This is a genomic window from Brevibacterium gallinarum, assembly GCF_014836885.1.
GTDB lineage: Bacteria > Actinomycetota > Actinomycetes > Actinomycetales > Brevibacteriaceae > Brevibacterium > Brevibacterium gallinarum.
On the sequence record NZ_JACSPY010000005.1, the window covers coordinates 57,246 to 113,813 of the forward strand.

General features: G+C 67.5%; 52 protein-coding genes, 1 tRNA gene, 1 other RNA gene and 1 riboswitch (2 of these 55 running past the window's edge). Of the genes, 37 read left to right on the forward strand and 17 right to left on the reverse strand.

Annotated features, from left to right (window positions below; translation table 11 throughout):
* An RNA gene (gene ffs, locus H9634_RS06700) (signal recognition particle sRNA small type) lies at positions 1–70 on the reverse strand (it extends 26 nt beyond the left edge of the window).
* Between the two features lie 82 nt (positions 71–152).
* Positions 153–257: riboswitch (TPP riboswitch) on the forward strand.
* On the opposite strand from ffs, the gene H9634_RS06705 reads away from it, so the two are divergent.
* Positions 246–941, forward strand: a complete 696-nt coding sequence (locus H9634_RS06705) for a TenA family protein (RefSeq protein ID WP_191725934.1) — start codon at positions 246–248, stop codon at positions 939–941. It overlaps the preceding riboswitch by 12 nt.
* A 140-nt stretch (positions 942–1,081) precedes the next feature.
* Here H9634_RS06705 and H9634_RS06710 read toward each other — a convergent pair whose 3' ends face one another.
* The gene (locus H9634_RS06710; RefSeq protein ID WP_191725935.1) at positions 1,082–2,575 is read right to left on the reverse strand and encodes an N-acetylmuramoyl-L-alanine amidase; all 1,494 of its coding nucleotides are present in this window, start codon (positions 2,573–2,575) and stop codon (positions 1,082–1,084) included.
* Positions 2,576–2,870: 295 nt separating this feature from the next.
* On the opposite strand from H9634_RS06710, the gene H9634_RS06715 reads away from it, so the two are divergent.
* Positions 2,871–2,955: transfer RNA gene (locus H9634_RS06715), tRNA-Ser, on the forward strand.
* A gap of 68 nt (positions 2,956–3,023) precedes the next feature.
* On the opposite strand, the gene H9634_RS06720 is transcribed toward H9634_RS06715, so the two are convergent.
* Complete coding sequence (locus H9634_RS06720) at positions 3,024–3,464, reverse strand: hypothetical protein (RefSeq protein ID WP_191725936.1); 441 nt, start codon at positions 3,462–3,464, stop codon at positions 3,024–3,026.
* A gap of 510 nt (positions 3,465–3,974) precedes the next feature.
* Positions 3,975–4,388, reverse strand: a complete 414-nt coding sequence (locus tag H9634_RS06725) for a hypothetical protein (protein WP_191725937.1) — start codon at positions 4,386–4,388, stop codon at positions 3,975–3,977.
* 265 nt (positions 4,389–4,653) lie between these two features.
* On the opposite strand from H9634_RS06725, the gene H9634_RS06730 reads away from it, so the two are divergent.
* The 7 genes from H9634_RS06730 to H9634_RS06760 all read left to right on the forward strand — a co-directional run bounded on the left by H9634_RS06730 (position 4,654) and on the right by H9634_RS06760 (position 11,634).
* Positions 4,654–5,496, forward strand: coding sequence for an SDR family oxidoreductase (locus tag H9634_RS06730; protein ID WP_191725938.1), 843 nt, complete (start codon positions 4,654–4,656; stop codon positions 5,494–5,496).
* 214 nt (positions 5,497–5,710) lie between these two features.
* Positions 5,711–6,361: a hypothetical protein gene (locus H9634_RS06735; protein ID WP_191725939.1), complete on the forward strand. Its 651-nt coding sequence runs from the start codon at positions 5,711–5,713 to the stop codon at positions 6,359–6,361.
* A gap of 66 nt (positions 6,362–6,427) precedes the next feature.
* A complete protein-coding gene (locus tag H9634_RS06740) occupies positions 6,428–7,015 on the forward strand; it encodes a peroxidase-related enzyme (RefSeq protein WP_191725940.1) in 588 nt (195 codons plus the stop codon).
* Between the two features lie 397 nt (positions 7,016–7,412).
* Positions 7,413–8,762: a flavin monoamine oxidase family protein gene (locus tag H9634_RS06745; RefSeq protein WP_191725941.1), complete on the forward strand. Its 1,350-nt coding sequence runs from the start codon at positions 7,413–7,415 to the stop codon at positions 8,760–8,762.
* Positions 8,759–10,339 carry an APC family permease gene (locus H9634_RS06750; protein ID WP_191725942.1) on the forward strand — a complete coding sequence of 527 codons (1,581 nt, stop codon included), beginning with the start codon at positions 8,759–8,761 and terminating at the stop codon, positions 10,337–10,339. The genes H9634_RS06745 and H9634_RS06750 overlap by 4 nt, the downstream gene beginning before the upstream one ends.
* A gap of 623 nt (positions 10,340–10,962) precedes the next feature.
* Entirely contained in the window at positions 10,963–11,394 is a 432-nt protein-coding gene (locus tag H9634_RS06755; RefSeq protein WP_191725943.1) for a hypothetical protein, read from the forward strand.
* Positions 11,395–11,634, forward strand: coding sequence for a hypothetical protein (locus H9634_RS06760; RefSeq protein ID WP_191725944.1), 240 nt, complete (start codon positions 11,395–11,397; stop codon positions 11,632–11,634). It begins immediately after the preceding gene.
* Positions 11,635–11,695: 61 nt separating this feature from the next.
* On the opposite strand, the gene H9634_RS06765 is transcribed toward H9634_RS06760, so the two are convergent.
* From H9634_RS06765 to H9634_RS06780, 4 genes are all read right to left on the reverse strand, one after another.
* Complete coding sequence (locus H9634_RS06765) at positions 11,696–13,111, reverse strand: aldehyde dehydrogenase family protein (RefSeq protein ID WP_191725945.1); 1,416 nt, start codon at positions 13,109–13,111, stop codon at positions 11,696–11,698.
* 179 nt (positions 13,112–13,290) lie between these two features.
* Positions 13,291–14,322, reverse strand: a complete 1,032-nt coding sequence (locus H9634_RS06770) for an AraC-like ligand-binding domain-containing protein (RefSeq protein WP_191725946.1) — start codon at positions 14,320–14,322, stop codon at positions 13,291–13,293.
* Positions 14,323–14,423: 101 nt separating this feature from the next.
* Complete coding sequence (locus tag H9634_RS06775; RefSeq protein WP_191725947.1) at positions 14,424–14,933, reverse strand: hypothetical protein; 510 nt, start codon at positions 14,931–14,933, stop codon at positions 14,424–14,426.
* 51 nt (positions 14,934–14,984) lie between these two features.
* Positions 14,985–16,049 (reverse strand): polysaccharide deacetylase family protein, encoded by a 1,065-nt coding sequence (locus H9634_RS06780; RefSeq protein WP_191725948.1) that lies wholly within the window; start codon positions 16,047–16,049, stop codon positions 14,985–14,987.
* Between the two features lie 315 nt (positions 16,050–16,364).
* On the opposite strand from H9634_RS06780, the gene H9634_RS06785 reads away from it, so the two are divergent.
* Positions 16,365–18,473 carry a vWA domain-containing protein gene (locus H9634_RS06785; protein ID WP_191725949.1) on the forward strand — a complete coding sequence of 703 codons (2,109 nt, stop codon included), beginning with the start codon at positions 16,365–16,367 and terminating at the stop codon, positions 18,471–18,473.
* 133 nt (positions 18,474–18,606) lie between these two features.
* On the opposite strand, the gene H9634_RS06790 is transcribed toward H9634_RS06785, so the two are convergent.
* Positions 18,607–19,158, reverse strand: coding sequence for a GNAT family N-acetyltransferase (locus H9634_RS06790; protein ID WP_191725950.1), 552 nt, complete (start codon positions 19,156–19,158; stop codon positions 18,607–18,609).
* Positions 19,159–19,204: 46 nt separating this feature from the next.
* Between H9634_RS06790 and H9634_RS06795 the strand changes: the two genes are divergently transcribed.
* Both H9634_RS06795 and H9634_RS06800 read left to right on the forward strand, forming a co-directional pair.
* Positions 19,205–19,546 carry a cupin domain-containing protein gene (locus H9634_RS06795; RefSeq protein WP_175293207.1) on the forward strand — a complete coding sequence of 114 codons (342 nt, stop codon included), beginning with the start codon at positions 19,205–19,207 and terminating at the stop codon, positions 19,544–19,546.
* Between the two features lie 162 nt (positions 19,547–19,708).
* Complete coding sequence (locus H9634_RS06800; RefSeq protein WP_175293206.1) at positions 19,709–20,179, forward strand: SRPBCC family protein; 471 nt, start codon at positions 19,709–19,711, stop codon at positions 20,177–20,179.
* 145 nt (positions 20,180–20,324) lie between these two features.
* Here H9634_RS06800 and H9634_RS06805 read toward each other — a convergent pair whose 3' ends face one another.
* From H9634_RS06805 to H9634_RS06815, 3 genes are all read right to left on the reverse strand, one after another.
* Positions 20,325–20,933 (reverse strand): PepSY domain-containing protein, encoded by a 609-nt coding sequence (locus H9634_RS06805; protein ID WP_191725951.1) that lies wholly within the window; start codon positions 20,931–20,933, stop codon positions 20,325–20,327.
* Positions 20,934–21,031: 98 nt separating this feature from the next.
* Positions 21,032–21,568 carry a type 1 glutamine amidotransferase domain-containing protein gene (locus H9634_RS06810; protein ID WP_175293204.1) on the reverse strand — a complete coding sequence of 179 codons (537 nt, stop codon included), beginning with the start codon at positions 21,566–21,568 and terminating at the stop codon, positions 21,032–21,034.
* 125 nt (positions 21,569–21,693) lie between these two features.
* On the reverse strand, positions 21,694–22,389 hold the full coding sequence (locus H9634_RS06815) for a GntR family transcriptional regulator (protein WP_191725952.1): 696 nt from the start codon (positions 22,387–22,389) through the stop codon (positions 21,694–21,696).
* Positions 22,390–22,585: 196 nt separating this feature from the next.
* Between H9634_RS06815 and H9634_RS06820 the strand changes: the two genes are divergently transcribed.
* The 5 genes from H9634_RS06820 (at position 22,586) to H9634_RS06840 (ending at position 28,715) form a co-directional block, all read left to right on the forward strand.
* Positions 22,586–23,809, forward strand: a complete 1,224-nt coding sequence (locus H9634_RS06820; RefSeq protein WP_191725953.1) for a sarcosine oxidase subunit beta family protein — start codon at positions 22,586–22,588, stop codon at positions 23,807–23,809.
* Positions 23,810–23,885: 76 nt separating this feature from the next.
* Positions 23,886–24,242 carry a sarcosine oxidase subunit delta gene (locus H9634_RS06825; RefSeq protein ID WP_175293201.1) on the forward strand — a complete coding sequence of 119 codons (357 nt, stop codon included), beginning with the start codon at positions 23,886–23,888 and terminating at the stop codon, positions 24,240–24,242.
* A complete protein-coding gene (locus H9634_RS06830) occupies positions 24,239–27,406 on the forward strand; it encodes an FAD-dependent oxidoreductase (protein ID WP_191725954.1) in 3,168 nt (1,055 codons plus the stop codon). Before H9634_RS06825 ends, H9634_RS06830 begins: the two co-directional genes overlap by 4 nt.
* Position 27,407: 1 nt before the next feature.
* The gene (locus tag H9634_RS06835) at positions 27,408–28,028 is read left to right on the forward strand and encodes a sarcosine oxidase subunit gamma (protein ID WP_191725955.1); all 621 of its coding nucleotides are present in this window, start codon (positions 27,408–27,410) and stop codon (positions 28,026–28,028) included.
* A 174-nt stretch (positions 28,029–28,202) separates the two neighbouring features.
* Positions 28,203–28,715: a GyrI-like domain-containing protein gene (locus tag H9634_RS06840; RefSeq protein WP_191725956.1), complete on the forward strand. Its 513-nt coding sequence runs from the start codon at positions 28,203–28,205 to the stop codon at positions 28,713–28,715.
* 104 nt (positions 28,716–28,819) lie between these two features.
* Here H9634_RS06840 and H9634_RS06845 read toward each other — a convergent pair whose 3' ends face one another.
* Entirely contained in the window at positions 28,820–30,733 is a 1,914-nt protein-coding gene (locus H9634_RS06845; RefSeq protein ID WP_404801676.1) for a BCCT family transporter, read from the reverse strand.
* A gap of 435 nt (positions 30,734–31,168) precedes the next feature.
* Between H9634_RS06845 and H9634_RS06850 the strand changes: the two genes are divergently transcribed.
* From H9634_RS06850 to H9634_RS06860, 3 genes are read left to right on the forward strand one after another with little or no spacing between them, the layout of a single operon-like run.
* Positions 31,169–32,260, forward strand: a complete 1,092-nt coding sequence (locus H9634_RS06850; protein WP_191725957.1) for an HlyD family efflux transporter periplasmic adaptor subunit — start codon at positions 31,169–31,171, stop codon at positions 32,258–32,260.
* Entirely contained in the window at positions 32,257–32,997 is a 741-nt protein-coding gene (locus tag H9634_RS06855) for an ABC transporter ATP-binding protein (RefSeq protein WP_191725958.1), read from the forward strand. Before H9634_RS06850 ends, H9634_RS06855 begins: the two co-directional genes overlap by 4 nt.
* Positions 32,994–34,175 carry an ABC transporter permease gene (locus tag H9634_RS06860; protein ID WP_191725959.1) on the forward strand — a complete coding sequence of 394 codons (1,182 nt, stop codon included), beginning with the start codon at positions 32,994–32,996 and terminating at the stop codon, positions 34,173–34,175. Before H9634_RS06855 ends, H9634_RS06860 begins: the two co-directional genes overlap by 4 nt.
* A gap of 52 nt (positions 34,176–34,227) precedes the next feature.
* Here H9634_RS06860 and H9634_RS06865 read toward each other — a convergent pair whose 3' ends face one another.
* Positions 34,228–34,677 (reverse strand): flavodoxin family protein, encoded by a 450-nt coding sequence (locus tag H9634_RS06865; RefSeq protein WP_191725960.1) that lies wholly within the window; start codon positions 34,675–34,677, stop codon positions 34,228–34,230.
* Positions 34,678–34,746: 69 nt separating this feature from the next.
* Between H9634_RS06865 and H9634_RS06870 the strand changes: the two genes are divergently transcribed.
* Both H9634_RS06870 and H9634_RS06875 read left to right on the forward strand, forming a co-directional pair.
* Positions 34,747–35,667, forward strand: a complete 921-nt coding sequence (locus tag H9634_RS06870; protein WP_191725961.1) for a Sir2 family NAD-dependent protein deacetylase — start codon at positions 34,747–34,749, stop codon at positions 35,665–35,667.
* Positions 35,664–36,470: a TIGR03085 family metal-binding protein gene (locus H9634_RS06875; RefSeq protein WP_191725962.1), complete on the forward strand. Its 807-nt coding sequence runs from the start codon at positions 35,664–35,666 to the stop codon at positions 36,468–36,470. Before H9634_RS06870 ends, H9634_RS06875 begins: the two co-directional genes overlap by 4 nt.
* On the opposite strand, the gene H9634_RS06880 is transcribed toward H9634_RS06875, so the two are convergent.
* Positions 36,471–36,764, reverse strand: a complete 294-nt coding sequence (locus H9634_RS06880; protein ID WP_191725963.1) for a hypothetical protein — start codon at positions 36,762–36,764, stop codon at positions 36,471–36,473.
* A 192-nt stretch (positions 36,765–36,956) separates the two neighbouring features.
* Between H9634_RS06880 and H9634_RS06885 the strand changes: the two genes are divergently transcribed.
* The 14 genes from H9634_RS06885 (at position 36,957) to H9634_RS06950 (ending at position 53,063) form a co-directional block, all read left to right on the forward strand.
* Positions 36,957–40,241 (forward strand): DNA polymerase III subunit gamma and tau, encoded by a 3,285-nt coding sequence (locus tag H9634_RS06885; protein ID WP_191725964.1) that lies wholly within the window; start codon positions 36,957–36,959, stop codon positions 40,239–40,241.
* Positions 40,238–40,846, forward strand: a complete 609-nt coding sequence (gene recR / locus H9634_RS06890; protein WP_165884517.1) for a recombination mediator RecR — start codon at positions 40,238–40,240, stop codon at positions 40,844–40,846. Before H9634_RS06885 ends, recR begins: the two co-directional genes overlap by 4 nt.
* Before the next feature lie 268 nt (positions 40,847–41,114).
* A complete protein-coding gene (locus H9634_RS06895; RefSeq protein ID WP_191725965.1) occupies positions 41,115–41,759 on the forward strand; it encodes a hypothetical protein in 645 nt (214 codons plus the stop codon).
* Positions 41,759–42,001: a helix-turn-helix domain-containing protein gene (locus H9634_RS06900; RefSeq protein WP_191725966.1), complete on the forward strand. Its 243-nt coding sequence runs from the start codon at positions 41,759–41,761 to the stop codon at positions 41,999–42,001. Before H9634_RS06895 ends, H9634_RS06900 begins: the two co-directional genes overlap by 1 nt.
* Positions 42,002–42,232: 231 nt before the next feature.
* Positions 42,233–43,537: an aspartate kinase gene (locus H9634_RS06905; protein WP_175293189.1), complete on the forward strand. Its 1,305-nt coding sequence runs from the start codon at positions 42,233–42,235 to the stop codon at positions 43,535–43,537.
* Positions 43,534–44,574 (forward strand): aspartate-semialdehyde dehydrogenase, encoded by a 1,041-nt coding sequence (locus H9634_RS06910; protein ID WP_191725967.1) that lies wholly within the window; start codon positions 43,534–43,536, stop codon positions 44,572–44,574. The genes H9634_RS06905 and H9634_RS06910 overlap by 4 nt, the downstream gene beginning before the upstream one ends.
* A 279-nt stretch (positions 44,575–44,853) precedes the next feature.
* On the forward strand, positions 44,854–46,023 hold the full coding sequence (locus tag H9634_RS06915) for a metal ABC transporter solute-binding protein, Zn/Mn family (RefSeq protein ID WP_191725968.1): 1,170 nt from the start codon (positions 44,854–44,856) through the stop codon (positions 46,021–46,023).
* Between the two features lie 67 nt (positions 46,024–46,090).
* On the forward strand, positions 46,091–46,849 hold the full coding sequence (locus tag H9634_RS06920) for a metal ABC transporter ATP-binding protein (protein ID WP_318245027.1): 759 nt from the start codon (positions 46,091–46,093) through the stop codon (positions 46,847–46,849).
* A gap of 14 nt (positions 46,850–46,863) precedes the next feature.
* Positions 46,864–47,820, forward strand: a complete 957-nt coding sequence (locus H9634_RS06925; RefSeq protein WP_191725970.1) for a metal ABC transporter permease — start codon at positions 46,864–46,866, stop codon at positions 47,818–47,820.
* A 31-nt stretch (positions 47,821–47,851) separates the two neighbouring features.
* Positions 47,852–48,757 carry a metallophosphoesterase gene (locus H9634_RS06930; protein WP_191725971.1) on the forward strand — a complete coding sequence of 302 codons (906 nt, stop codon included), beginning with the start codon at positions 47,852–47,854 and terminating at the stop codon, positions 48,755–48,757.
* 136 nt (positions 48,758–48,893) lie between these two features.
* A complete protein-coding gene (locus H9634_RS06935) occupies positions 48,894–51,191 on the forward strand; it encodes a transglycosylase domain-containing protein (protein WP_191725972.1) in 2,298 nt (765 codons plus the stop codon).
* A 213-nt stretch (positions 51,192–51,404) separates the two neighbouring features.
* The gene (locus H9634_RS06940) at positions 51,405–51,560 is read left to right on the forward strand and encodes a hypothetical protein (protein ID WP_165884527.1); all 156 of its coding nucleotides are present in this window, start codon (positions 51,405–51,407) and stop codon (positions 51,558–51,560) included.
* Between the two features lie 11 nt (positions 51,561–51,571).
* Positions 51,572–52,057 (forward strand): RidA family protein, encoded by a 486-nt coding sequence (locus H9634_RS06945; RefSeq protein WP_191725973.1) that lies wholly within the window; start codon positions 51,572–51,574, stop codon positions 52,055–52,057.
* A 46-nt stretch (positions 52,058–52,103) separates the two neighbouring features.
* Entirely contained in the window at positions 52,104–53,063 is a 960-nt protein-coding gene (locus H9634_RS06950; RefSeq protein WP_191725974.1) for an NUDIX hydrolase, read from the forward strand.
* 62 nt (positions 53,064–53,125) lie between these two features.
* Here H9634_RS06950 and H9634_RS06955 read toward each other — a convergent pair whose 3' ends face one another.
* Positions 53,126–54,715 carry an HNH endonuclease signature motif containing protein gene (locus H9634_RS06955; protein ID WP_191725975.1) on the reverse strand — a complete coding sequence of 530 codons (1,590 nt, stop codon included), beginning with the start codon at positions 54,713–54,715 and terminating at the stop codon, positions 53,126–53,128.
* 355 nt (positions 54,716–55,070) lie between these two features.
* On the opposite strand from H9634_RS06955, the gene H9634_RS06960 reads away from it, so the two are divergent.
* Positions 55,071–55,847: an MBL fold metallo-hydrolase gene (locus H9634_RS06960; protein ID WP_225210682.1), complete on the forward strand. Its 777-nt coding sequence runs from the start codon at positions 55,071–55,073 to the stop codon at positions 55,845–55,847.
* A 187-nt stretch (positions 55,848–56,034) separates the two neighbouring features.
* Here H9634_RS06960 and H9634_RS06965 read toward each other — a convergent pair whose 3' ends face one another.
* Positions 56,035–56,568, reverse strand: partial view of a Crp/Fnr family transcriptional regulator gene (locus H9634_RS06965; RefSeq protein ID WP_175293179.1) — the 3' portion only. The gene runs 144 nt beyond the window's last position; 534 of the gene's 678 nt are visible here — the last part of the coding sequence; its start codon lies off the right edge, out of view; the stop codon is at positions 56,035–56,037.

The window sequence follows — 56,568 nt, forward strand, 5'->3', positions numbered from 1 at the left end:
GAGCTCGCTTACCCTTGCTGCCTTCCGGCCCTGGGGGAGTTCACAAGATGACGCCACACGGGGAGCCGCATAACAGTCTAGACCAGGCAGGGACCGAACCAAAAACGCCGGAGCCGGCCACCGCCTCGGGCACGGGAGACGGGCTACAGTGAGGGTGTTGACAGGGGAGTGCCCGCGCGGGCACTGAGAGTGCACAGACAGACCCTACGAACCTGATCCGGGTGATACCGGCGGAGGGAGATCACATGACACAGATCCACACGACCATTCGCGTTGCGGCCGATTCCCCGGCCGGGCGGCTGCGGCTCGGCGACAGCGCCGGGCAGTGGGACGCCGCAGTCGGGCACCGCTTCGTCGACGAGCTGTTCGCAGGCACCATCGACGATGCGGTGCTGGCTGGCTACCTCGTGCAGGACTATCAGTTCTTCGACGCGTTCCTCTCGATGCTCGGCGGGTGTGTGGCGCACGCCGACCGGCTCGACTCCAAGCTGCGGTTCGCCGCCCAGCTCGGGATGCTCGCAGCCGATGAGGACGGGTACTTCCAGCAGGCCTTCACACAGCTCGGCGTGACCGAGGACGACTGGCGGAACCCGCAGCTTTCGCGCGCGGCAGCCGGGTTCCAGGCCGAGATGTACGACGCGGTCGCGCAGGCCGCATACGCCGACCTGCTCGTCATGCTCGTCATCGCCGAGTGGCTCTACCTCGACTGGGGTGAGCGCGACGCCCCGCTGCCCGAACGCTATGTGCACTCCGAATGGATCGAGCTGCACCGCGGGGAGGCGTTCAGCTCGTGGTGCCAGTTCCTCGTCGATGAGCTCAACCGGGTGTGGCCGGCTGCCGAGGCCGCGGGCCGGGCTGCGGAGCTCACCGCCCGCTGGGAGCGCACGGTGGCCCTGGAGCTCGACTTCTTCGACGTCACCTATGAGGGCCGCGGCAGCTGACCGGTACGAGGGCCGCGACAGCTGACCGGGCGAGGTGCCTCGGCGAGGTCTCGCCGACTGTGTCAGCACAGCGAATGGGCGGGCTGGGGATCACTCCCAGCCCGCCCGTTCGTGACCTGAGGTCGGCCAGCCTGCGCGGTTCAGGCGTTGCGGTCGCTGGCACCCGGCTGCAGACCTGAGTCCTTCTCCTCGCCCTTCTTCTTGTCCTTCTGTTCATCCTTCGGCGGGTCCTTCTTCACCGGCCCGCCGTTCTTCTGGATCTCGGCGATGTCCTTGCGCATCTGCGGCAGCTTGGCATAGAATGCGTCACCTGGGCAGTCGGTCTGGCCGAGGTCGCGGTGACCGGAGACGACGTTGATCTTCGTGCCCTTGAGCGTGGTGGTGCCGCCGGCATCGACACCGGAGAGCGCGAGCTTCCAGGCGATCGCATGCTCGACAGCGTCCAGGGTGGCCTGCGGGGGCGCGGATGTGCCGTAGCTGCCGATGACCGAGATGCCGAAGCTGCCCTGGTTGTAGCCGACGACGTGCGCGCCGACCGGGTTCTTCTTCAGCCCGCCGCCGCGGCCCTCCCACAGGCGGCCGTACTTGTCGGCGAGCATGTTGTAGCCGATGTCGTCCCAGCCGCGGCCCTGCTGGTGATAGTGCTGGATGCCGCGCAGGATCGCCGGGACGTCCTCGGCCGTGTAGTCGTTCGATCCGTCGGTGTGGTGGACGACCGCTGCCTGCACTTTGCTGGTCATCGCCGGATCCGACTTCGGTTTCGCGGCACCCCAGGCCTTGCGGTGCTCGATCTTCGGGGCCTTCACACCGCTGTCCTTGGCGACGGTCTGCGCTGCCGCGCCGCCGGGTGCGTAGGCCATCGTCGCCGTGCCCGAGGCGGCAGGCGCCTGGGCATCCGAGGCTCCGGCCGCGCCATCGGTCACCGGGGTGTTGAACTCAACGGCGGTCTCATCACCGCTCCAGCGCTTCGGGTCGATGCTCAGGACCTTCGCCTCGTGCGGGGTGGTGCTGCCGAGGATGCGCAGCTGCGCGGCGTCCATCCCGGCCATCGAGTACGGTTCGGTGCCCGAGGCGCCGGGCTGTTCGGGGTCGTTGTCGGTGTCGAGACCCGACCAAGCACTCCACTCACCGCCGGTGCGGGTGCGGATCTCCACCTCGGCGTCCTCTGCCCCTCGCCACACGACCCCGACGATGCCGGGAGCGTCATCGGCTGGCTCGACGACATCGGACAGGGCGGCGATCGTGCGGCCGTCCTCGGTGATGTCGGAGGCCGAACCGTGGATCGCGTCCGTCTGTGAGCCGCCGTCCGGCGCCGAGGCACCGGTCGCGCTGGCAGGGTGGGCGAGCGGCTGTGCCAGGGCGGCGGTGCCGTTGGTCCCGGGTGCGGGTGCGCGCAGCAGGGAGGGCAGGAACGAGAACTGATCCGCGCTCTGCTGGGCGGCTGCGGATTCGGCTGCCGCTGAGCGGTCGCGGGCACCGGGGATCCCGATGCCGGAGTCGCTGATCTCGGCGAGGTCGATGGCGTTCATCTCAGGCTGCGGGTCCGCGCCGAAGGCGGCGGACGGTGCGAGCCCGAGTCCGGTCAGCATGCTGGCGGCGACCGCAGTCGCAGCCGCAGAAGCGATATAGCGCATGTATGCCTTTCAGGGAAGGGGAAGACAGGCATTCCGGCGGCGCCGGCGCTGGCTGCACAGGACTCGCCGTGTGCCACTATGGCACGCCTGTGCCCAGATGTCTCGGGTTGGGGTGCGGGGAGTCGGCAGTCGTTGCCGAATCGAGTTCTTCGAACTCTGCGACAGGAATCGTGCTGTGCGGTCCGGTGGCTGTGCCCGCGGCAGTGGCCCGGTTGGCCAGGCGGACTGCCGGCTGCGCTGCCGGTCGCTGGGGCTCGATTTCGCTTACCGTTCGGATTCCGGTAAGATTTCCTGCGGAGGATTCGCCTAGCGGCCTATGGCGCACGCCTGGAACGCGTGTTGGGTTAACGCCCTCAGGGGTTCAAATCCCCTATCCTCCGCGCGAGATAAAGGCCCCTGACCAGGGAAAACGTGGTCAGGGGCCTTCGTCGTCTCCGGGTGGGGCACATCACGGCTGGAAATCACCGGGTCCGTGGAGCTCAGCGCCGAGCGTCGACTCCAGGACGTCCATCGTCTTCTCATCAGCCAGGCTCACGTAGGCAGTCCACTTCTCCTCATCGTGCGTGAAGAAGGCGGCTTCGTAGTCATCCTGCACGGACGGCAGCGTCTGGTGGAAGTCGGAATCGACGTCAGCGCTGTCAGTGAAGAACCGCAGCAGCACGTGCTCCTCGCCGTCGGGATACATCTCGGTCGGAGCCGAGCGCACACAGTCCACGGCCACCAGCGATCCTTCCAGCGGACCGAACAGGGCATCGTCCTGGAGGTCCTCCACGAGCCGGCTCCACTCGTTCAATGGCGTGCCGGGGGCGAACTCCTCCCTCTTGCTGCAGGCGCCGCGCCCCATCACCGACTCAACCGCGGCACCGACCTTCTGCTCGACGGCAGACATGGAATCTGCCTTCGGGCCCGTGCCCCCACCGTCTTTCTGCGCCGAGCTCGTGGCGTCGTCGGTTACGAGCTGTTCGCCGCTGTCAGACGTGCCCTCCCCGGCTGTGCCCTCGGCGGCAGGGCTGGGAGTGGATTCGGCCGGTGATTGCGAGCTGCTGCCGCAACCAGCCAGCAGCACAAGCGACGTGAGGAGTGCAGCGGAGAGGACGGGAGGTGTGCCAGGACGCATGAGCGGTGCCTTTCTGGGCGTGCAGAGTTCCGAGTGCGACGTTCGCATCGATCCTATGGCACCCGGTATGTGCACTGCCGACTGCGGAGGGATCCCGCATCTGCCTGGCTGCAGTGTCCTCAATGCCGAACCCGCGATCCGATGAAGGGCAAGCAGTCGAAGACTGCAGCCAGCCGTTTTGGGTGCCGTCTTCACCCTGTCTCGTTGAAGGCACCGCCGCCCCAGGCACTGCCCCCCACGCACCGCCGCCCTAGGCACCGGGCCCGAGGCGGCGGCGGGCGATCACTTCCGGCGCGGCTTGAACGACGTGGAGCACTTCCACGTCGTCTTGCCCTTCGTGGCGGTGACGGTGACCTTGACCGTACGGTTCGGGGTCGCGCCCGAGATGTAGTACTTCAGGCTCGCCTTGCCCTTCGTCGAAGCGGTCGCCCGCTTCTTCGTCTTCGTCGTCTTGTAGTGTGCGACGGTTTCGATCTTGGCCTTCGAGCCGACCTTCGAGACCTCGACCCAGGTGTTCGAGTACTGGCGCGGCTGGCTGATCGACATCTTCGCGGAGCAGGACTTCGGCGCGGCCGCAGCAGGTGCGACATCGGTGAAGACGGAGCCGGAGATGAGAGCGAGCGCGGCAAGTCCGGCAGCCAGTGAGCGGCGAGCCGAGGTGGTGGCAGAACGGCGGGTGAAAACAGCAGCAGTCATGGCAGATCCTTGGAAGAGACGAGAATGAGAAGAAGGTGGCACTGCCTGCGCATTCGGTAGGTCAAGACGTCATCAGCTGTTTCGTTCCGCAGTGCCGGTGATATGGAGCATCATACGCCCACCGGGGTATCGGCAGAGAACCGGGGTCGCACAAGCCTCCCTGTCCGCCGGCCCGCCGGATTGCCCCTGCCGTCGTGCGACTCTTTCGGCACCGAACGCCTGTACGCTGAGTGCAGATGCCACTGAGTGACGGAAGGCGACGACGATGAAGCACCCTCTGAGCGGACGCACTGTTCTCATCACCGGCGGCGGCAGCGGCATCGGCCGGCTGCTCGCCGAGGGTGCCGCCGCCCGCGGCGCCCGGGTGGTGATCTGGGATCTTTCGCCCACCTCGGGTGCGGCAGCCTGCGCTTCGATCCGGTCCCGAGGCGGTGCGGCGACCTCCTTCGCCGTCGACGTCACCGACCGGGAGGCAGTCGCCTCCGCAGCGGTGGAGACCGGCCCGGTCGATGTGCTCGTCAACAACGCCGGAATCGTGACCGGCAAGCGGCTGCTCGACGCTGCCGATGAGGAGATCGAGCGCACCTTCGCCGTCAACACCCTCGCCCTGTACTGGGTGACCCGGGCGTTCCTGCCGGGCATGATCGCCCGACGCTCCGGGCTGGTGGTGACGATCTCGAGTGCGGCAGGCCTGGTCGGGGTGGCGAAGCAGACCGACTACTCGGCCAGCAAGTTCGCCGCCGTCGGGTTCGCAGAATCGCTGCGCGTCGAACTGGCCAAGGACGACACTGGTGTCGACTCCTTCGTCGTGTGCCCGTACTACATCGACACCGGCATGTTCGCCGGCGTCAAGACGAAGTTCCCGCGCCTGCTGCCGATCCTCAGCCCGGACTATGCCGCCGGCCGGATCCTCGACGCGATCGAATCCGGGCGCATCCAGCTCATCATGCCCCGGTTCGTGCGCACCCTGCCGCTCGTGCGTATGCTGCCGGCCGCCTGGTTCGACCAGATCATGAACGCCCTGGGCGTCAACAACACGATGGATGCCTTCACCGGCCGCCGGCAGCCGGCAGAACCCAAAACCGCGACGGTGGATCGGCAGGTCTGAGATGAGCTATCCGCCCTACCCGCCGCGTCCGCCGGGACCACCGCGTCGGCCTGGACCGCTGCCTCCATCCCGAGCGGGACAGCCGCCGCCACCGCCTCGGCGCCGGACACCCGGACCGCGAGTCGCGCACCCGCGACCGGACACGACACCAGGCTCCACACCTGCCGACCGGCGGCCGCCGCGCTGGATCTCCGACGTCGGGCAGTGTGTGGGAATGGGGCTCATCTGGCTCATCATCGGCACCGTGCTCGTCATCGGTGTGCACTTCAGGCTCGTGCGCAACGACGACTTCTCGATCATCGAGGACACGGAAGGCTTTGCGGCGCTGTGGCTCGGTCTTCTCGGCATGGTGGTGCCGCTGGTGTTCATCGGCGAGAAGCGCCCCGATCGCGGCGTGCGCTTCCACGGGCTGGTGTCGATGCTCACCGTCAGCGTCGTTCTCGTCGCGCTGATGGGGCTCATCGCCGCGGTCGCCTGGAAGCCGATCGTCGGCACCGAAGTCGTGCCCGGCAGCGTGCTCGACGAGCTCTTCTCCACCCCAGCGGCTGCGCTCATCATCTTTCTCTTCCTGCTCACGGCGACTGCCGTCGCGATCGCCGCGGCCATCCCGCTGGCAGCAGGGACGTTCCCGCGCTGGGTGAGCGCCGGGATCGGTCTGCCGGTGTGGATCATCGCCGGCATCGCCAGTGGGTTCGCCGGGATCTTCGTCTTCGGCGGCCCGCCGACACTGCTGCGTCTGGGAGTGTGGTTCCTCGCCGCCGTCGTGAGCCTGGCGGTCATGTGCCTCGTGCTCGTGCTGGTGCAGCGCTGGCGGGTCAGGCACGGCATCATCCCGCGTGGAGGCTCTCAGACACTCAGGCGCTGAGGCTCTCCGCTGCTGAGGCGCTGAGACGGCGGGCCGTACGTCGCCGGCAGCGCCTATCGTGTGACTATGACGCATACCACAGATCGCTATCCCGCTGCTGAGCTCACCGACGTCCCCGCCGATATCCGCGCCCGCATCGAAGAGGTCGGTCAGCAGACCGGCTTCGTGCCCAACGTCTTCATCCACCTCGCACGCCGGCCGGCGGAGTTCCGGGCGTTCTTCGCCTACTACGACGCGCTGATGGAGAAGGACACCGGCAACCTCACCAAGGCCGATCGGGAGATGATCATCACCGTCACCTCGGCGGCCAACAGCTGCCTGTACTGTGTGGTCGCACACGGGGCGGTGCTGCGGATCTTCGAGAAGGACCCCCACATTGCCGATAAGGTCGCGCTGAACTACCGGCACGCCGATCTGCCCGCGCGGCAGACGGCGATGCTCGACTTCGCGATGAAGGTCCAGCAGACCCCGTGGCTCATCTGCGATGACGACTTCGCCGCACTGGCTGCCCACGGGTTCGACGACGAGGACGCCTGGGACATCACCGCGATCACCGGGTTCTTCGGGCTGTCGAACCGGATGGCGACTGTCACCGGGATGACTCCGAACCCGGAGTTCTACCTCATGGGCCGGGTGCCCCGCGACAAGCGGTGACGCTTCAGCCGGTGACCTCTCAGTCGGCGACATCTCAACCCTCGCCGCGCCCTGAGCAGACATCGCGCACCCGCTCTCCACGCTGAGTTGACCACCCGCGCACACTCATTGACAACCCGTGCGCCGGGTCGCCCATCCCCTCCCGCAGTGTGGCCGGCATCACTAGCCTGAGGTGAGAACGAGCCCCACGCCAGCAGCGCCGGACGCGGCACATGGCGAGGAGCCCCGCTCGTTCCGGCGAGAGCACAGCACCGGACACCGGTCACAGCACCGCGCGCCGGTCGCAGCACCGGAGGCCGGTCGCGCCGGCCGGAGAGGCGACGCAGAGGTCGCCTCCTCCAGGTGCCTGACGGTGCTTTCGCTGAGTCCCGACGTCATCTTTGTGGAAGTGATGGATATGACCAGCAGAGTCCTCATCATCGGTGCCGGCTTCGCCGGTCTGACCGCCGCCCGCGAACTCGAAGCCCTCGGTGCCGAGGTTGAGATCTTCGAAGCCCGCGACCGCGTCGGCGGCCGCGCATGGACCACCGAACTCCTCGGCCACACCCTCGAACTCGGCGCCACCTGGGTGCACTGGATGCAGCCGTTCGTATGGACCGAGATCGTCCGCTACAACCAGAAGCTCGTCGCCAGCCCCGAATATGAGAAGGCGATGTGGCTCGGCGGCGGCGACGTGCATGCCGGCAGCGAAGAGGACCTCGACGCGACGCTGCAGCGACCGCAGGCGAAGATCTTCGAAGACTCCGAGGAGTTCTTCCCCTTCCCGCACGACCCGCTCTACGTGCTCTCCGAAAGCTACGACGGCGACCCCGATCTCGCCGAACGGTTCCGGCAGGCCGATGAGGGCAGTGTGCTCGATGCGCTGCGCAACGGCGACTACAGCCAGGAGGAGATCGACGTGTGCGACGCCTACTGGTCAGCCGGCTACAACGGCTACACCGCCACCGCCTCACCGCTGATGGCCAAGCACTGGGCGGCCCTGTCCGACCACCGGCTCTCCCTGCTCGATGAGCAGACCCTGAAGTTCAAGCTCGCAGGCGGCATGCGCGGACTCTATGACAACATCGCCGCCGATGTGCGCGGACCGATCCACCTGAGCACCCCGGTTGCGAAGATCGAACACGGTGACGGCGCCCGCCTGACCCTGGCCGACGGCCGGGTCGTCGACGGCGATGCCGTCATCTGCACCGTGCCGATCGGAGCGCTGTCCGGCGTCGAATTCTCCCCGGCCCTGCCCGAGGCGATGCGCAGCGTCGTCGAGACCGGCACCAACTCCACTGGCTTCAAGATCTGGATCAAGATCAAGGGCCACCACAACTTCATCGCCACCGCCCCGCAGCCGAGCCCGATCGCGATGACGAAGGCCGAGTACTTCCTCGACGACGACACCACGATCCTCGTCGGCTTCGGCGCAGACCACACCGCCATCGACCTGACCGACACCGCCCAGGTGCAGGAGGTGATGCGCCAGTGGGATCCCGAGATCACCGTCGTCGACAGCGGCGGACACGACTGGTCAGCCGACCAGTGGAGCGGCCAGACCTGGGCGACGATCCGCTCCGGGCAGTTCATCAACGGCTGGAGCACCTTCCTCGACACCGACTCGGCGTTGTACTTCGCCGGCGCCGACTACGCCAAGGGCTGGAACGGCGTCGTCGTCGACGGGGCGATCGAATCCGGCATCACCACCGCCCGCCGCGTTCACCGCGAGACGGCAGCCGCCCGCACTGAGAGGAGCGCATCATGAACGCCTCATCAGCCCCGCCGGCAGGCCCGCCGACCTCCGGCAGCGGCACGCCGAGGCGACCCGGCGCTCACACCACCGCGACCCCCACCTCGGGTGCCACCACCGCCTCGGGCGCGACCGCCACCTCGGGCGCGGCCGCCGACACGCGCCTGGCCGCCCGCACCCTGGGCGTGAAGGAACTCGTGTTCCTCATCATCGCCGCCTCCGCACCCCTGACCGTGCTCGCCGGTGGCGCGACGACGAGCTTCGCGGTCACCGGCGACCTCGGGGTGCCGGTGGGCTACCTTGTGCTCGGAGCGGTGCTCATCTTCTTCGCGATCGGCTACGGGCGGATGAGCTCCTTCGTGCGCAACGCCGGCGCTTTCTACGCCTACATCTCCACCGGCATCGGCACGCGGCTGGGCATCGGCGCGTCCTTCCTCGCGATGGCCGCATACAACGCGATGCAGATCGGCCTCTACGGCATCTTCGGCTTCGTCACCGCCTCGTTCATCAACGACAAACTCGGCACCAGCCTGCCGTGGTGGGCCTGCGCGCTCGCCGCCCTCATCGTCGTCGCCGTGCTCGGCGTGCGCAAGGTCGACCTGTCGGCCAGCGTGCTCGCGATCATCGTGTCCTTGGAGTTCCTCGTCGTCCTCGTCGTCAGCGCGATCTCTGTGGCCGTGGCCCCCGAAGGGCTGAGCGCCGAGCCGTTCCTGCCTGAGCACTGGCTCACCGGCAGCCTCGGCACGCTGCTGGCCTTCGGGATCGCCGCCTTCATGGGCTTCGAATCCGGGGCGATCTACAGCGAGGAGACGAAGGACCCGCAGCGCTCGGTGTCGAAGGCGACGTTCATCGCCGTGGCGATCATCGGCGGATTCTATGCCCTGTCCGCCTGGGCGTTCGCAATGGGCGTGGGTCCCAGCCAGATCATCGCCGGATCCCAGGAGCTCGGCCCGGATCTCATGTTCGCCTTCCTCGGCGAGTATGTGCCGGTCATGTTCACCGACATCGCCTTCATCCTGTTCGTCACGAGCATCTTCGCCGCGCTCATGGCCTTCCACAACGCCGCCGCCCGCTACTTCTTCTCCCTCGGCCGGGCTCGCGTGCTGCCCGCCTGGCTGGGCCACACCGGTGCCCGCACCCAGGCGCCGGCGGCCGGGTCGCTGACGCAGTCGGGGCTGGCAGTCGTGTTCATCATCGTCTTCGCCCTCGCCGGCATGGGCTCCGCGCTCGGTCCGCTGTTCCCGGTGCTGACGATGTTCACGTGGCTGACGAACACCGCAGCCTTCGGGATGGTGCTGCTGCTGTGCCTGACCTCACTGGCGGTGATCGGCTACTTCCGCACCCGCACCGGTGCGCACCCGGCGTTCGTCCGGCTGTGGGCGCCGATCATCGCGACGCTCGGGCTCGGGATCATCTTCGTGCTCATCATGCTCAACTTCGATGCCATGATCGACGCTGAGGGCTCGCCGTTGACCTGGATCCTGCCAGGAGCGATGGTGGGCACCGGACTCATCGGCCTGGCCTGGGGCCAGTACCTCAAATCCCGCCGCCCGGACATCTATGACGCGCTGGCCGAGGCGAACATCGGCTGAGCGCCGTCCCGGGGGCCTGAGGTGGTCGGGGCTGGCCGTCGTCAGCCGGCAGAGGTGTCAATGAGTTTCGATAGATTTGCTGCCACGGACTCTCGCGGTTCGGCGGGGTTCGGTACCGAGGCCGGACCCGCTGTCGCGTTCTAGACAAAGCTTCGTACCACTAGTCGTAAGTGTTGCAAGCTGGTCAGAAATGTCCGGCGTACTTGCGTGCGAGGCTTTTCGAGAGTTCAGGGATTGAGCGCCCGTCTGGTTTTTTCGCGAAACGACTATTCCAATTATCTCGCCGGATACGCTCCCGAATGCGTCTTCGGAAGTAGCACTGCGGCACCCTGTGTCCCTCAACGCAGCCAGTAGTGCGGCAAGTGTCTCGCGGTCAGTCTCACCGCGCGTGCTGGATGGACAAGCTAAAGGTGTCACAATGGGTCAAAAGTCTGCCCGATGACCGTCGTACAGCTAAATGCAAAGATGCTTATGCGGATCCTCGCAGGAAAGCAAGGTCGCGCAAGGAATGCAACGTTAGTGGCTACGAATACCCTGTCATCTATTACTTTCGCGCAATATGCTCGGCGATCTGTCAAGTATAAACTTGAACGTGCTACCGATACGGGTGGTGCACCGCATTGGTGATCCCAGATGTTCTGGACGCGGCGCTGGAATGTGGCCGTCGTCAGAAAGTAGGCAGATATGAAAGCTGCGTTGAAACGAACCGGATCTCTCATGGTGAGTGGCGCCGTTTCTTCTTCATTCAGACGCAGGCGGCAAGATGGAATTGGAATTCGTTTGCAAACTGCACGGCAAACGGGCTCGGTGTTAAGGCTGCGCAGGAGATTGTGAAGGCGTTCGCTGAACCGAAAGTCAGAAAGGCGCTTAAGAGCAAGCAGTACAAAAAGGCCTCATCGATCGCTTTCAATATCCTCAAGAAGACGTCGCCGAAGATCGCTAGTTTTATCATAAAGCGTGCTGCCAATGCGGCTTTGCCTGGTGGAGTAGTTACGTTCTTCTCGATTCCTGTAGGCAAATGTGCCGTCAAGGAACTGTTCAACCGGAGAGAATAGATGATTCGAAGTTGGTTTAAATCGGCCTCAACCAAGGCCATCGGATGGGTGGCGGTGATAGCGGCGATCGTGCTGATCGCGGTTCCGACGGCGATATGGTTCGGCGCCGCTTCTCTTATTTTTGAGACCCCTCAGGAGGGTCTGCGGTCATTCTTCATTGTTCTCGCCATCGGCGCATTTCTGATCGTGGTGGAGCTCATCTCTGACCTCGTGAAGGAGAAGACGAAGAACAAGCGTTGACCCACCAGCACAGCGGAGGACAGGTCGCCAAATGCGTGCCTGTCCCCGCCGACTGAGTTTCTCAGTACGTCACAACATGCGGCTGCGCGACTTCCTTGAGCCCGGCCACACCGAACTCCAGGCCGAAACCGGATTCCTTCGCCCCGCCGAAGGGCATCCGCGGATCGACGGCACCGTGCTTGTTGATCCACGTCGTGCCGGCCTCCAGGCGGGCAGCGACATCGAGGGCCTTCTGGCGGTCAGCCGACCACACCGAGGAGCCCAGCCCCACGTCGAGGCTGTTGGCCCACTCGATGGCCTGGTCGAGATCGTCGTAGGCGATGATCGGCAGCGCCGGACCGAACTGCTCTTCGACGACGAGCGGATTGTCCGGGTCGATGTCGGAGACGAGCGTGATCGGGTAGAAGTAGCCCGGCGCCTCGGCGTCGTACTCACCGCCGGTGAGGATCGTCGCACCGGACTTCCGGGCATCGTCGACGAGACCGGCGACGATGTCGCGCTGGGCGGCGTTCTGCAGCGGTCCGAGCACATTGTCCTCATCCAGGCCCACGCCCATCGGCATCGCCTCGGCGACCTTGACGAGCGCATCGCAGACCTCGCGGCAGAGCGCGCGCGGCACATAGAGCCGCTTGAGCGCGGCACAGGTCTGGCCGGTGTTGATGAACGCGCCCCAGAACAGGTCCTCGGCGATCGCAGCCGGGTCGGCATCGTCGAGGACGATGCCGGCATCGTTGCCGCCGAGCTCCATCGTCATCCGCTTGACCGTGTCGCTGGCGGCCTTGATGATCGCCTTGCCGGTCGCCGTCGATCCGGTGAACATGATCTTCGCGACGTCCGGGTGCCGGGTGAGCTTCTCGCCGATGCCGCCGCCACCGCACACCGGGATGAGCACATCGGCCGGCAGTGCCGAGTTGATGACGTCGACGAGGGCGAGCACGCTCAGCGGCGTGTAGCTGCTGGGCTTGATGACGACGGTGTTGCCCATCCGCAGGCTCGGGGCGAGCTGCCACACCGAGATCATCATCGGCCAGTTCCACGGCCCGATCGCCCCGACGACGCCGAGCGGCCGGTAGCGCACCTCGGCGTAGGTCTCGCCGTCGTCGATGACGACCTCGGGTTCGAGCGGGAAGTCGGCGTTGGCGCGCATCCAGGCGGCGCAGGCACCCACCTCGAAGCGGGCGTTGGGGCCGTTGAGCGGCTTGCCCTGTTCGCGGGAGAGCAGCTGGGCGAGCTCCTCGGCGTGGGCTTCGATCGCGTCGGCGGCGGCGTGCAGGGCGGCGCTGCGCTCGGCATCGGGGGTTGCCGCCCAGTCCTGCTGGGCGGCCTTCGCAGCGGCGACGGCCGCGTCGAGATCCGCTTCCGAGGCGGTGGGCGCGTGGCCGATGAGCTCACCGGTGGCGGGGTCGTGGATGGCATCACCGCCGTCGCGGGCGACGATGCGCGCGAGCAGGCCGGTGTCAGTGGTGTCAGCGGTCATGGAGTCCTCCTGAGGTGACATGGATGCTGTTTCAGCATCCGTGACCTGGACCACTGCTGTCTAGGCCACAGATGCACACCGCTGGTCAATGCGTGCGCGATCACGTCGCAGTCAGGCCCCGCCAGCGCTGTGTCGGCCGCCGTGTGGGACCGCGTGGCCGGTCGCCGGGTGCGGCGCTGTCACCCGGCTTCGTTGAGCGGCGGTAAGTGCGCGCGCCGGTAGGCCGTCGGCGAGGTGCCGAACTCGGCTTTGAATACCCGGCTGAAGTGCGAGGCGTCCCGCAGCCCCCAGCGCGAGGCGATCGCGAGCACCGTCTGATCGGCCAGCAGCGGGTCGGTCAGGTCGCGGCGGATGTGCTCGAGCCTCCGGCTGCGGATCCAGGCGGAGACGGTGGTCTCCTGGTTGGAGAAGATCGTGTAGAGGTGGCGCAGCGAGATGTAGTGCGCCTTCGCGATCGCCGCCGGAGTCAGGTCCTCATCGCCGAGCCGGGCGATGATGTACTCGCGGACCTCCTGCGCGAGGCTGCGGGCGGGGTCGCCGACGGTGCCGTGCTGCCGGTGCAGCTCCTGGGACAGCATCGTCATGAGCAGGTCGAGGCCGGAGTGGACGAGCCGGGCGGCATGCGTGCCGGCGAGCTGGTCCATATTGCGTGCCAGCTCCCTGAAGAACGGGTTGATGATCCTACCGAGCCCCTCGTCGTGGGCGAAGGCAGTCGCGGTGACCTTGGCGACCTCATCGGGCGGCAGATCGCTGAGCTCATGGGGGAAGAGCACGACGAGCGCCCGGTTCGGTTCGGGGAAGTGCAGCCGGTAGGGCCGGTGGGTGTCGTAGATCGCCAGGTCCCCGGGCCTCAGCGTGGCGGTGCGGCCGTCCTGTTCGAGGATCGCCTGGCCGGACAGCTGCAGGCTGATCTTGTAGAAGCGGGCGTCCTCATCGGAGATGTGCGCTGCGGTGCGGTGCACGATGTGCGGGGTGGTGGCGAGTTCGAACAGCGCGACGTCCTCGACTGTGGCCTGGAGCAGCTGACCGGAGAACTCGACACCGCCGGTCGCCTCGATGTCGAGCGGTACGACGGCCTGGCTGATCGATTCCGTCCAGGTGCCCAGGTCAGCCGGTGGGGGAGCAGGCTGACCGCCCCAGGCCTGACCGTGCGCAGGCGATGCCGCAGCCGTGGAGTCTGCTTGTGGCCGTGGTGTGGGTGCTGCCGCCATCGCGCACCTGCCCTCTCCTGTCTCGGATGCCTCAGAGGTGGTCGGCTCTCTGGACAGCTGTGATACGTGTCTCTCGAGGCTACGCGCGGGCAGGGCCCGAATCAAGAGGATCGTATATGATTCCCCTCCGGCTGAGCACCCTGCGCGTGCGCTGCCGCACCGGCTGCGGCGGCCGGGCCGATGAGGGCGCGGGCCTGCACCCAGGTGAAGGCGGCGAGCACACAGAACAGCACCGCATCGAGGGCGATGTAGATGAGATGCACCGCGCTGCCTGCCTCTGCGGTGCCGGCGAGCACGGCCTCGGTGCGCGCATTCAGCAGCGGGCGCACGAGCGCGACCTTGACGATCAGCAGCCCGGCGATCGTCGCCAGCAGCGTCCAGGCTGGGCGGATCTGCCGGGTCATGATGACGGCTGAGATGAGCATGAGCGCGAGGATCCCCTCGACGATGTTCATCGCAGTGAACACGAGCCGCCCGATCCCCAGCCCCAGCGGGATCGTGATCCCGGGGGCCTGGAACTTCAGCGGCGCCTCGATGAGGTCGATGGCGATGATGAGGCCCAGCCAGATCGCAGGGATGACGAGCCGGGCAGTCAGGGCAGCAGAGCGCATGACGGCAGTCTACGCCCGACCGGCACCGTCGCCGTCAGCTGACCAGGATGCTCAACCGATGATCCCAAAACGGTAGCCGGCGTCCTGGTAGTGTTCGATGATCGCCGGCAGCGCCTGTGTCGTCAGCTGCTTGTTCTTCGCGTCGTGCATGAGCACGACCTCGACGTTCGGGTTCTTCTCAGCGTCCCGGCGCTGGGCCAGCCGGTCGAGCTGACCGGCCACGTCGTGGGGCCTGCGGCTGGCGGGTTCGGCATCGCCGTTGACGGTCGACCAGTCGATCCACGTCGCGCCGCGCTGTGCGAGTGCGGCATCGGCGGCCGTGATGTTCTTCCACGACATGTGTCCGCCGGGATACCGGTAGGCCGTCGAGGCGTAGTCCTCGCCGAGCACCCGGCGCACCGCGGCAAGCGCCCGGTCGTAGTCCCGGCCGATCCGCTCGGCTGATGCGCGTCTGCCGGGATACAGCCGCGTGTAGTCATGCGAGTGCGAGTGGATCGCCACCGCGCTGCCCTGCGCGATGATCTCCTGCACGATCGGCGCCGTCGAGTCGTCGATCTGCTTTCCCACCTGGAAGAACGTCGCGTGCACGCCGTGATCGCGCAGCACCGTGAGGTTCTTCGGCGTCTGTGCCGTCGGCCCGTCATCGAAGGTGAGGAACACGATCTTCTCATCCGGGTAGCCCGCCGCGGTGCTGCCCTCGCGCAGCCATGTGCTGACCTCGGCGGCGGGGTAGGCGTAGTCCTCGGCGGCTGCGGCATACGCCTTGCCCGGTGCCACGCCCGAGGCGGTGGGCGCCTTCTCGCTCAGCTCACCCGGCGGCCGGGTCGGGGTCTCCTGCGGGGCGGTGGTCTCAGGCTGCGGACCTGAGTCCGGCTGCTTCCCAGCTGCGTCGCCGAGGCGAGCCTCCGGTGCGGTCTCCCGGCTCGACTCGCGGCCGTCGGCAGTGGAGTGCGAGGCCGGCTGGGCCCGGTGCGTCTCGGCGTAACCGGCTGAGGCGGTGCGAGTCGACTGCGTGTCATGCAGCAGGGTGTGGGCGGCGGCCGGTGCGACGGTCAGAGCGCCGAGCCCGACGGCGGTGCAGGCAGCCAGAGTCGCCAGTGGCTGACGCGAAGTCATGGGGGAAGTCCTTCCGCGGTTGCGTTCTTCTCCGCATTCAACTCCCGATCCGCCCCGATTGCGAGGACCCAGGCCGATCACGCAGCGACTTTCCGCCCGATGCCCCGAACCGGTCCATCGGGGCCGTGGCCATCGGGGCCCGATCGCGGTCATCGGGGCTTCACCACAGTGTCACGAGATTGCCACACGGGTGCGCTGTTCGATCACCTGAGCGTGCAGTGGGGCAGGGTACATTGGCTCCCAACCGCACATCCTGTGCCCGCCCGGCATCGCTGCCGGCAGCCCACAGGCCATGACCGAGACGAAGGACATCCGATGAGACTGCCCACTCGCATCGCAGCCGCACTCGCCGCATGCGCTCTGACGCTGAGCATCCCGACCGTCGGCTCCGCTGCCACCACCCTCGACCGCGCCGCCGACGCGACCGCTGCCGAGGCGGCCACCGGTGCGACCGCTGCCGAGGCGGCCACCGCCTCGGGCGCGGACACTCCAGCGGCTGGCCCGCTCGCCGATCCCGCCACCGCCGGCGGCTCGACTGCCGGCAGCAGCGGCGGCAGCCAGCCGATCATGCTCATCATCGACGGTTCGGGCTCGATGAAGGCCGCCGACGTCGACGACGAGGGCACCACCCGGATGGACGCGGCGAAGGATGCGGCCAAGGACGTCATCGACAACCTCAACGCCAACGCCCAGGTCGGCCTGACCGCCTACGGCATGAACACCGGCAGCTCTGATGCGGAGAAGGCCGCCGGCTGCAAGGACATCGAGGTGCTCTCCCCGGTCGGGCCGATCGACGCCGATGGGCTGAAGAAGCAGGTCGATTCGATCACGGCCTCCGGCTACACACCGATCGGCGAAGCGCTGAAGAAGGCCGCCGCCGAACTGCCCGGCGACGGATCCGGCGGCATCGTGCTGCTGTCCGACGGTGAGGACACCTGCGCCCCACCGCCGCCGTGCGACGTGGCCAAGGAGCTCGTCGCGGACGGCGTCGACCTCAAGATCCACACCGTGGGCCTGCGTGTCGACGAGAAGGCCCGCAAGGAGCTCACCTGCATCGCCGACGAGACACACGGCACCTACGCTGATGCTGAGGACACCACCAGCCTGCAGGCGTCGATGCAGGCCGCCGCGCGTGCCGCGCTGACCGGCTACGAGGCCCAGGGCACCCCGATCACCGGCGGTGAGGACCGCGCGTCCGCCGTCGACATCCAGCCCGGCCAGTACCTCGACAGCCTGCCGACGGCCACCGGCAAGATCACCGAGTCGACCGGGATGCGCAGCTACAAGTTCCATCTCGACGAAGGCCAGCGCGGACTGCTGTCAGCGACGATGGTCCAGCCGTGGTCAGATTCGGGACTGATCGACTACGACGCAGTGAAGCTGGTCGTCAGCCCTGCGCAGGAGGAGAACTGCAGTCGCAACGACACGACACTGGCCAACGCGATGAACCTCGGCGATCTGCCGCCGAGCGCTTTCGTCGACACCGGCGCGATCGGCTCGGACAACGCCCGCGTCGAAGGCTCGAGGTGCTTCACCGAGGCCGGGGACTACATCGTCACCGTCGAGCGCAGCGGCGGCAGCGACCAGACCAAGGACACACCGTTCCCACTTGAGCTCAACCTCGTCGTCCAGCCCGGGACCGATCCCGGTGACTTCCCGGAGCCTGCGACCGGCCCGGAGCAGCTCGACTTCCTGCCCGCACCCGGCGATCAGGCGAGCCCGCTCGGCGGCGGCACCTCCTTCGGCACCGCCCCGGAGCTCAAGGACCCGGTGGTGACCTCGAGCATCAACGTCGGTGAGGTGCAGTACTTCAAGGTGCCGGTCAAGTACGGCCAGCAGATCCGGGTGCGCGCCGACTTCGAGGTCCCCGGCAAGGACAAGGCGATGACGGGCAACCCGAACCTGTGGATCCTCAACCCGCTGCGCCAGCAGGTCACCTCGGTGCGTCCCGGTGAACCGGGTGCACATGACTTCGACAACCAGGAGGACATCCTCGGCAAGGACGGCCACGCCTATGCCAGCAGCCGGGAGGCCACGGTGATGGCGCTCAACTCCGCGGTGCCGGTCAGCCCGCGCAACCTCGACGGCGAAGACGACCCGAAGTTCAAGACCTCACCGGCGAGCTTCGACGGGTTCTACTACTTCGCGTTCAGCTATTCCGATATCCACGGCGGGTCCTTCGGCACACCGGGGGAGTACACGCTGAGCTGGGATGTCGTCGGCGAACCGACCGACGGCCCGGGTGCTGAAGGCGCAGGGGATACCGGTGATGAGGGCGACGATCAGGCTGCCGGCGGCGACCAGTCGGTGCTCATGAGCGCACTCAAGTGGGGCGGCATCGCCCTCGGCGCGATCGTGCTCATCGGCGCGGTGCTCGTCGCGATCCTGCTGCTGCGCACCCGCCGCGCACGCATCGGCAGCTGACATGCACCGTGGGCAACCGCTTCGGGACCGGATGATCCGCGCCCGAGGCGGTTCCTGCGTTTCGCCCGCTGGTGCGGCGGCCGCGTGGTGCGGTGATGGGTTGGTGCGGTGACCGGGTGGCCGGATTCTCAGGTCACTGGGTGCCGCGGGTCATCCGGATCTCAGCCAGGTCATCAGCGGCCTCATCGACCTTGCGGGCGCCGTCAGGTGCGAAGCCGTTGCGGGCGTAGAAGCCGCGGGCGCGCGGATTGTCCTCGGCCACCCACAGTGTGGCCGGCTCAGTGCCGATCGCCGCATCCAGAAGCGCCTGGCCGAGACCGGTCCCGTAGTGGCTGCTGAGGATGTACAGCGCCCACAGCTCGAGGCCGGTGCAGTCGTCATCGCGGGTCTCACCGACGGTCGCGAACCCGATGACATCGGCATTCGACCGCAGGTCCGGCGCGGTGACCGGGGCGCCGGCATCTGTGCGAACGGCCAGGCGCGTGCGCGCACATGACTCCGGCTGCGTCAGCCGCTGTGCCCACTGCTCGGTGCGGGTGGCCAGCACCGCATCGTCGTAGAAGCGCTCATCCAGCAGGTGGCCGTAGGCCTCCCGCCACCCCTCGACGTGCACGCGGGCAATCGCAGCCCCGAGCTCCACGTCGGGCTGCGGACTGGCTTCCGGGGTGATGATGGCAAACGGCATGACAGCACCCTAGAGGAGGGGTAGTGGCTCGTCTAGACTCAGAGACATGTCCTTCTCGATCATCGACGTCGGCAACGAGCTGCTCGAACGCGCCGCCGACGAGCCGACGAAGCTGGCGACCAAACGGATCCCCTCGGACAATGCCGCGATCGTGCGCATCCTCATCGCGATGCGCACCGGCGCGCAGCTGTCCGATCATCCGAACCCTGGTGAGGCAGTCATCACGATCCACCGCGGAGCTGCCACCCTGACCGGCGAATCCGGTGAGGCGATCGCGCTCGACTCCGGCGAGACCGCCGACATCCCGCAGGAGACCCATCGGCTCGATGCCGACCGTGACACGATCGCCGTGCTCACCCTCATCCACCGCAGCCGCCTGCAGTCCTGAACGGCCGCCGGGCGCCGGCCAGCGCGCCGGCTCGCAGGGTGACCCGGCTGGGTGATCTGGCTGGTCATCTGCCGGTCAGCGGATCAGCGGATCCTGTCAATCCGCTCCAGGAGACCACCAGGTCCCTTGTCCTCACCGCGCATAGACGGCAGAGTGGGGACTATGACTGAGAATGCGACACAGCTGACCGTGACCCGCACCATCGACGCGCCGGCCAAGGAGATCTTCGACCTCCTCAGCCTGCCGGAGCGTCACCGTGAGTTCGACGGCTCGAACACCGTGCGCTCCGATGAGAAGTCCGACCGCATCCAGGCAGTCGGCGACGTGTTCGTCATGAACATGCACGCCGAGCACATGGGCGGGGACTACCAGATGTACAACCACGTCACCGCCTTCGACCGCGACAAGATGATCGGCTGGCAGCCGGCTCAGGAGAAGAACAAGGACAACCCGGCCGGCTGGGAGTGGCTGTACGAGCTGCGCCCGCTCAGTGCTGATTCGACCGAGGTGACGCTCACCTACGACTGGTCGAAGGTCGAGGACGAGAAGCTCGCCTCGATCTTCCCGGCCTTCGACGCTGACGTCCTCGACGAGTCCCTCAACCAGCTCGCCGCCGCCGTCTCCGGAAGCTGAGCCACCGCCTCGGGAACGGAAGCTCCCACGACACGAGATCGCCCGGTCGCTGTCAGCGCAGCGACCGGGCGATCGTCATGCAGGGGCGGCCTCGCAGCCTCACAGCCGCACGGGCTCACAGCCTCACAGCCGTACGGGCTGCCGATCAGTCCTTGGTGACCTCACCGGTATCGGCATTGACGGTGACCTCTTCTGAGTCGCCGTTCTGCTCGATGTCGAACTGGAACTCCTTGCGGTTGTCGTCCCACTCGTACTTCCAGTCCTTGATGCGGCCCTCGCGCTTCTCCAGCGCCTTGTCCTTGGCCTCATCGAAGGTCATCGGGTCGTTGAGGTCGATGGCCTGCTCGTCGTCGTTCGTCGACTCCTGCTCGGACTTGAGGATCTCGCCGTTGTCGGCGTTGATCTCGTACGTGTGGTCCTGCCCGTCGACGAGCGTCTTGACCGTCCACGTCCAGGCGCTGTGGTCGTCTTCGTACTCGATCTCGATCGCGTGGACGATGCCCTCGCCAGCTTCCTTCGCGGCGATGTCGATCGCGTCCTGCGCGGTGGTGGAGAACTCATGGTCGGCTAGGTCGACGTCCTTGGCGGTGCCGTCACCGGAACCGGATCCGCCGTCAGAGCCGCCGCCGTTCGTCTCCTGTGCTGCCGACTCCTGTGTCGGGCTGTCCTCTGTGGTGTTGTCGTCCCCATTGGAGCAGCCGGCCAGTGCGACGGCGACGGAGACTGCTGCGATTCCTGCCAGAACTCTGCGCATCGTTCTCTCCCTTCATCTGGTGAGCCTGACATTGCCACTGCGGCCACAAGGCGCCTTGCATCTTCGGTGTCGCTGGCGCCGTGTGACCGCAGCGTGTGTCACTTCTCGAGGGCCTCGATGAGCGCGGCGTTGAAGACCTCCAGATCACCGGGATTGCGAGAGGTGATGAGGTTGCCGTCGACGACGAGCTCGGAGTCCTCCCAGGTCGCCCCGGCATTCTGCATATCGACCTTGACCGCCTCGTACGAGGTCAGCCTCCGTCCCTTGGCCAGGCCGGTCTGGGCGAGGATCCAGGGGGCGTGGCAGATGGCAGCGACAGGCTTGCCGGCTGCGAAGAATGCCTCGACGAGTGCGCAGGCATCGGCATCGAGGCGCAGTGAGTCGGCGTTGAGCGTGCCGCCGGGCAGCACGAGCATGTCGTAGTCATCGGCCTTGGCATCGGCGACCGGGACGTCGACGTCGAAGACCTCGGCGTGCTCCCAGTCGCCCTCCATCGCCTGCAGGGTGCCTTCGCTGGGGGACACGATGAATGTCTGTGCGCCGGCCTCGTTGAGCGCCGTGCGCGGGCTGGTGAGTTCGATCTGCTCGACGCCGCGCGTGAGCAGGAATGCAACCTTCTTGTCGGACAGGGCCATGATGCTCCTTCCATCGGGTGTGCGGTCCACATCTGCACAAACGACACAGCCCAGGTGAGTATTCCGTGCCCGAGGCGGTGGCGGGCTCCCGTGCCCGAGGCGGCGGTGGGCCTGCGGCGGCCGGATCAGAGACCGCCGGTGCCCAGAGCGGTGCGCACCATCGTCTCGAAGTGGCTGACGTGCTCGGCGGCCAGGTCGGCAGCGCGCTCGCCGTCGCCGTCGAGGATTGCGGCCAGCAGCTCGACATGCTCGCCGACGTGCTGCGGGACCCCGCGCAGGCGCAGCGCGAGGATGCACCAGATGCGGGTGGCGAGGCTGTCGAGCCGGATGAGCGTCTCACTCAGGTGCGGATTGCCAGCGGCAGCGTAGATCGCCCGGTGCACGCGGGTGTCGAATTCCAGCAGGGTCCGCGCATCGATCGCCGCATCAGATTCGTTCGCCGCATCCGTGTCGATCGCGCCGGTCGTGTCGATCGCCGCGGCCTCGGCGGCGAGCGCTTCGAGCTGACTGCGCAGCTGCGGATCCTGGCAGGCGGCAGCCCGCCGGGCGGCGACGGGCTCGAGGATGGTGCGCAGTTCGGAGATGTCGACGAGGTCGGCGATCTCGACCTGCGTGGCGAAGGTGCCGCGGCGCGGATATGAGACGACGAGGTGTTCGCTCTCCAGGCGCTTGAGCGCTTCGCGCAGCGGGGTGCGGCCGATCCCGATCTCCGCTGCGAGATCCGCCTCGCGGATCGGCTCACCGGGGGCGATGTCGAGCATCACGAGTGCATCGCGCAGGCGCACATAGGCCTGCTCGGCCAGTGAGCTCGCCTCCGGCATCAGTATCTCCCCTCATCGTGCCGCGCTGCGGTGAAAGAACCGCGGTGAAAGAACCTCTTGACGAGATCCTAGTCACATCCTACTGTGGTGTCACATTGATATATCAGTCGTCGATCAAACGTTTCCCGCAGCGATGGGGCGGTGTCTGAGGCCGGCACTGGCGCTGGAGCCGACGACTGCGTGCGAGAGGAGCACCATGCACGATCAGCGCGTGCTGCCGGCGCATCCGGACTTCATGTGGCGCAGCCCGGAGCCCAAGCACCGGTACGACGTCATCATCGTCGGCGGCGGAGGCCACGGTCTGGCCACCGCCTACTACCTGGCCAAGAACCACGGCATCACGAATGTTGCCGTCCTAGAGCGCGGCTGGCTGGCCGGAGGCAACATGGCCCGCAACACCGCGATCATCCGCTCGAACTACCTATGGGATGAATCGGCGGCGATCTACGAGCACTCGCTGCAGCTGTGGGAGGGCCTGGAGGACGAACTCGACTACGAGATCTTCTTCGACCAGCGCGGCGTGCTCAACCTCGCCCACACCCTGCAGGAGGTCCGCGACTCCGTCCGCCGCGTCGAAGCCAACCGGCTGGCCGGCATCGACGCCGAATGGGTCGAACCCGAACAGGTCAAAGAGCTCTGCCCGATCATCAACATCGATGACAACCTGCGCTATCCGGTCCTCGGAGCGACCTACCAGGCCCGAGGCGGGATCGCCAAGCATGACTGGGTCGCCTGGGCGTTCGCCCGCCGGGCCTCCGAGCTCGGCGTCGACATCATCGAGAACTGCGAGGTCACCGGCTTCGACATCGACCACGGCCGGGTGACAGGAGTGCAGACCGACCGCGGGCCGATCGGCGCTGAATCCGTCGCGCTGGCCGCAGCCGGCGCCTCCTCGACCCTGGCGGAGCTGGCCGGCTTCCGGCTGCCGATCCAGACCCGCCCGCTGCAGGCACTGGTGTCCGAACTCCACGAGATCGTCCACCCGAATGTCGTCATGAGCAACCACGTCCATGTCTACGTCTCCCAAGCGCAGAAGGGCGAACTCGTCATGGGCGCTGGCGTCGATGCGTACAACGGCTACGGACAGCGCGGCTCCTTCCACGTCATCGAACACCAGATGGCCGCCGCCGTCGAGCTCTTCCCGATCTTCGCCCGCGCCCACCTGCTGCGCGCCTGGGGCGGCAATGTCGACGTCACGATGGACGCCTCCCCGGTCGTTGGGCTCAGCCCGGTCGAGAACCTCTACGTCAACTGCGGCTGGGGCACCGGCGGCTTCAAGGGCACGCCCGGTGCCGGATTCGTCTACGCCCACACGATCGCCACCGGCCAGCCGCATGAGCTCAACGCACCGTTCAGCCTCGAGCGCTTCGACACCGGTGCCCTCGTCGACGAACACGGCGCCGCCGGCGTCGCCCACTGACACCGCGCACCAGCCCCACGCGGCGCGCACCGGCCCCACGCGCCGCGCGCCGGCCTTTCAGACCTCAGGAGATCCCATGCTCATCATCGACTGCCCCCACTGTGGTCCCCGGATGGAGACCGAGTTCCACTACGGCGGACAGGCCGACATCGCCTACCCGGCTGACGCCGCAGACCTGCCGGATTCCGACTGGGCCCAGTTCCTCTTCTACCGCGACAACCCGCGCGGGGACTTCGCCGAACGCTGGGTCCACACCGCCGGCTGCCGCAAATGGCTCACCGTCACCCGCAACACCGTGACCAACGAGTTCACCTCCACTCCGCGGCCCGGCGCCCCGGCACCGCAGGCCAGCACCGACGCCCACGTCACCACCACCGCCGAGGCGCCGCTCGCCTCGGGCGCGGACACCGCCCGGAAGGAGGGCCAGCCATGACCCGCAACCCCCAGCAGCCGGGCACCGGCCCGGCAGCGTGCAGCGAGACGCCCACCCGGCTGCCGGCCACCGGCATCGACCCAAGCCGGCCGATCAGCTTCGACCTCGACGGCGAGACGATCACCGGTGTCGCCGGTGACACGCTGGCCTCAGCGCTTATCGCCGCAGGCCGCACCCGGTGCGGCGACTCGCTGTACCGCTCCCGCCCGCGCGGCGTGTTCACCGACGGCCCGGCCGAACCCAACGCCTACGTCGAGACCACCATCGACGGGGTGACCGAGACGATGCGCCAGGCCACGATGGTCGAACTCGCCCCCGGCATCACCGCCCGCACGCTCACCGGGCTCGGCCGGCTGCTCGACGCACCCGCACCAGGTGAGCCGACCGACCCGGGCAAGCGCACGATCGCCCGCTACGACAAGCGCAACACGTTCACCGACGTGCTCATCGTCGGTGCCGGACCCGCAGGGCTGGCCGCCGCCCGGGCCGCTGTGCGCACCGGAGCGCGCGTGATCCTGGCTGAGCAGGACTTCCGCCTCGGCGGCCGCTCGCTCGCCTCCGATGAGACGATCGAAGGCCAGCCGGCCGCCGACTGGATCGAGGCCATCCGCGCTGAACTCGTGGCCTGCGAGGAGTGCCGGATCCTCACCCGCACCGCGGTCGTCGGCTCCTTCGACTCGAACTACGTCGTCGCCGTCGAATCCCGCCGCGACCACCTCGATGCCGCCCCGGCCGGCATGTCCCGGCAGCGGCTGTGGCACATCACCGCAGACCAGGTGGTGCTCGCCACCGGCGCGCTCGAACGCCCGCTGGTCTTCGCGCACAACGACCGGCCCGGCATCATGCTCGCCTCGGCCGCGGCCAGCTGGCTGCACCGCTTCGGCATCCTGCCCGGCCGCCGGATCGCGATCGCTGCGACGAACGATTCGCCCTACCCACTGGCCGGTGCCTTGGCTGCCGCCGGGGCTGCGGTGACGGTCATCGACTCGCGCACAGCTCCGGCCGCCGCCGAGGCGGTCGAGAACGCCGGAGTCACCGTCCACCGCGGGTGCGCGGTCACCGAATCGCTCAGCGACAGCGACGACGGGCATGTCACCGGCCTGCGCTTCGGCGCCTTCGACGGCACGCGTGTCGACGCGGCCAGCGAGCAGGAGACCGGCTGCGATCTGCTGCTGCTCGCCGGCGGCTGGACGCCGACCGTCCACCTGCACTCCCAGCGCCGCGGGGACCTGCATTGGGATGAGGCGCTCAGCGGCTTCGTCCCCAGCGCCCCGGTGGCAGACCAGCATCTGGCCGGTGCCGTGAGGGGCACCTACGCCACCGAACTGTGTTTGGCAGAGGGCACGGCTGCCGGCACGGCTGCTGCGGCAGCGACCGCGTGGGTGCGTGAGCACGGGGAGGAGACCAGCCCGGCCACCTCGGCAGCGGACGCCGCCACGGCGGCCACCGCCTCGGGAACGGGCGCCACCGCCTCGGCAGCGGACGCCGCAACCGTGCCCACCGCCTCGGCGGCGGTCTCCGACAGTCAGCGCCGCGCTGCCTGCGGCGAGGTCCGCCCGGTGTGGCTGGGCGCGACCCGCCTGCCGAGCAGCGACCGGGCCGATGAGAACGTCGAGTTCGACACCTGCTTCCTCGACCTGCAGCGCGACGAATCCGTGCGCAACGCGGTCCGGGCGATCAACGCCGGGATGCGCAATGTCGAGCACATCAAGCGCTACACCTCGATCGCCACCGGTGCCGAGCAGGGCCGCCTGTCCTCGGTCGTGACGAACGGGATCATCGCCCAGGCTCTCGGCGCAGGCATCGGTGAGCTCGGCGTCACAACCTTCCGCGCCCCGTACACGCCGGTGTCCTTCGCTGCACTCGCCGGCCGCTCGCACGGGGAGCTGTACGACCCGGCGCGGCTCACCCCCACCCACTTCTGGGCGCTCGAGCGCGGCGTCGTGTTCGAAGACGTCGGGCAGTGGAAGCGCGCCCGCTACTTCGCCCGCGATGGTGAGGACATGGACGCAGCCGTCGCCCGCGAATGCGCAGCGGTACGTGAGCGGGTCGGCTTCCAGGACGCCTCCACGCTGGGCAAGATCGAGATCCGCGGCGCTGACGCCCCGGAGTTCCTCAACCGCATGTACACCAACGGGTTCCTCAAGCTCGCCGTCGGCAAGGGCCGCTACGGGCTCATGTGCGGCCCCGACGGCATGGTCATCGACGACGGCGTCTCACTGCGCCTGGCCGAGGACCGGTACTTCATGACGACGACGACCGGCAATGCTGCCCACATCCTCGAACACCTCGAAGAGTACGCACAGACCGAATGGCCCGAACTCGACGTGACGATCACCTCGGTGACCGAGCAGTGGGCGACGATCGCAGTCGCCGGGCCGCTGTCGCGCAGGGTCGTGGCGAAGCTGTTCCCCGACCTCGACGTCAGCCGGGAGGCCTTCGGGTTCATGGAGTTCCGCACCGCCCCCCTGCACGCCCCCGGCACCGGAGCTGCCGGCGAGGACGGTGACTCGATCGAGGCGCGGGTCTGCCGGATCACCTTCTCCGGTGAGCTCGCCTTCGAGATCAACGTGCCCGCCTGGTACGGCCGTGCGGTCGCCGAACTCGTCGAAGCCGCAGGTGAGGAGTTCGACATCACCCCCTACGGCACCGAGACGATGCACGTGCTGCGAGCTGAGAAAGCCTTCCCGATCGTCGGGCAGGACACCGACGGCACCGTCAGCCCCCACGACCTCGGGATGGGCTGGGCGGTCTCGACGCGCAAGGAGTTCGTCGGCAGCCGCTCGTTCGCCCGCGCCTTCAACCACGACCCCAACCGCAAACACCTCATCGCGCTGCTGCCCGACGACCCCGAGGTGGTGCTCGCCGAAGGGGCGCAGATCATCACCGCAGACGATGCTCCCGCCGCCGAGGCGGTCGTCGCCTCCCGCGGGCGCGCTGACGCGGCCGCCCCGATCCCGATGATCGGGCAGGTGACGTCGAGCTACATGTCCCAGGCGATCGGCCGCAGCTTCGCGCTCGCCCTCGTCAAGGGCGGCCGGGAGCGGATCGGCCAGACAATCGTCGCGAGCTTCGGCGGCCGCTTCGTCCCCGCGACCGTCGCCGACACGGTCGTCTTCGACCCGGAGAACACGCGCCGCGACGGCGTGGAAGGAGTGAGCTGAGATGACGACGACAGCCCAGACCGGCAACCGGGCACCGCAGCTGCGGCCGATCAGCCCAGCCGAGCACCGGGCCGCCGACATGGACGCCGGCTCGAGTGCGGCAGTGCGCCTGCGTGAGATCCCGTTCGCGCAGATACTCGCGATCCGCGCCGAACCCGGTTCGCCGATGGCCGCCGCCGTCGAGGCCGAGCTCGGCCGCCTGCCGGCTGCGGTCAAGCAGGTGACAGTCAGCCAGCAGGCCACGACCTGCTGGCTGAGCCCCGATGAGTTCCTCGCCGTGCTCACAGATGAGTCGCTCACGGCCGCCGCCGAGGTGGCGGAGACGATCATGGCCCGTGCCGGTTCTGCTCCCGGTCACGTCCTCGATGTTTCGGCCAACCGCACGACCCTCGAACTGTCAGGCCCGGCCGCGCGGGACATCCTCGAATCGTCAGCGACCATCGACCTGCACCCGAGGATGTTCCCCGCCGGCACAGCTGTTGCGACGAATTTCGCTCAGACCCAGGTGATCTTGCACAAGACAGGGGAGGAGACGTGGCGGATCCTGCCGCGCTCCTCATTCGCCGACTCCGTCGTCACGTGGCTGCTCGACGCGATGGAGGAGTATCGGGAGGCCAGCTGACCGGCAGCCGAAGTCTCACCCAGCCGAAGTCTCACCCAGCCGAAAACTCACCCAGGACGAGCCGCCTGGGCGACAGGTAGCATGAGCCGCAGGGCCACCCGCGTCATCGCGGGATCCCTGCGGCTTGTGCATGCAGCGCCAGCCGGAACGCCGACGCCTGATGAGAGGGCTGCCATGGCTGACATCACGACCCCAGAGATCATCGATTTCCCCGGCAGCCCCACCGCTGTCGTCCGTGCTGAAGGGCTGGAGCTCGCCGAGATCGCCGCCTACATGGATGAGACGTTCGCCGCCCTGACCCAGGCGACCGAGAACGGCGACATCACTCCGGCAGGACCTGCATTCTGCCGCTATGACACCGCCATGGTCCCCGACGAGACCGGCCAGCTGCCGCCGCTCGACCTCGAAGCCGGGTTCCCGCTCGTCTCCGCACTCGGCGGCGCGCTCACCGCCGGCGAGGTGCGCATCGAGCCGTCCGAACTCCCGGCCTGCCAGCTGGCGGTGACGAAGTACACCGGACCCTATGACGGGCTCGGCCAGGCATGGGAGCAGTTCACGCAGGCCCTCGTCGATGACGGCTGCTCACTCGGCATGCCCTGCTGGGAGGCCTACGACACTGAGCCGACTCCGGACACCGACCCGGCCACACTCGTGACCGGGCTCGCCGTCCCCGTCGCCCGCGACTGAGCGCACGCGGTTCGCGCGTCCGCCCGGCCGGACGCGAACACGCCCCGCACAGCCGGAACTGTGCGGGGCGTGCTGCGTTGATGGCGGAGGTCAGCGTCCGGAGCTCACTGCTCGCGCGGCTGCCGAGGGCTGACCTCACCGGCCCGGCGGGCGACGTCGGACTGCTCACGATCGTCTCGGCGGGTGAAGAGGTTCTTCGTCGCCGAGAGCCGGTAGTCGATGCGGTTGTCGACGCGGTCATCGACCTTGTCGCCGAGCACATCGTCGAACTCATCGGAGAGGTACTCCGACATCTGCTTGCTCTCGATGACGCGCTTGATCGCGACTTGGCGGGCATCCTCCTTGCGGAACGCCTGCACTGAAGCCAGCGCGATGAGGGTGAGCACGATCGAGAACGGCAGCGCGGTGGCAAGCGATGCCGCCTGCAGCGCCTCCAGACCGCCGGCCAGCAGCAGGCCGATGGCGATGGCGCCCTCGAGCACGCAGAACAGGATGCGCGACCACATCGGCGGGTTCGGGTGTCCGCCGGATGCGAGCATGTCGACGACGAGCGATCCGGAGTCCGATGAGGTGATGAAGAAGACCGTCACCAGGATGATCGCCAGGACGGACATGATCGCACCCATCGGCAGACCGGAGAGCATGTCGAACAGCGCCTTCTCAGCGACCACGCCGTCCTGAGGGTCGACGAGCCCGCCGGAGCCGAACAGCTCCTGGTGGATGCCGGTGCCGCCGAGCACGGAGAACCAGAAGAAGCCGACGAGCGAGGGCACGACGAGCACACCGGCGATGAATTCGCGCACGGTGCGTCCACGCGAGATGCGGGCGATGAACACGCCGACGAAGGGTGCCCAGGAGATCCACCAGCCCCAGTAGAAGATGGTCCAGGCCGAGTTCCAGTCTGCGCCCTCAGCGCCGGTGAAGGCACCGGCATCGAAGGTGAGGTTGAAGAAGTTCGCCAGGTACACACCGAGGGACTCGATGAAGTTCTCGAACAGGAACAGCGTCGGCCCGAGCATGAGCACGGCGATGAGCAGCAGGCCGGCGACGGACAGGTTGATGTTCGACAGCCACTTGATGCCTGCGCCCACACCGGAGACCACCGACAGGGTCGCCAGGAACGTGATGCCGGTGATGAGGATGATGAGGAAGGTGTTGTCGACGGTGTCGACGACGCCGATCTCCTGCAGGCCCGAGGAGATCTGCTGGACGCCCAGCCCCAGTGAGGTGGCGATGCCGAAGACGGTGCCGAACACGGCGAGGATGTCGATGAGGTCACCGGCCCAGCCGCGCACACGGTCGCCGAGGAGGGGCTCGAGTGCCCAGCGGATCGAGACCGGGCGGCCGCGGCGGTGGATGGCGTAGGCCAGCGCAAGACCGATGACGGCATAGATCGACCACGGGTGCAGTCCCCAGTGGATGAACGTCTGCGCCATCGCCAGATGCTGCTGCTCGACTCCGTCGGTCGGCCAGCCAGGTTTGGGCGTGGTCGTCGCATAGGTCAGCGGCTCGCCGACGCCGTAGAACACCAGGCCGATGCCCATACCGGCAGCGAACAGCATCGCAAACCACGACAGCAGCCCGAACTCCGGCTTCTCACCGTCGTCGCCGAGGCGGATCTTGCCGAACTTCGAGACCCCGACGCCGATCGAGAAGAACACGAACCCGCCGATGACGAGCATGTAATACCAGCCGAGGTTGTGCACGATCCAGTTCTGGGTGGCTGTCAGCACCATGCCGGTGGTGTCCTGGAAGACGATCGCCAGGATCGCGATGAGACCGATGAGGATGATCGACGGCCAGAACACCGCCGGGGCGATGAGCCCCTTCTTGTCGATCCGCACGCCTTGGGCGATGAGCTTCGCGGCGATCCGCGAATCGGAGTCCTCATCCTCGATCTGCAGGTGGTCCGGCAGCCGCAGCTCCTCGGCTTCCTGCACGTCATCACGCAGGTGATCGGGGGCCGCGTGGACGGTCGCTGTGCTGCGATCCTGTCCTGTCTTGTCGTCAGTCGTCACTGTGGTTCTTTCCGTGTTGTCAGCGTGTCTGCGTATCGAATTCCGTCACTTACCATCTCGGATTGTCCCAGCAGCGGCAAGTTCACCTGACAGTCCAGTGATGTCCCTCACATGGCGCTGCCTGGTCTCAAGGGTAGCGTGCCGGCCGCCTCCCCACCCGCGCCCGAGGCGGTGGGCGCCGAGCGCCCGGCTGTCGCCTCCGCTGGGGTCTCGTCGGCATCTGCGGTCGGGTCGCCTGCCGCGTGCAGGTTCCGCGGCGTATGCAGCGGTCCTTATCGGTTTCTGCGGTGTTTGTCATCAGTGTGGTGTGGTTCGTTGCAGTTCTGTGACCAGCAGTGACACGTAACTGCAACACACCTGTCATACGGCCTCCTTAGACTCATCCTCACGCCGTGCGCCGATGCCCGCGGCGCTCCCGATCCCCGAGGTGCCCCCATGCATGTCTTCCGTCGCATCGTCCTCCCCGTCAGCTACCTGGTGGTGCTGCTCATCATCGCCATCGCGCTCGCCTGGCTGGCCTTCCGCCCGCAGGCGAGCACCACCGTCGACGGCGAACCCACCGGGGAGGTGCTGGCTGAGGAGACCGTCGTGGCGCGCGGAGACGTGTCCAATGTGCTCAGCTTCGACGGCAAGATCGAAGTCGAGCCGGCCAAGGACGCCAAAGCATCAGAGACCGGCACGCTCGTCCACATCTTCGAGCAGTCCGGACGCAAGGTGAAGAAGGGCGCCCAGCTGTACCAGATCAAGGTCGAAGGCGAAGCCGGGGGCCCGGCCCCGGCCGCCGAACCCGGTTCTGACGGTGACGCCGCCGAACCCGCCCCGGCACCGGCCCCGCGTCCACGCTACGTCAACGTCGTCGCCCCTGCCGACGGGGTCGTCGGCGACTATGCGGCTGAGAAGGGCGAGGACGTTGCGAAGGGGCAGGCGGTCACGAGCATCGAACAGGACTCCTTCCGCGCTGTCGCCTTCATCGAACCGGCCCAGCTGTACCGGATCCCCAAGATGCCGGACACCGGCACCGTGACGATCACCGACGGACCGCAGCCCTTTGAGTGCACGAGCCTGCGCCTCAACCAGGTCTCCGGCAGCCGCAGCACCGGTGACAGCGCCGGTGACAGCGCCGGGGAGGACGCCGGTGAGGAGCCGGCACCAGACGACAGCGAGGCCCCGGCACCGGAGGCCGGCGCCTCGGGCCCGTCGATCAGCTGCGAGGTCCCCGACGAGGTGACCGTCTACAACGGGCTGAACATGAAGCTCGAACTCGACGCCGGCTCAGCCACCGATGTGCTCATCGTCCCGACCACCGCGGTGCGCGGCACGATCGGCGACGGCAGCGTGTGGGTCATCGACGACTCCGGCGAACCGGTCGAAACCCCGGTCAAGCTCGGCATCAACGACGGCGAGAACGTCGAGATCACCGAGGGGCTTGAGGAGGGCCAGTCGATCGCCGCCTACGTGCCCGGCGCTGAGCCTGAGTCGCCTGAGGACTTCGACGAGGGCGGCATGGTCGACGAGGGAGAGATGTGAGCGCAGCGCCGATCCTGCAGCTGCGCGACGTCACCCGTTCCGTGCGGCTGCCCAACGACAGCATCCTCGACATCCTCACCGGCATCGACCTCGACGTCTATCCCCGCGAGCACGTCGGCATCGTCGGCCGCTCCGGCACCGGCAAATCGACCCTGCTCAACATCCTCGGGCTGCTCGACCGGCCCACCAGCGGCGGCATGTGGTTCGCCGGGACCGAGGTCTCGCGCATCTCCCAGCGCCGGGCCGCCGCGATCCGCGGGCAGGATGTCGGATTCGTGTTCCAGCAGTTCAACCTGCTGCCCGGCCGCACCGCGCTGGAGAACGTCGAAGCACCCCTGCTGTACGGCTCGCCCCGGGAGTTCTGGCAGCGCCGGCGACTCGCCACCGAAGCCCTCGAGCGCCTCGGCCTCGGCCACCGGCTGCGCCAGCTGCCGATCGCGCTCTCCGGCGGTGAGCAGCAGCGGGTGGCGATCGCCCGGGCGATCGTGCGCAAGCCGCGCGTGCTGCTCGCCGATGAGCCCACCGGTGCCCTCGACGTCGACACCGGCCGGGCGGTGATGCGGCTGCTGGAGGAGATCACCACCGAAGGCGACTGCTCGCTCATCACCATCACCCACGACCCGAACATCGCGGCGATGGCCTCCCGCCGCTTCCAGCTCAAGGACGGCCGGCTGCACCTGCTGGAAGCCGCCACCGCAGCCGAGGTCGCCACCCACCTGGGCGGAGGTGCGGCATGACCCGAATCGTGTCCCTGCTGGCCGAAGCCTGGCAGGAGCTGCGCATCCACAAGCTGCGGGTGCTGCTCTCCCTCATCGGCGTCGGCGTCGCCGTCTGCGCCCTCACCCTCGTCGTCGCTCTCGGGGCGATCGCCGAACGCGTCTCCACGGAGTACATGGAGCGGGTCGGCGGCCGCCCGGTGACCCTGAGCATGTACCCCTCCCAGCTGAGCACTGCCAGCGAGTACGAGGTGTTCCGCGACCGACTCGATGCCGAGGCCGAACGCTTCGACATCAGCTACATCACCGCCCTGTCGGAGGGCTACGGCCCGATCGCGGTCAACGGCACCCCGTACGATGTCAACCTCAACGCCGTCGACCCGTCCTTCAAGGTCATGCGCCACCAGGTCGTCACCGCCGGCCGCTGGTTCGAAGCCGGCGATGAGCAGAACATGTCGCCGCCGGTCGTTGTGAGCTCGAACTTCCTCGACCAGACCGGGGTGTCGGCAGCGGACCTGCCGCGCACCATCACGACGCCGACCGGGGCGCAGGCCACCGTCATCGGAGTGGTGCAGGGCGGCGGGGTGATGGAGGACCCGACGGTGTTCTTCCTGCCGCAGCATATGGCGGTGATGAACCCGGATGAGGGGTTCGACAGCCTGCGGGTGGACCTGTGGGTGCCGGAGCACAACGCCAAGACCCTGCAGAAGCAGCTCGGGCCGGCCCTCAAGGCCAGCCTCGGGGTGCAGTCGGTCGAGCGATCCGACTTCGCCGCGCAGGGCGATATGGGCCTCGGGATGCTCAAGGCGATCCTGCTGTCGATCTCCGGGATCATCATGGCGATGGGCGTGCTCGGGATGATCAACATCGCCGTCGTGACGATTCAGCAGCGCATCCGCGAGATCGGCATCCGGCGCAGCTTCGGCGCCTCGACCGGACGGGTGTTCTTCTCGGTCATGATGGAAAGCGTCGTCGGCACGTTCGTGGCAGGCGTCGTGGGTGTCGGAGCGGCGATCCTGCTGCTGCGCAACCCGCTGGTGGCCCAGGTGCTGTTCGACGGGCTCCAGGACACCCCGCCGTTCCCGATCTCAGCCGCGCTGCTCGGCATCGTCGTCGCACTCGCCGTCGGCGGACTGGCCGGGCTCATCCCGGCCCTCGTCGCCACCCGCATCCGGATCATCGACGCGATCCGCACCTGACCCGGCCACCGCCTCGGGCGCGGCCACCGCCTCGGGCACGGCCCGAGCCACCTCACATCACGGTCGCGGCGACCGTGGCGGCCATCTCGGTGACCTGTGCGAGGTGCTCCTCGCCGACCTCGCCGGTGAAGGTGACCGGCTCGAAGGCCTTCTCCCACCCGAATCCGGTGGTGATCGACTCCATCGCTTTCTGCGCCCCGGTCGTGTCGTAGCCGCCGTGGATCCAGTAGGAGAACGGCCGCCCGGCGTTCTGCTCGCGGGTGTCGTAGTAGGTGGTGTCGAAGAAGTGCTTGAGGGCACCGGAGATGTAGCCGAAGTTCGCCGTCGTGCCGAGCACATAGGCATCAGCTGCGAGCACATCGTCTGCTGTCGCCTCCAGCGCGGCGCGCTCGATGACCTCGACGCCTTCGAGTTCGGGCATGTTCAGCCCCTCCCGCGCAGCCGCAGCGAGCTTCTCGGTCGCTGGCGAGGGCGAATGGTGGACGAGCAGCACACGTGCCATACCTCCACTGTAGCGAGCACCGCGCCCGAGGTGAATGCCCGGTTTGCACGGATCGATAGACTGCCATGCATGGCAGTCATCCGCGATCCGCTGCGCGGTGCGCGCATCCCGCAGCCGAGTCACAGCGACGAGCAGATCGCCGCAGTCATCGCCGAGCTGGCAGACACTGCGCCGGCTGGTGAGCACCCGTGGACGGTGCTCACCGGGGCTGGAATGAGCACCGATTCCGGCATCCCCGACTACCGCGGTCCCGGCTCCCCGCGCAGGTCTCCGATGACCTACCAGACCTTCCTGTCGCATCCGCGCCAGCGCGCCCGCTACTGGGCGCGCAGCTGGGTCGGCTACCCCCGGATGCGCCTGGCCGAGCCGAACCGCGGGCACGAACTCCTCGCCCGCCTCGGGCTCGGACCGCTCATCACGCAGAACGTCGACGGGCTGCACATCGCCGCCGGCTCCGATCCGGTCATCGAGCTGCACGGCAGCCTCGCCCGGGTGGTGTGCCTGCAGTGCCGGCGGGTCTTCGACCGCAGCTGGCTGCAGGAGGAGATGACGGCGCTGAATCCCGGCTTCGGCGAGCAGCTCGAGGTCGACCTGGCCGATATCGAGACCGCTCCCGACGGCGACGTCGAACTCGATGAGACCGCCGGGTTCCGCTACCCGGACTGCCCGATCTGCCGCGGCATCCTCAAACCCGATGTCGTGTACTTCGGCAAATCCGTCCCGCGTGAGCGTGTCGAGGCCGCCACCGCCGCCGTCGATGCCGGGTCAGGGCTGCTTGTGGCCGGCAGCTCGCTGGCGGTGCACTCGGGGCTGCGGTTCGTCCGCCGCGCGGCCAAGGCCGGCAAGCCGATCGTCATCGTCACCGACGGCCCGACGCGCGGCGATGACCTGGCCGATTACCGCTCCACCAGCCGGATAGCGGACTTTCTGCAGACACTCAGCGAGAAATGTGGACGCCTCCGCACAGCAGACGGCAGACTGAGTGTATGAGGAAGAACTACGCACGCGACGAACGGCTCAGCCTCGCTGCGCTGATGTTCGATGTCGGCCCGGACGCACCCACCCTGTGTGAGGGATGGACGGTGCGGGATCTGGCAGTTCACCTCGTCATCCGCGACCGCAGGCCCTTCGCGCTGCCGGGCAACGCCTCCCCGCAGCTGGCCGAGCGCTTCCCCTCGCTGGATCGATACAAGACCTCGGTCGAGACGGAATTCACCGAGATGCCGTTCGAGCAGCTCGTCGGTCTCATGGCGGAGGGTGCGCCGATCTGGTCTCCGGCGAAGCTGTCGTCGGTCGACCGGGTGATGAACACCGCGGAGTTCCTCGTCCACCATGAGGACGTCCGCCGGGCCGCCGATGACTGGCAGCCGCGCAGCCTGTCGTGGGACATGCAGATGAGCGTGTGGCCGCTGCTGAAGATGCTCGCGCTGCCCCAGGCTCTGTCAGTCGGCAAGCACCTGATCTTCGACGCTCCCGGATTCGCCGGCACCACCGCCGGGCCCAAGTCCAAGGGCATCATGAAGGTCACCGGCAAGCCGCTGGAGATCCTGCTGTGGGTCTACGGCCGCAAGGACCATGCGATCGTCGAGGTCGAGGAGTTCGACCCGCCTGAGGGAACCGATCCCGAGGCGGCAGACGATGTGCAGACCGGCACCCTTCCCGTCGTGGAGCCGTGTCCAGGCGACGTGAGTGCCGATGACCGTGACGACAGCGAGCACGGTGACGCCGCCGCGCGCGGCGATGCTGCCGGGCGCGGTGACGTTGCCGGGCGCGGTGATGCTGCCGGGCGCTGATCAGCGCCCCGGCGCCTGATCCTCCGGGCCGTGCGGGCCCCACACGTCGCGTGGGTTCGTCGCGTCGCGGTCGCCTGTCGCGCTGGCTCGACCGGTCTGGTCCGCAACCGGCGCCGCATCTCCCGCGCTGTCCCGCTCCTGCTGGAGCCGGCGCTGCTCTTCAGCGTGCATGCGCGCGCCGATATAGGAGTTCGGGCGGTTCATCGTCCGGTAGATGAGGTAGCCGCCGCCGAAGAGGGTGATGAAGAAGAACGCGATGACAATGAGCACCGCCAGAAGCTGCGGCTCATCCATCTTTCGGCCTCCTGACCTGGGGAGAAGAAAACGCGGTGCGGCAGTATGCGCTCTGCGGTGCACGGGTGCCGTTCCGCCACCATGGTGCCACACCTCGGGCCTCGCGCAGCATCCGACCCGGCCACCGCCTCGGGAGCGGGGATCCACAGCGTCAGCTGAGCGATGTCAGCGGTTCGCAGTAGGGTAGGGGATGTGTCTACTGCACTGTACCGCCGCTACCGCCCGGAGACTTTCGACGAGGTCATCGGCCAGGACCATGTGGTCACCCCGCTCATGGCCGCGATCGCCAATGACCGCATCAACCATGCCTATCTGTTCTCCGGTCCGCGCGGCTGCGGCAAGACCACCTCAGCGCGCATCCTCGCCCGCTGCCTCAACTGCGTAGAGGGCCCGACCGCGCAGCCGTGCGGACAGTGCCCCAGCTGTCGCGACCTCGCCAACGACGGCCCCGGCTCACTCGACGTCGTCGAGATCGACGCAGCCAGCCACAACGGTGTCGATGACGCCCGTGACCTGCGCGAACGCGCCGTCTACGCCCCTGCCCGTGACCGGTTCAAGGTCTTCATCCTCGATGAGGCGCACATGGTCACCCCGCAGGGATTCAACGCCCTGCTCAAGCTCGTCGAGGAGCCGCCGGCGCATGTGAAGTTCGTCTTCGCGACCACCGAGCCGGAGAAGGTCATCGGCACCATCCACTCGCGCACGCACCACTACCCCTTCCGGCTCGTCCCACCCGAGGTGCTCACCGGCTACCTCGACGAGCTGTGCACGCGGGAGAATGTGCCGGTCTCCAAGGGCGTGCTGCCATTGGTTGTGCGCGCTGGCGGCGGATCGGTGCGCGATTCGCTCTCCGTGCTCGACCAGCTCATGGCCGGCGCCGGAGCTGACGGCGTCGACTACCACACGGCGATCGCCCTGCTGGGTTATACACCCGATTCGCTGCTCGGTGACATCGTCGATGCGTTCTCCGCCGGGGACGGGGCGGCGGTGTTCCGGGTCGTCGACCGGGTCATCGAGTCCGGTCAGGACCCCCGCCGGTTCGTCGAGGATCTGCTGGAGAGGTTCCGCGACCTGGTCGTCGTCGGTGCCGCTCCCGAGGCGGCGGCCTCGTTCCTGCCGGAGGTCCCGGCTGATCGGCTGGAGCGTCTCGTCCAGCAGGCCCGGTCGTTCGGGCAGGCGGAGCTGTCGCGGGCAGCCGATCTGTTCAATACGGGGCTGTCGGAGATGACCGGTGCGACCTCGCCGAGACTGCAGCTCGAGCTCATCTGCGCGCGCGTGCTGCTGCCGGCTGCCGAGAAGTCCCGGCGCTCGACGCTCAGCCGCGTCGAGCGGATCGAACGCCGCATCGGCATGGGCGCCACTGGAACTCTGCCACCTGGAGCTGTTCCGGCTGCCGCACCTGAGCGCGGCGAGACGGGTGCTGCCGAAACAGGTGCGGGCGAAACCGCCAGCGCGGCTGGAAGCGGTGCCCAAGCTGGTGCTGCTGCTGGAGCTGGCATGCCGACCGACACCGGCCAGCCTGCGAAGCCAGCACCTGCACGCAGCGTCGACGACGATCTCGACGAGTTCGCAGCCGCTGCCGCAGCCGCTGAATCCATGCTCAGCGACGATCCAGACGCCGACAAGGCTGCAGAATCCGCTACAGCTGCAGCTGACACGTCGGCGCCCGAGCCGACTGCAGTTGAGTCGCCTGCAGCTGAGTCGCCTGTGCCCGAGGTGGCCGCGCCTGAGCATGCCGCATCTGAACCGGCTGCCCCCGCAACCGCGAACTCGGCAGCCCCCGCAGCCGCAGACACCACACAGCACATCCAGCCGCAGCCGCCTGCCCAGCAGCCCGGCCAGCAGCCTGGCGGGCAGCAGGATTCCGCCCAAGTTGAGCAGGCAGGACCGCAAGCAGCTCCGGCGGCCCAGGCCAAGCAGCCGACGCAGGCACAGGGCTCGCAGCAGCCCTCCCAGCCTCAGGCTGCGTCCGAACCGGCACAGCCGCCGACCCCCGCCTCGGGACCGGGGCAGCCAGGAGCGGAGATCGATGCGATCCGCCGCGCTTGGCCCGACATCCTCGATGCACTCGGCCGCACAGCGAAGCTTGCCCGCGCGATCGTGAGCAACAGCGCGGTGCCCTACGGATTCGCCGACGGAGTCTTCTACCTCGGGTTCGACAACCCCGGCGCTCTCAACTCCTTCAACCGCGGCAACAACGCGCAGAAGCTCAGCGAAGCGCTCAACGATGTGCTCGGCATCCATGCTCGCGTCGAGGTCGGACCTGCGACCGGAAACGTGCCCGGCGGCCACAGCGGCGCGCCGGCTGCCAACTCGGGTAGCCCCGGTGGGGGAGGAGCCTCGCCGCAGCAATCCCGCGGGCACGAACAGCAGAGCACGATCAACCGCCCGCGTCCCACGCAGGAGGAGATCGACTCCGTCGTCGGCCCCCGCGAGGCTGACCGCGAGCCGATCGACCATGAGCGCTTCTGGCAGAGCCCAGGCGATACGGCAGCTGCCGAATCCGCTGCGGACGATGCGGAGGAAGGGCAAAGCCTAGACCAGCCCGCAGCTGAGACTCCCGCCACCGCAGGAGAGACTCCCGCCACCGCAGGAGAGACTCCCGCCACCGCAGGGGAGAGGCCGAACGCAGCACAGCCCGGACCAGAAGCCGAGCAGCACTCTAAGTGCCAGGCACCGCTCGCCCACGATGTCGAAGAGCCTGACGACGGGCCCGAACCGCCGCCGGAGGACGACTACTACGCCGGTGCCGACGTCGGAGATCCGTACGAGGCAGACACGAGTGCAGGCTCTGGTGCTGTCGACATGCCCGCAGTCGTGGTGCCGCCGCCTGCGGCTATCGACGATGAGCATGAGGCATCCGGTGCCGACCGAGACCACGCTGAGACGACCGACGCTGAGGGCTCCGCTCCAGCCGATCTTGGCGAGACCGCAGCCCAGAACGCACCGCCGAGCGGCAATGCGGCCGACGGTGACGATGACCTCGACTTCCTCGGCGCCTACGCCGACCCGAACATCGCCTTCACCTCCAACGACGGCCCCGACGCCCCGCTGCCAAAGGGCGAGGGGCCGTCGGAATCAGCCAACCCGTATGCCAGTTACGCGCAGCGCTTCGCCCAGCGCGCCCAGCAGAACGGCGACGGCAGCAGCCCCGGCCGTGACGTGCACTCCGGGGCTCCCGGGCAGCCAAACCACGCCTCCGGCCCGGCCCACACCTCGGGACCAGCCCACACCTCGGGACCAGCCGACACCTCAGGCCCAAGACCGGCAGCCGAGAGCGGAGTCGCACCGGCACGCACCGCGAACGGCGACGGGCCAGCAGCCCACGACCGGCAGGCCGGCACCGGCCGACCCGATGACGGATACGAGGACTTCGATCCCGATACGGATATGGACATCACCGAGGCCCCTGACGTCGGCGTGCCTGTCGTTGAGCGGATCCTCGGCGGTGTCGTGATCGAGGAGACCGACGCATGAGCATGCTCTACGAAGGCGCCCTGCAGGACCTGGTCGACGAGTTCGGCAAACTTCCGGGCATCGGCCCGAAGTCCGCCCAGCGCCTGGCGTTCCACATCCTGCAGAGTCCCAGCGAGGACGTCTCCGGGCTGGCCCGCGCGCTGACCGAGGTGAAGAAGCGGGTGAAGTTCTGCGAGACCTGCGGCAACGTCGCAGAGGACACCGAATGCGTCATCTGCAAGGACACCCGCCGCGACCAGAGCGTCATCTGCGTGGTCGAAGAGCCCAAGGACGTCATCGCCATCGAACGCACCCGCGAGTTCCGCGGGCTCTACCACGTCCTCGGCGGCGCGATCGACCCGATGGCAGGCATAGGCCCCGATGAGCTGCGCATCAAGAGCCTGCTGCCGCGCCTGCAGAGCGGCGAGGTCACCGAATGCGTCATCGCCACCGACCCGAACCTCGAAGGCGAAGCGACAGCGACCTACCTCGTGCGGCTGCTCTCCAGCCTCGGCATCACCGTCAGCCGCCTGGCCTCCGGCCTGCCCGTCGGCGGCGACCTCGAATACGCCGACGAGGTCACCCTCGGCCGCGCCTTCGAAGGCCGCCGGCCCGTCGCCCAGTGACACCAGGGGCCCAGTGACGACGGGCGCTGAGCGGCAGCAGAAGCTCAGCGCCGGAGCGGGCGCAGCAGCCCCAGCAGCCCCGCACGCACAGCCCAGCCCGGCCGGAACCCCGGCCGGGCTGAAATTCTTTTCCGGGGCCTCACCAGGCACAACGCAACTTATCGACTATCGATATGCTTCAAGCTCTTGACTCCTTATCGAAACTCGAGAAGTATATTGACTGTCGATATATCGAAAATCGATATGCAGCATCAGTCACCCTCGATGAATGGAGAAGCCCATGAACACCCAGGGCACGCCGCAGAACACAGCACCGGCAACCGCTACCGGCCGTCGCAAGAGCCGCGGAGGCCTGGAGCTCCTCAGCCTCATGGCCCTGGCGGTCATCCTCGTCAACGCCGTGACCGGCATCGTGCGGGCGATCGTCTCCCATGAGCTCACCGTCTCCCTCGAACTGCCGGAACAGACCGAAGGCCTCATCCCCGGAGTCCCGGCCCGGGCCGATGGAATGATGAGCTTCGTCATCCCCTTCGACGAGCTCAGCGCCTGGGCGATCACCCACGTGCTCATCGCACAGGCCCTCCTCGTCGTCGGCACCCTCGCCGCAGGCTGGTACCTCAGCCGGGTCATCAGCGTCTTCGCCGAAGGCAACCCGCTGTCGCAGCGGGCCTCGCGCGACCTGAGCATCGCCTTCTGGATCGCCTTCGGCACCGGAGTGGCCGTCGGGCTCAACCTCATGCTCGGCGGCAACCTCGTGACCCGCGGCCTCGACATCTTCGAGGCCGGCTTCGGCAACGGCGTCACCACGATGGGCAGCTTCGTCTGGCTCGGCGTCCTCGGCCTCATCCAGGTCTTCCGCCAGGCACTGCTGCGCGGCCAGCGCGCCGAAGACGAGCTCGAAGGAGTCATCTGATGAGCAGCGAGAGCACCACCCGCGCGGTCCGCTGCCACCTCGATGAGCTGCTCACCGCCCGCGGCAAGACCCTGACCGAACTGGCGAACGAGGTGGGCGTGACACTGGCCAACCTCTCGGTGCTCAAGAACAACCGCGCCAAGGCCATCCGCTACACCACACTCGTGGCCCTGTGCGACGCGCTGGACTGCCAGCCCGGTGATCTCTTCACCGTCGCCGAGGTGCCGGTTCCGGCCAGCTGATCTCTCGCCTATCGGCAACGGAAGCCCCGCTTCGGGACCGGCGCGCCCCTCGAAGACCCAGCCCCCGCCTCGAGACCCAGCCCCGCCTCGAAGACCCAGCCCCCGCCTCGGACGCGGCGGACCCCGTCATCGTCCAGATGGCGGGGCCTGCCGATGTGCGCGCGGGCCGGTGTTTACAATGGGCCGAGGCGTTGCGAGCAACGCGACTGTACCCGGACGAAAGTGATTGCTGTGAGCCTAGTTGTGCAGAAGTTCGGCGGATCCTCCGTGGCCGATGCCGACTCCGTCAAGCGCGTGGCCAAGCGGATCGTCGAATACCGCCAGGCCGGCCATGATGTTGTCGTCGTGGTCTCGGCGATGGGCGACAGCACCGATGACCTCATCGATCTGGCCAAGGAGATCTCCCCGGTCCCGCCGGCCCGCGAACTCGACATGCTGCTGACCGCCGGTGAGCGGATCTCGATGGCCGTGCTCGCCATGGCGATCGCCAACCTCGGCTACCACGCGCAGTCCTTCACCGGCTCACAGGCCGGCGTCATCACCGATGAGTCCTTCGGCAAGGCCCGCATCATCGACGTCACCCCCGGGCGCATCCGCTCCGCCCTCGACGACGGCAACGTCGCGATCGTCGCCGGATTCCAAGGCGTGTCCCAGACGACGAAGAATATCACGACCCTGGGTCGCGGCGGCTCGGACACGACCGCCGTCGCCCTCGCCGCAGCACTCGAAGCCGATGTGTGCGAGATCTACTCCGACGTCGACGGCGTCTTCACCGCCGACCCGCGCATCGTGCCGAGCGCACACAAGATCAACATCATCAGCTACGAGGAGATGCTGGAGATGGCCGCCTCGGGCGCGAAGATCCTTATGCTGCGCTGCGTCGAGTACGCCCGCCGCTATCGGGTTCCCGTCCACGTGCGCTCCTCGTTCTCCCAGCACCAGGGCACCTGGGTGACCGATGCGCCCATTCCCGAGGCGTTCCGCACCGCACAGACAGAAGAAACGGAAGAGAACATGGAACAGGCAATCATCTCCGGTGTCGCGCACGACCGTTCGGAGGCCAAGCTCACGATCGTCGGTGTGCCCGACATCCCGGGCAAGGCGGCCGAGATCTTCCGTACGGTCGCCCGGCAGGAGATCGACATCGACATGATCGTGCAGAACATCTCGACCCGCGATCCCGGCCGCACCGACATCTCCTTCACCCTCCCGATGGACGACGGCGCGAAGGCCATCGAGGCGCTCGAAGCCGGCAAGGCGAGCATCGGCTTCGACCACATCCAGTACGACGACCAGATCGGCAAGCTCTCCGTCGTCGGCGCGGGCATGCGCTCGCACCCGGGTGTCACCGCGACGCTGTTCGACGCGCTGGCCGACGCCCACATCAACATCGACATGATCTCCACCTCGGAGATCCGCATCAGCGTCGTCACGAGTGCTGAGCTGCTCGACGACGCGGTGCGCGCAGCCCACACCGCCTACGGCCTCGATGCCGATGACACCGAAGCGATCGTGTACGGAGGTACCGGACGATGAAGGCACTCAACATCGGCGTAGTCGGCGCCACCGGCCAGGTCGGTGAGGTCATGCGCGACTTGCTGGCAGACAATCCAGGCTTCGAGATCGCCTCGATCCGCTTCTTCGCCTCGGCGCGTTCGGCCGGTCGCGAACTCGACTTCGCCGGGCAGACCGTCGTCGTCGAAGACGCCGCGACCGCAGACCCCACCGGCCTCGACGTCGCTCTGTTCTCAGCCGGCGGGTCGACCTCCCGGGCGCAGGCATCGCGCTTCGCCGAGGCCGGGGTGACCGTCATCGACAACTCCTCGGCCTTCCGCTCCGACCCTCAGGTGCCGCTCGTCGTCAGCGAGGTCAACCCCGAAGCCATCAACGACACCCCCAAGGGCATCATCGCCAACCCCAACTGCACGACGATGGCCGCGATGCCGGTCATCAAGGCTCTCCACGACGCCGCCGGGCTGGAGCGCATGACCGTGGCGACCTACCAGGCGGTCTCCGGCTCCGGGCTGGCCGGTGTCGAGGAGCTTGCCGGGCAGGCGCGCGCGGTCATCGACGATGCCGAGCAGCTTGTGCGCGACGGCGCTGCTGTCGACTTCCCCGCTCCCGAGGTGTACACGGCTCCCATCGCGTTCAACGTTCTGCCGATGGCCGGGTCGATCGTCGACGACGGCGAAGGTGAGACGGACGAGGAGAAGAAGCTGCGCAACGAGAGCCGCAAGATCCTCGGGCTGCCTGAGCTGCGGGTGGCGGGGACGTGTGTGCGCGTGCCGGTGTTCTCCGGTCACAGCCTCGCTGTACATGCCGAGTTCGCCCGCGAGATCACCCCGGAGGCCGCACGCGAGGTGCTCGCTGACGCACCCGGCGTCGAGCTGGCCGATGTGCCGACTCCGCTGGGGGCTACCGGTCGCGATGCCAGCTTCGTCGGCCGCATCCGCGCCGACCAGTCGGCACCTGAAGGGCGCGGTCTGGTGCTGTTCATCTCGAACGACAACCTGCGCAAGGGCGCAGCGCTCAACACCGTGCAGATCGCCCGTCTCATCGCCGAACGCGGCTGACGCGACTGACGGCCGCAGCGCGCGGCGGCTGGCGGCGCGCGGCGGCTGGCGCGGCGGCTGTCTGTACCGCGGATCCGATCCTCGCGGCTGCAGTCATCTGCATGCAGTGCATTCGCACGCCTGCGGCGCCCGCACATGTCGCCGCTCTGTACGCCGGAACGCGCAGATGAACGGCCATCCCAGAACCATAAAAGAATTGCAATAGATCCATTAGCGCTGTGTTGATGCATAGGGGTAACGTCCGTCGAGATCGACAATCTTCGCCTGGAAAGGTGTCCTATGCGCTCGCTCCGCACTCCCGTACTTGCGGCTCTCGCCGCTGGTTCCCTTATCGCGCTGGCCGGCTGCGGTGGTTCCGACAGCTCCGCTGAGGGCAACAAGGACTTCACCGTTGTGACCTCCACCAATGTGTACGCCGACATCGTCAAGAACGTCGCCGGCGATGCAGCTGAGGTGACGCCGGTGATCGACGATCCGACGCAGGATCCCCACGACTACGAGGCCACCGCCCAGGACCAGCTCAAGCTGTCGAAGGCCGACATGGTCGTCGTCAACGGCGGCGGCTATGACGCCTTCATGACGACAATGCTCGAAGCCGCTGATCACAAGCCGACCGTTGTCGACACCGTGGCCATCTCGGGCCTGCCGGGCTCCGACGGTGTGGCCAACGAGCCGCACGACCACGACCACGGCGATGAAGACGGCCATGACCACGGCGAAGAGGGCCACGAAGGCCACGACCACGGCACCGAGGACACCCATGACCACGGCGAGGACGCCCATGACCACGGTGAAGAGGGCCATGACCACGGCACCGAGGACGCCCATGACCACGGTGAAGAGGGCCATGACCACGGCACCGAGGACGCCCACGACCACGATGAAGAGGGCCACGATCACGACCATGACCACGGCGCCTTCAATGAGCACGTCTGGTACTCCGTGCCGACGATGACGAAGCTCGTCGACGAAGTCTCCTCGAAGCTGAGCGACGAGCTGCCGGGCAGCGCCGACGACATCAAGAAGAACGCCGAGGACTACAAGGCCGAACTCGGCAAGCTGCAGTCCCAGCTCGACGAGGCGAAGTCCGAGCACGACGGTGAGAAGGCTGCGGCCACTGAGCCGATCGCTCTGTGGCTCTTCCATGACATGGGTATCGAGAACATCACCTCCCAGGACTTCCTCTCCGCCGTCGAACACGGCGACGATGTGCCGCCTCTGGTGCTGAAGGAGGCCAAGGAGCAGATCGCGAACAAGGAAGTCGTCGTCCTCGCCTACAATTCGCAGAACTCCGGCCCGCAGGCCGACGAACTGAAGAAGACCGCCGAAAGCGCCGGTGTGCCGGTCGTGAATCTGGCGGAGACCATGGACAATGACGAGAAGTACATCGACTGGATGGGCGGCTACATCAAGGACGTCCAGGAAGCGCTGGCAGGTCACGATCACTGATTCGGATTCACACAGCACCAACCCGGTCCTCGAGCTCAGCGACGCACAGCTGCGCTTCGGGGACCGGGTGCTGTGGCACAACCTCAACATCGACGTCGAGCCCGGCGAGTTCATCGCCATCCTCGGCCCCAACGGCTGCGGCAAGACCTCCCTGCTCAAGGTCCTCCTCGGGCAGTATCAGCTGTATTCCGGCACGGCCCGCGTCAACGGCCACCGCGCCCGTCGCGGCGATCCGGACATCGGCTACATCCCCCAGCAGCGCGGCATCGACGACGACACCCCGATGCGCGGCCGCGACCTCGTGCGCATGGGACTCGACGGCCACCGCTGGGGACCGGGCTGGTTCTCCCGCTCCCGCAGCCAGAAGGTCGAAGCGCTGCTCGAAGAGGTCGGCGCCCAGACCTACGCCGACTCCCCGGTCGGCATGCTCTCCGGCGGCGAACTGCAGCGCCTGCGCGTCGCCCAGGCCCTCGGCTCGGATCCGCACCTGCTGCTGTGCGACGAGCCGCTGCTGCACCTCGATATGACCCATCAGCGGCTCGTCGCCCGCCTGCTGCACGAGAAGCGCCAGACCCGCCAGACCGCGATCCTCTTCGTCACCCACGAGATCAACCCGATCCTGCCCTACGTCGACCGGGTCCTCTACATCGCCGGCGGACACTTCCTCGTCGGCACCCCAGACGAAGTCATCAACTCCACGGCGCTCAGCGAGCTCTACGGCTCACCGATCGACGTCGTGCGCGCCGGCGGGCGCATCGTCATCGTCGGTAGCGACTCCGACCATCACCCGATCCATCACCCCGAGCCTTCGGCCGGGGCGATCTGAGGAGCGCAGGCACCATGACTCACCTGGCAGCGAACATCCTCACCGAGTACTTCACGTTTGAGAACTACGGCGAGCTCATCGTGCTGCTGCAGAACTCCCTGTTCGCAGCCGCACTGCTCGGCGTGGTCGGCGGTCTCATCAGCGTCTTCGTCATGGCCCGTGACATTCCGTTCGCCGTCCACGGCGTCGCCGAACTCTCCTTCGCCGGCGCCGCCTTCGCGCTTCTTATCAGCTTCGACGTCGTCTACGGCTCGATCATCGGCTCCCTCGCCGCGGCCCTGCTCATCGGCATCGGCGGTGCACCCAGCAGTGAGAAGAACACGATCACCGGCGTCCTCATGCCCTTCGGCCTCGGCCTCGGCATCCTCTTCCTCGCCCTCTACGACGGCCGCGCGGCGAACAAGTTCGGACTGCTCACCGGTCAGATCGTGGCGATCAACCCGAGCCAGATCCGCACGCTCGTCATCTGCGCAGTCATCGTCCTCGTCGTCCTTCTCATCATCTGGCGCCCACTCACCTTCGCCAGCATCGACCCGGCCGTCGCCCGCGCCAAGGGCGTTCCGGTCACCGCGCTCACGATCATCTTCATGCTCGCCCTCGGGCTGGCCGTCGCGCTGTCCGTCCAGGTCGTCGGCGTGCTCCTCGTCCTCGCCCTGCTCGTCACCCCGGCGGCGGCCGCCACCCAGATCTCGGCCTCCCCGGTCCTCGTGCCGGTCCTGTCGATGCTGTTCGCCGTCATCTCGTCGGTGGGCGGCATCCTCATCGCGCTCGGCTCACCGGTCGTGCCGATCAGCCCCTTCGTCACGACCATCAGCTTCCTCATCTACCTCATCTGCCGGCTCATCGGCCACCGCCGCAAGTCCCGCCACACCCGCGCCCGGATCCGCCGCGAAGCCGATATCCACCGTCACCCCTCGCTGGTGAGCACCGCTCCCGAGGCGGGGGACGCCTCGGGGACGGACGCTCGCTGACCTGTCCCCGGTTGCCGCTAGGATGGGGCAGATGAATCGAACGCTCGCCACCACCCTCGCTGCAGCCGGGGCCGTGTCCGCGGCCGGGCTGGCCGGTGCCGTCTGGGCTGCCGGCATCGAACCGGCGCTGTTCCGCATCCGCCGCAGCACCGTGCCCGTGCTGCCGCCGGGTGCCGAGGATCTGCGCATCCTCCACATCTCCGACCTGCACCTGTGCGCGTGGCAGAAGAGGAAGATGGCATTCGTCTCCCAGCTGGCCGAGCTCGAGCCCGACCTCATCGTCAACACCGGTGACAACCTCGCCGCCCCGATGCTCGAACGGCTGCTGGAGGTCTACGATGAGCTCCTCGACGTTCCCGGGGTGTTCGTTCTCGGGTCGAACGACTTCTTCCCCCCGCAGCTGAAGAACCCGCTGCGCTATCTCGGCGCACCCTCGGAGGTGAAGCATTCGAAGAAGAATGCCACCCTGCCGACGATGGAGCTCGTCGACGCCTTCGCTGAGCGCGGCTGGGCCTTCCTCGACAACCGCGGCTCCGAGATCGAGCTGCGCGGCTCCCGCCTGGCTTTCGCCGGCACCGGAGATGCGCACATGAACCGCGACCGGATCGACGAGGAGTGGCCGCGCTTCGACGACCCCACCGCCGACGTGCGCATCGGCGTCACCCATGCCCCGTACCTGCGCGTGCTCGATGCCTTCGCCGCCGCCGAGGCGGACCTCGCCTTCGCCGGTCACACGCACGGCGGGCAGGTGTGCGTGCCCTTCTATGGGGCGCTGGTGACCAACTGCGACCTGCCGGCCCGGCATGCCAAGGGCACCTTCGACTACCACGGCATGACGGTCAATGTCTCGGCCGGGCTCGGGTTCTCGCCGTTCGCGCCAGTGCGCTTCGCGTGCCCGCCGGAGGTCTCCCTCATCACCCTGACCGCCCGCAGCTGAGGCAGTCTGGGCTTTCCGCGTCCGACCGTGCGGGCCAGGTGGGGCGTCGGCCGTCCCGCCTGGACTCCCGTGATTCCCAGCTTCATTGGGCGAATGCTGAGGGAATCGACTTGCGCTCTTCGTTAAAATGATCCGCATGGTGTCATCTGTCTCAGAATCCCCCAACAAGGTCGCGGCGCTGTTCCAGTTCATCGCCGTCAGCGTCATCGCCGGCGTTGTCGGTGCAGGACTGGCGATCCCCTCCGTCGGCGTTGCGTCGATGGGAGCCGATGCCGGCGTGGAGCTGTTCAGCGCGCTGCCGGCCGAACTCGACGAGCGCCCGCTCGCCGAGCAGTCCCGCATGCTCGCCTCCGATGGCTCGGAGATCGCGACCTTCTACTGGCAGAACCGCAAGGAGGTCGCTCTCGAGGATGTCTCCGAGCAGATGCAGCAGGCGACTGTGGCCGTCGAGGATGAGCGCTTCTTCGAACACGGCGGCGTCGACCTGCAGGGCATCGCCCGCGCAGTGGTCTACAACCTGCTCTCCGATGACACCCAGGGCGGTTCGACACTGACGCAGCAGTATGTCAAGAACGTGCTGAGCGAGAACGCCAACGCAGAGGACGAGAGCAACCGAGCAGCGATCGAAGAGGCCACCGAGAGCTCCGGTGCAGCCGGGTACGCCCGCAAGCTCCGCGAGGCGAAGCTGGCTGCTGCGGTGGAGAACAAGTACAGCAAGCACGAGATCCTCAACCGCTACCTCAACATCAACAACTACTCCGGCACCCCGCGCGTCTACGGCGTTGAGGCCGCGGCTCAGCGCTACTGGGGCATTTCGGCGAAGGACCTGAATATCCAGCAGGCCGCCACACTGGCCGGCATCGTGAAGAACCCGGCTGCCTACAATCCGCAGACCAAGCCGGAGAACGCCATCGAGCGCCGCAACACCGTGCTCGGGCTCATGCACAAGCAGGGCAAGATCACGCAGGAGGAGTACGACGAGGCGCGCAACTCCGACCTCGAGCTCGACATTCACGAGACTCCCAACGGATGCGCGGCTGCTGGGAACAAGGGCTACTTCTGCGATTACGTCCAGCGCGTCGTGGAGAACGACCCGATCTTCGGTGAGACGAAGGAGGAGCGCCGCAACCTGCTGCAGCGCGGCGGCCTGACGATCAAGACGACGCTTGACCCGAAGATGCAGAACGAAGCCGACAAGGCTGTGAAGAAGCGGGTTCCGGTCGGCGATCCCTCCGGTGCCGGTCACACCATCGTCTCCGTCGAGCCTGGTTCCGGCAAGGTGCTCTCGATGGCGCAGAACCGCAACTACACGGCGTCTGAGGGCAAGAAGGGCTCGGACACTCAGATCAACTTCAACGTCGACAACTCCCACAACGGCGCCAACGGCTTCCAGGTGGGTTCGACGTGGAAGCCGTTCGTGCTGACCGAATGGCTCAAGGAGGGCAAGACCCTCGGCTCGACGGTCAACGCGACCAAGCGCGAGTACGCCGCCGGGTCGTGGAAGTACCGTGGCTGCGACAACAACGGGGCGAAGTGGAACCCGAACAACGCCGGCGACGGTGGTGGCAACTCTGCGATGACCGCACTCGACGCCACCCGCAAGTCCGTCAACACCGGTTATGCGGCCATGGCCAACCAGCTCGACATGTGCGGGATCATGAAGACCGCCACCGACCTGGGCATCAAGTACGGCAACGGCTCGCCGCTGGACACGAAGCTCCAGGACGGCACGACCGACGCCCTCAAGCCCGCCTCGGTGCTGGGCATCGTGCAGGTCGCGCCGATCGACATGGCCAGCGCGTACGGAGTGTTCGCCTCCGGCGGCACCTACTGCCGCCCGACCCCCATCACCGAGATCACCGATTCCGAAGGTGAGAAGGTCGACGTGCCGAAGGCCGACTGCAAGAAGGTGCTCGATAAGAAGGTTGCCGATTCGGTTGCCTGGGCGCTTTCGCAGACGTTCAACGGCGGCACCACCTCCTCGCTGCGGATCGGCGCGCCGGCTGGTGCGAAGACCGGTACGACGAACTTCGAAGTCGGTTCGACCTGGCTCGTCGGCTTCACTCGGAAGATCTCGACTGCGGTGTGGACCGGTCATCCGGACAAGAACATGGACTGGCGCAAGAACAGCAAGGGCAAGGTCCGCGGCCGCATCTACGGTGCGACCATCTCCGGCAAGACCTGGCAGTCGTATATGAGCAAGGCCATCAAGGAGACGAAGGGCAACACCGGATTCTCCCGCCCGTCTGGCACCCAGCCCGAAGGCAGCACCAAGTCCGGTGGCAGCCGCAGCGGAAACAACGGCGGCGGTGGCGGCAGCAACAACGGCGGCAACGGCGGCGGCAACGGCGGCGGTGACAACGGCGGCGGTGGCGGCGGCAACAACGGCGGCGACGAGGGCGGCGATGACGAGCCGCCATCGCTCGGCGGCTGACGTCTGATGCTGACTGAGGCGGTGCAGGAACACATTTCCTGCACCGCCTCTCTGCTGTCCGGAATGAGCCGCGGTTCGCGGCGCACACGTCGCGGGGGCCCGCACGTCGCCAGGGATCCCACACGTCGCCAGGGAGCCCACACCTCGGAAGCGGTAGCCGCGTGTGAGGCGGCTGAACTAGGCTGAGGGCAGTCGAACAGAAAGGGCTCGCACATGCAGAAGTGGGAGTACGTCACCGTACCGCTCATCGTCCACGCAACGAAGCAGATCCTCGATCAGTGGGGCGAAGACGGGTATGAGCTCGTCCAGGTCATCCCCGGCCCCGACGGCAACGGTCTCGTGGCCTACCTCAAGCGCCCGAAGGCATAAGGAGACGACAGATGGCACGCATTGAACAGCAGCTGGAGAAGCTCGGAGTCGAACTTCCCGAGGTGGCGAAGCCTGCGGGTGTGTATGTCCCGGCCGTGCGGTCAGGTGACTACGTGTACACCTCCGGGCAGCTCCCGTTCGTCAACGGTGAGCTCACGGTGACCGGCAAGCTCGGCGGCGGGGTGAGCATCGAGGACGGCTATGAGGCGGCCAAGCTCGCTGCCGTCAACGGACTGGCCGCGGTCAAGGCCGTCATCGGCGATCTCGACGAGGTCGAGCAGATCGTCAAGCTCACCGGCTTCGTCAACTCGGCAGCCGACTTCGCCGACCACCCGAAGGTCATCAACGGTGCCTCGGAGTTCCTCGGTGAGGTCTTCGGCGCCCGCGGTGAGCACGCCCGCAGCGCCGTCGGTGTGGCCGCGCTGCCGATGGACACCCCGGTCGAGGTGGAGATGATTGTCAAGGTGCGGCCACCTGAGGCGAAGCCGGGTCTGTGACCGCCTGGCTTTCGGCGACTCCGACCGCCTGGCTTTCGAAGACTCCATGAGTCCCCACCGTCTGACACGGCATCGCCCGGCGCGAGAACTTCCGGTTTCGCAGCAGCTGTCCCAGCTGCTCAACCTGTTCGCGTCGGGCGAGACCGTACCCACCCCCTCGGTGCCGATCCCTGCCGCGGCTGTCGTCTGCGTGCGCGACACCCCTGGAGGCATCCAGGTGTTCGTCACACGACAGGCTGACGCGCCAGGACTGACCGACAAGAACCGGTGGGCGTTCCCTTCGGCGGAACTGCATCCCGAGGACATCCATCATGTGCCGCTGGCAGTCTGGGATGCGCACAAGTGCGCGCGGGTGCTGCGGATGGACAACACCACCAAGGCGCTCAACTACTTCGCTACTGCCGCACGTGCGGCACTGGAACTGCTCGGCGTGCTGCTGGCCGAGGATGTCGACGGGCGGATCATCTCGTCGACGGATACCCCGCTGTGGGAGGACAGCCGACACAAGCTGGTGACCGGCAGGGCGCGGCTCGGGCAGCTCGTCGCTGAGCGCGACCTCAAGATGCGCCTGGACCTGCTCTCACCGTGGATGCGCTGGGTGAACACGCCCTGGCAGCTGCGCCGCCACGACACGATCTTCTTCATCTGCGCTGTACCGCACGGGCAGACCGTCTCGTTCCGGTCGGTCAACGAATCGTGGGGTGGGTGGATGGCTCCGGCGAAGGTGCTGGAGAACGCCGACCCCGAGCACGCCGAGTACATCTCCGCTGCCACGCGGCTGGTGTGCGAGAGCCTCGCCCAGACGCCGACAGTCGGTTCAGCGATGGCGCGGGTGCGCGATGTCTCGCCGATCCTGCCGGAGATCGTCCGGCACGACGACCAGTGGTGGGTCTCGCTGCCCGATCGGGCTGATCCTTCGGAGCGCGGACGCATCCGGGACGTCGGCAAGGTCGTGACGGAATCCGATCTGGAGAAGAGCTCGGGACTGTTCGGCGCCGAGAGCTGACGCTGGTGGAGCCGAGGCATCGGCGCTGGTGCTGCGGTCGCGGCCCAGACCGGGCCGGTATGTCACTCGGGGAAGAGCGTGATCGGATCTGCCAGTTCGGCTTGGAACCGGGAGTGGAAGAGAGGTCGCTGCGCTCGGTCGAGGGTCTGCGGCGGTATCCAGGCGGGCAGGCCGTTGACCAGTACTGAGCGCCAGCCGTGACGTTCATGCCAGCCGTGGTGGAAGCGGCACAGCAGTGTCAGGTTGCTCAGATCCGTCGGCCCGCCGTGGCGGTGGGCGCGCATATGGTGGGCTTCGCACCAGCCGACCGGGATATCGCAGTCAGGGAAGCTGCAGCCGCGGTCGCGGGCCTTCAGCAACGTCATCTGAGTTGGGGTGGCGAAGCGGCCCTCCGTGCGCACCTGCACATCGCGGGTGCCCGGCCCGGTGGCTGAGTAGTAGAACTTGCCACCGGGGGAGAGCTGCAAGACGTCTTCGAGTCGCGTATGTCCGCCGGCGGCTTCAACCTCGCCTTCACCGCGTGCCAGCTGCTCAGCTGTAGCGGTGACGACGAGAGCGTAGGAACCAGCACCGGTCGGTTCGCACGCCCCGCGCGTGATGAGCACGGAGAACCGGTCGTGGCGCCGCGCGCCGTCGGGACGTCGATCGTCGAAGACCGGCGCGACTGCCGGGCTGCCGTCGCTGGTGGACGCGTTCGGGCGGCAGCCGGCGTCGTCCCAGGTGTTCGCGAACGGATCCAGGGCAGGAGGACCGAACGATGAGCCAGCCGCATCGAGGTGTCCAGCACCGGCCACGGTGGAGCCACCCTCATCAGGTGAACCGGGGGCGTCGTGTGAGTCTTCTGCTGCGGTGCGGGAGGCATCGACGATGTCGGCAGGACCCTGCTGGCGGTTGGTGAGCAGGGCGTTGAGAGTCAGACCGGTCGTCGAGTCGAGCAGTCCGCGCAGGATCCAATCGCCGTTGGCCTTCTGGTTGACGGTGACGAAGTAGTCATCGGGGTGGCCGGGTTCGGCCTCGAGCTTCCCATCAGGATCGAGGTAGCCGAGAATGCGCTTGCCGAGCACACGGAACTCCTCGACCCGCAGGCCCGGGGCGTTTTCAACCAGCACACGCTCGACAGCGGGTTCGTGCTCGGCGCGCACGCGAGGCGGCAGCGCATCGATCTGCTTGATGATCGCCTGGGCCTGGTCGACAGAGATGGTGCCGGCCTGCAGGCAGGCGGCGACCTCCGGCAGCTGGGCGGGGATCGGCTGGCCGGTGGTGCTGTGCTTCTCCGTCAGGCAGCGGGCCATCGAAACCCTGCGGCGGGCCTCGTGGGTGGTGATGCGCATCTTCTGCTTCAACAGCGCCGGCAGTTTGCGCACACCGTAGTGGCTGGGCTCCAGCTGCTCAGACATGAGGCGCGTGCTCTGTGCGGCGGCCGATTCGAGCTTCCGCCGGACAAGCTCAAGGCCCTTGCCGATGGCGATCGAGGCCGCACTGTCGAGAGCCGCATTCTGCTGGATGTTCGCTGCTGTCGCCTCCAGTGCCGTGACCGCGGCAAGCAGCTCAGGGCAGTGCGCAGTGAGCTGTGCGATGTCAGCAGCATCGAGGAACTCCGGATGGGCTTCGGCCGGGTGGGCGCCCTCAGCCGGAACGGACTCGGCGGTCAAGGCAGATCACCTCCTTTGGTGCATCTGCTTCCAATCTAGAGTGAGGCACGGACATCGCTGCCACAGATCCGCCCCGATTCGCCGCCTTCCAGTACACCGCATACAGGAAAAACGCTGTCGCTCCTGGTCAGCGCGCTGAGAAAAAAGTTCGGAGAATTTCCCCGACGTGGTGGCTGGGCCCAGAACCGCCTGCCGGAACCGGTGTCCGTGCGTGCCGATAGACTGTCGAGCACACGGGATCCCAGCGCTTTCGGGGTCGCCAGACAGTTCAGCCGGCAGAAATTGCACACGCGGCCGGCAGAAACCGCACGTTCAGTCGGCAGAAGCCGCACACGTTCCGGCAAGGGAGGCAACGATGCCCGCGCGCACGCTGCGGATCACCGCAGACAATCCTTCGGCGATGACGCTGGAGGGAACGAACACCTACCTGCTCACCAGCGCTGACGATGCCTCGGCCCTGCTCATCGACCCTGGTCCAGAGCTCGACGAGCACCGAGCGAACATCCTCGATGCGATCGCCGGACGGCGCCTGTCCGCCATCGTCTTCACCCACCGGCACGCCGATCACACGGAGATGTTCCACACGGTGGGCGAGTGGGCTCCGGACACCGCCTGTCATGCCGTGCTGCCAGAGTTCTGCCGTGGAGCGGACCCGCTCATGGACGGCCAGCAGCTGTCCTTCGGATCCGACCACGCAGATGCCGTGACGATCCTCGCCACCCCAGGGCACACCTCGGATTCGGTGAGTCTGCTCTTCGGCTCCTCGCTCTTCACCGGCGACACGGTGCTCGGGGAGGGCACGACCATGATCGCCCACCCGGAGGGCTCGCTGGGGGACTACATGGCCAGTCTCGCGCGGCTGCGCGGGCTCGTGAGCGATGGGGTGGTCGAGCGCATCGAACCGGCCCACGGGCCAGCACGCACGGATGCCGCTGCGGTGCTCGACTACTACATCAGCCACCGCCACGAACGCATCGAGCAGGTGCGCGGACTGCTGGAGGACGGCCACACCTCGGCAGAGGAGATCTGTGACGTCGTCTATGCTCAGGTGCCGGACTCGGTGCGCCCGGCGGCCCTGCAGATCGTACGGGCGCAGCTGGCCTATATCGACGAACTCGGCTCGGTCTCGTAACCGGAGGCCCAGCCGCGACCCAGCCGCGACCCACTCGCGGCCGAGCGGCAACCCAGCCACATGCCCTCACGGACGCCACACGCCCCACCGGCATCACACGCCCCCAAGGACAGCTGATCGCCCTCACAGACAGCAGAACGCCCGGACGTCATGTCCGGGCGTTCGCAGCTGTGTTGAGCAGCTCAGATCAGTGGGCGCGGTTGCTCAGGCGCTCCTGGTCGAGGATGACGACGGCGCGCGCCTCCAGGCGCAGCCAGCCGCGAGCGGCGAAGTCGGCCAGGGCCTTGTTGACGGTCTCACGCGAGGCGCCGACCAGCTGGGCGAGCTCTTCCTGCGTCAGGTCGTGGGCGACGAGCGTGCCGTCGGGACCCTGCTTGCCGAAGCGCTGGGCGAGGTCGAGCAGCGCCTTGGCCACGCGGCCGGGCACGTCGGAGAACACGAGGTCGCCGACGGTGTCATTGGTGCGGCGCAGGCGCTGAGCCAGGGCGCGCAGCAGGTTCATCGCAGCCTGCGGGCGCTCTTCGAGCCAGGTCATGAGGTCGTTGTGCTCCAGGCTCAGCAGCTCGGTCTGCGACACAGCGGTCACCGTCGTCGAGCGGGAACCCGGATCGAACAGCGTCAGCTCACCGATCATCTCACCAGGGCCGACGACCGACAGCAGGTTCTCGCGGCCGTCCGGAGATTCGCGGCCGACCTTGAGCTTGCCGGTGGAGACGATGTA

What these genes read in the sequence shown, in the direction of transcription:
- H9634_RS06785 (WP_191725949.1), top strand. Translation starts at nt 16,365, where the DNA reads ATGAGACTGCCCACTCGCATCGCAGCCGCACTCGCCGCATGCGCTCTG.
- H9634_RS06940 (WP_165884527.1), top strand. Translation starts at nt 51,405, where the DNA reads ATGCAGAAGTGGGAGTACGTCACCGTACCGCTCATCGTCCACGCAACG.
- H9634_RS06840 (WP_191725956.1), top strand. Translation starts at nt 28,203, where the DNA reads ATGGCTGACATCACGACCCCAGAGATCATCGATTTCCCCGGCAGCCCC.
- H9634_RS06935 (WP_191725972.1), top strand. Translation starts at nt 48,894, where the DNA reads ATGGTGTCATCTGTCTCAGAATCCCCCAACAAGGTCGCGGCGCTGTTC.
- H9634_RS06725 (WP_191725937.1), bottom strand. Translation starts at nt 4,388, where the DNA reads ATGACTGCTGCTGTTTTCACCCGCCGTTCTGCCACCACCTCGGCTCGC.
- H9634_RS06740 (WP_191725940.1), top strand. Translation starts at nt 6,428, where the DNA reads ATGACGCATACCACAGATCGCTATCCCGCTGCTGAGCTCACCGACGTC.
- H9634_RS06850 (WP_191725957.1), top strand. Translation starts at nt 31,169, where the DNA reads ATGCATGTCTTCCGTCGCATCGTCCTCCCCGTCAGCTACCTGGTGGTG.
- H9634_RS06870 (WP_191725961.1), top strand. Translation starts at nt 34,747, where the DNA reads ATGGCAGTCATCCGCGATCCGCTGCGCGGTGCGCGCATCCCGCAGCCG.
- H9634_RS06900 (WP_191725966.1), top strand. Translation starts at nt 41,759, where the DNA reads ATGAGCAGCGAGAGCACCACCCGCGCGGTCCGCTGCCACCTCGATGAG.
- H9634_RS06795 (WP_175293207.1), top strand. Translation starts at nt 19,205, where the DNA reads ATGTCCTTCTCGATCATCGACGTCGGCAACGAGCTGCTCGAACGCGCC.
- H9634_RS06745 (WP_191725941.1), top strand. Translation starts at nt 7,413, where the DNA reads ATGACCAGCAGAGTCCTCATCATCGGTGCCGGCTTCGCCGGTCTGACC.
- H9634_RS06880 (WP_191725963.1), bottom strand. Translation starts at nt 36,764, where the DNA reads ATGGATGAGCCGCAGCTTCTGGCGGTGCTCATTGTCATCGCGTTCTTC.
- H9634_RS06730 (WP_191725938.1), top strand. Translation starts at nt 4,654, where the DNA reads ATGAAGCACCCTCTGAGCGGACGCACTGTTCTCATCACCGGCGGCGGC.
- H9634_RS06705 (WP_191725934.1), top strand. Translation starts at nt 246, where the DNA reads ATGACACAGATCCACACGACCATTCGCGTTGCGGCCGATTCCCCGGCC.
- H9634_RS06810 (WP_175293204.1), bottom strand. Translation starts at nt 21,568, where the DNA reads ATGGCCCTGTCCGACAAGAAGGTTGCATTCCTGCTCACGCGCGGCGTC.
- H9634_RS06895 (WP_191725965.1), top strand. Translation starts at nt 41,115, where the DNA reads ATGGAGAAGCCCATGAACACCCAGGGCACGCCGCAGAACACAGCACCG.
- H9634_RS06825 (WP_175293201.1), top strand. Translation starts at nt 23,886, where the DNA reads ATGCTCATCATCGACTGCCCCCACTGTGGTCCCCGGATGGAGACCGAG.
- H9634_RS06775 (WP_191725947.1), bottom strand. Translation starts at nt 14,933, where the DNA reads ATGCGCTCTGCTGCCCTGACTGCCCGGCTCGTCATCCCTGCGATCTGG.
- H9634_RS06925 (WP_191725970.1), top strand. Translation starts at nt 46,864, where the DNA reads ATGACTCACCTGGCAGCGAACATCCTCACCGAGTACTTCACGTTTGAG.
- H9634_RS06780 (WP_191725948.1), bottom strand. Translation starts at nt 16,049, where the DNA reads ATGACTTCGCGTCAGCCACTGGCGACTCTGGCTGCCTGCACCGCCGTC.
- H9634_RS06760 (WP_191725944.1), top strand. Translation starts at nt 11,395, where the DNA reads ATGATTCGAAGTTGGTTTAAATCGGCCTCAACCAAGGCCATCGGATGG.
- H9634_RS06875 (WP_191725962.1), top strand. Translation starts at nt 35,664, where the DNA reads ATGAGGAAGAACTACGCACGCGACGAACGGCTCAGCCTCGCTGCGCTG.
- H9634_RS06790 (WP_191725950.1), bottom strand. Translation starts at nt 19,158, where the DNA reads ATGCCGTTTGCCATCATCACCCCGGAAGCCAGTCCGCAGCCCGACGTG.
- H9634_RS06915 (WP_191725968.1), top strand. Translation starts at nt 44,854, where the DNA reads ATGCGCTCGCTCCGCACTCCCGTACTTGCGGCTCTCGCCGCTGGTTCC.
- H9634_RS06830 (WP_191725954.1), top strand. Translation starts at nt 24,239, where the DNA reads ATGACCCGCAACCCCCAGCAGCCGGGCACCGGCCCGGCAGCGTGCAGC.
- H9634_RS06930 (WP_191725971.1), top strand. Translation starts at nt 47,852, where the DNA reads ATGAATCGAACGCTCGCCACCACCCTCGCTGCAGCCGGGGCCGTGTCC.
- H9634_RS06950 (WP_191725974.1), top strand. Translation starts at nt 52,104, where the DNA reads ATGAGTCCCCACCGTCTGACACGGCATCGCCCGGCGCGAGAACTTCCG.
- H9634_RS06865 (WP_191725960.1), bottom strand. Translation starts at nt 34,677, where the DNA reads ATGGCACGTGTGCTGCTCGTCCACCATTCGCCCTCGCCAGCGACCGAG.
- H9634_RS06710 (WP_191725935.1), bottom strand. Translation starts at nt 2,575, where the DNA reads ATGCGCTATATCGCTTCTGCGGCTGCGACTGCGGTCGCCGCCAGCATG.
- H9634_RS06815 (WP_191725952.1), bottom strand. Translation starts at nt 22,389, where the DNA reads ATGCCGGAGGCGAGCTCACTGGCCGAGCAGGCCTATGTGCGCCTGCGC.
- H9634_RS06820 (WP_191725953.1), top strand. Translation starts at nt 22,586, where the DNA reads ATGCACGATCAGCGCGTGCTGCCGGCGCATCCGGACTTCATGTGGCGC.
- H9634_RS06770 (WP_191725946.1), bottom strand. Translation starts at nt 14,322, where the DNA reads ATGGCGGCAGCACCCACACCACGGCCACAAGCAGACTCCACGGCTGCG.
- H9634_RS06720 (WP_191725936.1), bottom strand. Translation starts at nt 3,464, where the DNA reads ATGTCTGCCGTCGAGCAGAAGGTCGGTGCCGCGGTTGAGTCGGTGATG.
- H9634_RS06960 (WP_225210682.1), top strand. Translation starts at nt 55,071, where the DNA reads ATGCCCGCGCGCACGCTGCGGATCACCGCAGACAATCCTTCGGCGATG.
- H9634_RS06945 (WP_191725973.1), top strand. Translation starts at nt 51,572, where the DNA reads ATGGCACGCATTGAACAGCAGCTGGAGAAGCTCGGAGTCGAACTTCCC.
- H9634_RS06835 (WP_191725955.1), top strand. Translation starts at nt 27,408, where the DNA reads ATGACGACGACAGCCCAGACCGGCAACCGGGCACCGCAGCTGCGGCCG.
- H9634_RS06910 (WP_191725967.1), top strand. Translation starts at nt 43,534, where the DNA reads ATGAAGGCACTCAACATCGGCGTAGTCGGCGCCACCGGCCAGGTCGGT.
- H9634_RS06735 (WP_191725939.1), top strand. Translation starts at nt 5,711, where the DNA reads ATGGGGCTCATCTGGCTCATCATCGGCACCGTGCTCGTCATCGGTGTG.
- H9634_RS06805 (WP_191725951.1), bottom strand. Translation starts at nt 20,933, where the DNA reads ATGCGCAGAGTTCTGGCAGGAATCGCAGCAGTCTCCGTCGCCGTCGCA.
- H9634_RS06750 (WP_191725942.1), top strand. Translation starts at nt 8,759, where the DNA reads ATGAACGCCTCATCAGCCCCGCCGGCAGGCCCGCCGACCTCCGGCAGC.
- H9634_RS06860 (WP_191725959.1), top strand. Translation starts at nt 32,994, where the DNA reads ATGACCCGAATCGTGTCCCTGCTGGCCGAAGCCTGGCAGGAGCTGCGC.
- recR (WP_165884517.1), top strand. Translation starts at nt 40,238, where the DNA reads ATGAGCATGCTCTACGAAGGCGCCCTGCAGGACCTGGTCGACGAGTTC.
- H9634_RS06765 (WP_191725945.1), bottom strand. Translation starts at nt 13,111, where the DNA reads ATGACCGCTGACACCACTGACACCGGCCTGCTCGCGCGCATCGTCGCC.
- H9634_RS06800 (WP_175293206.1), top strand. Translation starts at nt 19,709, where the DNA reads ATGACTGAGAATGCGACACAGCTGACCGTGACCCGCACCATCGACGCG.